The organism is Eisenbergiella massiliensis, from assembly GCF_003435485.1.
Map to the genome: position 1 here is coordinate 1 of NZ_QVLV01000038.1, position 45,844 is coordinate 45,844.

Annotated in this window: 68 protein-coding genes; 59 read left to right on the plus strand and 9 right to left on the minus strand. The window is 46.2% G+C overall.

All coding sequences use genetic code 11. The features are described from left to right. Positions 1-53: 53 nt before the first annotated feature. The 4 genes from DXC51_RS27790 to DXC51_RS27805 form a co-directional block, all read right to left on the minus strand. Entirely contained in the window at positions 54-1,244 is a 1,191-nt protein-coding gene (locus tag DXC51_RS27790) for a tyrosine-type recombinase/integrase (protein ID WP_117545884.1), read from the minus strand. A gap of 167 nt (positions 1,245-1,411) precedes the next feature. Further along, the gene (locus tag DXC51_RS27795; protein WP_117531656.1) at positions 1,412-2,392 is read right to left on the minus strand and encodes a DUF4236 domain-containing protein; all 981 of its coding nucleotides are present in this window, start codon (positions 2,390-2,392) and stop codon (positions 1,412-1,414) included. Between the two features lie 33 nt (positions 2,393-2,425). Next, on the minus strand, positions 2,426-2,887 hold the full coding sequence (locus DXC51_RS27800; RefSeq protein WP_117545885.1) for a hypothetical protein: 462 nt from the start codon (positions 2,885-2,887) through the stop codon (positions 2,426-2,428). Between the two features lie 38 nt (positions 2,888-2,925). Beyond that, positions 2,926-3,699 (minus strand): helix-turn-helix domain-containing protein, encoded by a 774-nt coding sequence (locus tag DXC51_RS27805; protein ID WP_117531659.1) that lies wholly within the window; start codon positions 3,697-3,699, stop codon positions 2,926-2,928. A 151-nt stretch (positions 3,700-3,850) separates the two neighbouring features. Here DXC51_RS27805 and DXC51_RS27810 point away from each other — a divergent pair, with 151 nt between their 5' ends. After that, positions 3,851-4,099 (plus strand): helix-turn-helix domain-containing protein, encoded by a 249-nt coding sequence (locus tag DXC51_RS27810; protein WP_117531661.1) that lies wholly within the window; start codon positions 3,851-3,853, stop codon positions 4,097-4,099. Continuing rightward, positions 4,096-4,740, plus strand: coding sequence for a BRO-N domain-containing protein (locus DXC51_RS27815; protein ID WP_117545886.1), 645 nt, complete (start codon positions 4,096-4,098; stop codon positions 4,738-4,740). The genes DXC51_RS27810 and DXC51_RS27815 overlap by 4 nt, the downstream gene beginning before the upstream one ends. 159 nt (positions 4,741-4,899) lie before the next feature. Here DXC51_RS27815 and DXC51_RS29370 read toward each other — a convergent pair whose 3' ends face one another. Continuing rightward, complete coding sequence (locus DXC51_RS29370; protein WP_147332418.1) at positions 4,900-5,091, minus strand: hypothetical protein; 192 nt, start codon at positions 5,089-5,091, stop codon at positions 4,900-4,902. A gap of 92 nt (positions 5,092-5,183) precedes the next feature. On the opposite strand from DXC51_RS29370, the gene DXC51_RS27820 reads away from it, so the two are divergent. From DXC51_RS27820 to DXC51_RS27895, 16 genes are all read left to right on the plus strand, one after another. Beyond that, entirely contained in the window at positions 5,184-5,693 is a 510-nt protein-coding gene (locus DXC51_RS27820) for a Rha family transcriptional regulator (RefSeq protein WP_117545887.1), read from the plus strand. Between the two features lie 55 nt (positions 5,694-5,748). Beyond that, on the plus strand, positions 5,749-6,006 hold the full coding sequence (locus DXC51_RS27825; protein ID WP_102287141.1) for a hypothetical protein: 258 nt from the start codon (positions 5,749-5,751) through the stop codon (positions 6,004-6,006). Positions 6,007-6,010: 4 nt separating this feature from the next. Beyond that, on the plus strand, positions 6,011-6,241 hold the full coding sequence (locus DXC51_RS27830) for a hypothetical protein (protein ID WP_117545888.1): 231 nt from the start codon (positions 6,011-6,013) through the stop codon (positions 6,239-6,241). Continuing rightward, a complete protein-coding gene (locus DXC51_RS27835) occupies positions 6,238-6,444 on the plus strand; it encodes a hypothetical protein (protein WP_117545889.1) in 207 nt (68 codons plus the stop codon). Before DXC51_RS27830 ends, DXC51_RS27835 begins: the two co-directional genes overlap by 4 nt. Before the next feature lie 21 nt (positions 6,445-6,465). Then, positions 6,466-6,723: a hypothetical protein gene (locus tag DXC51_RS27840; RefSeq protein ID WP_117545691.1), complete on the plus strand. Its 258-nt coding sequence runs from the start codon at positions 6,466-6,468 to the stop codon at positions 6,721-6,723. A gap of 20 nt (positions 6,724-6,743) precedes the next feature. Beyond that, complete coding sequence (locus tag DXC51_RS27845; RefSeq protein WP_117545890.1) at positions 6,744-7,364, plus strand: hypothetical protein; 621 nt, start codon at positions 6,744-6,746, stop codon at positions 7,362-7,364. A gap of 2 nt (positions 7,365-7,366) precedes the next feature. Continuing rightward, the gene (locus DXC51_RS27850; RefSeq protein ID WP_117545891.1) at positions 7,367-7,678 is read left to right on the plus strand and encodes a hypothetical protein; all 312 of its coding nucleotides are present in this window, start codon (positions 7,367-7,369) and stop codon (positions 7,676-7,678) included. Then, positions 7,659-8,933 (plus strand): AAA family ATPase, encoded by a 1,275-nt coding sequence (locus tag DXC51_RS27855; protein WP_117545892.1) that lies wholly within the window; start codon positions 7,659-7,661, stop codon positions 8,931-8,933. Before DXC51_RS27850 ends, DXC51_RS27855 begins: the two co-directional genes overlap by 20 nt. Further along, complete coding sequence (locus DXC51_RS27860; RefSeq protein ID WP_117545926.1) at positions 8,933-10,084, plus strand: ATP-binding protein; 1,152 nt, start codon at positions 8,933-8,935, stop codon at positions 10,082-10,084. The genes DXC51_RS27855 and DXC51_RS27860 overlap by 1 nt, the downstream gene beginning before the upstream one ends. Positions 10,085-10,100: 16 nt before the next feature. After that, a complete protein-coding gene (locus tag DXC51_RS27865) occupies positions 10,101-10,547 on the plus strand; it encodes a hypothetical protein (RefSeq protein ID WP_117545893.1) in 447 nt (148 codons plus the stop codon). A 2-nt stretch (positions 10,548-10,549) separates the two neighbouring features. Further along, the gene (locus DXC51_RS27870; RefSeq protein WP_117545894.1) at positions 10,550-12,136 is read left to right on the plus strand and encodes a DEAD/DEAH box helicase; all 1,587 of its coding nucleotides are present in this window, start codon (positions 10,550-10,552) and stop codon (positions 12,134-12,136) included. Positions 12,137-12,138: 2 nt separating this feature from the next. Then, positions 12,139-14,370 (plus strand): AAA family ATPase, encoded by a 2,232-nt coding sequence (locus DXC51_RS27875; RefSeq protein WP_117545895.1) that lies wholly within the window; start codon positions 12,139-12,141, stop codon positions 14,368-14,370. Between the two features lie 296 nt (positions 14,371-14,666). Further along, positions 14,667-14,885 (plus strand): YozE family protein, encoded by a 219-nt coding sequence (locus DXC51_RS27880; RefSeq protein WP_181970221.1) that lies wholly within the window; start codon positions 14,667-14,669, stop codon positions 14,883-14,885. Beyond that, positions 14,882-15,274, plus strand: a complete 393-nt coding sequence (locus DXC51_RS27885) for a RusA family crossover junction endodeoxyribonuclease (RefSeq protein ID WP_287560270.1) — start codon at positions 14,882-14,884, stop codon at positions 15,272-15,274. The genes DXC51_RS27880 and DXC51_RS27885 overlap by 4 nt, the downstream gene beginning before the upstream one ends. Beyond that, positions 15,271-15,480, plus strand: a complete 210-nt coding sequence (locus DXC51_RS27890; protein WP_117545897.1) for a hypothetical protein — start codon at positions 15,271-15,273, stop codon at positions 15,478-15,480. The genes DXC51_RS27885 and DXC51_RS27890 overlap by 4 nt, the downstream gene beginning before the upstream one ends. Before the next feature lie 203 nt (positions 15,481-15,683). Next, positions 15,684-15,941: a helix-turn-helix domain-containing protein gene (locus tag DXC51_RS27895; protein WP_117545898.1), complete on the plus strand. Its 258-nt coding sequence runs from the start codon at positions 15,684-15,686 to the stop codon at positions 15,939-15,941. Positions 15,942-16,063: 122 nt separating this feature from the next. Here the strand turns inward: DXC51_RS27895 and DXC51_RS27900 are convergent, their stop codons facing one another. Then, complete coding sequence (locus DXC51_RS27900; RefSeq protein ID WP_117545899.1) at positions 16,064-16,228, minus strand: YjzC family protein; 165 nt, start codon at positions 16,226-16,228, stop codon at positions 16,064-16,066. A gap of 297 nt (positions 16,229-16,525) precedes the next feature. Between DXC51_RS27900 and DXC51_RS27905 the strand changes: the two genes are divergently transcribed. The 35 genes from DXC51_RS27905 to DXC51_RS28065 all read left to right on the plus strand — a co-directional run bounded on the left by DXC51_RS27905 (position 16,526) and on the right by DXC51_RS28065 (position 40,631). Then, on the plus strand, positions 16,526-16,744 hold the full coding sequence (locus DXC51_RS27905; protein ID WP_025491449.1) for a hypothetical protein: 219 nt from the start codon (positions 16,526-16,528) through the stop codon (positions 16,742-16,744). A 30-nt stretch (positions 16,745-16,774) separates the two neighbouring features. Next, positions 16,775-17,029 (plus strand): hypothetical protein, encoded by a 255-nt coding sequence (locus tag DXC51_RS27910; protein WP_102287121.1) that lies wholly within the window; start codon positions 16,775-16,777, stop codon positions 17,027-17,029. After that, positions 17,022-17,633, plus strand: a complete 612-nt coding sequence (locus DXC51_RS27915; RefSeq protein ID WP_102287120.1) for a DUF551 domain-containing protein — start codon at positions 17,022-17,024, stop codon at positions 17,631-17,633. Before DXC51_RS27910 ends, DXC51_RS27915 begins: the two co-directional genes overlap by 8 nt. A gap of 305 nt (positions 17,634-17,938) precedes the next feature. Further along, positions 17,939-18,079: a hypothetical protein gene (locus DXC51_RS29755; protein ID WP_180998057.1), complete on the plus strand. Its 141-nt coding sequence runs from the start codon at positions 17,939-17,941 to the stop codon at positions 18,077-18,079. 338 nt (positions 18,080-18,417) lie between these two features. Continuing rightward, positions 18,418-19,440: a tyrosine-type recombinase/integrase gene (locus tag DXC51_RS27920; protein WP_102287119.1), complete on the plus strand. Its 1,023-nt coding sequence runs from the start codon at positions 18,418-18,420 to the stop codon at positions 19,438-19,440. 17 nt (positions 19,441-19,457) lie between these two features. Continuing rightward, positions 19,458-19,643: a hypothetical protein gene (locus DXC51_RS27925; protein ID WP_102287118.1), complete on the plus strand. Its 186-nt coding sequence runs from the start codon at positions 19,458-19,460 to the stop codon at positions 19,641-19,643. Further along, positions 19,643-20,065: an RNA polymerase subunit sigma-70 gene (locus DXC51_RS27930; protein ID WP_102287117.1), complete on the plus strand. Its 423-nt coding sequence runs from the start codon at positions 19,643-19,645 to the stop codon at positions 20,063-20,065. Before DXC51_RS27925 ends, DXC51_RS27930 begins: the two co-directional genes overlap by 1 nt. Positions 20,066-20,262: 197 nt before the next feature. Then, a complete protein-coding gene (terS, locus tag DXC51_RS27935; protein WP_102288510.1) occupies positions 20,263-20,994 on the plus strand; it encodes a phage terminase small subunit in 732 nt (243 codons plus the stop codon). Beyond that, positions 20,981-22,339, plus strand: coding sequence for a PBSX family phage terminase large subunit (locus DXC51_RS27940; RefSeq protein WP_117531690.1), 1,359 nt, complete (start codon positions 20,981-20,983; stop codon positions 22,337-22,339). Before terS ends, DXC51_RS27940 begins: the two co-directional genes overlap by 14 nt. Positions 22,340-22,353: 14 nt before the next feature. Next, the gene (locus DXC51_RS27945; RefSeq protein ID WP_117531692.1) at positions 22,354-23,775 is read left to right on the plus strand and encodes a phage portal protein; all 1,422 of its coding nucleotides are present in this window, start codon (positions 22,354-22,356) and stop codon (positions 23,773-23,775) included. Continuing rightward, positions 23,775-25,355, plus strand: a complete 1,581-nt coding sequence (locus DXC51_RS27950; protein WP_117531694.1) for a minor capsid protein — start codon at positions 23,775-23,777, stop codon at positions 25,353-25,355. The genes DXC51_RS27945 and DXC51_RS27950 overlap by 1 nt, the downstream gene beginning before the upstream one ends. Continuing rightward, complete coding sequence (locus DXC51_RS27955) at positions 25,352-25,552, plus strand: hypothetical protein (RefSeq protein WP_117545900.1); 201 nt, start codon at positions 25,352-25,354, stop codon at positions 25,550-25,552. Before DXC51_RS27950 ends, DXC51_RS27955 begins: the two co-directional genes overlap by 4 nt. Positions 25,553-25,563: 11 nt before the next feature. Next, positions 25,564-25,755: a hypothetical protein gene (locus DXC51_RS29375; protein ID WP_146045244.1), complete on the plus strand. Its 192-nt coding sequence runs from the start codon at positions 25,564-25,566 to the stop codon at positions 25,753-25,755. A 26-nt stretch (positions 25,756-25,781) separates the two neighbouring features. After that, positions 25,782-25,913, plus strand: a complete 132-nt coding sequence (locus DXC51_RS30345; RefSeq protein ID WP_278336998.1) for a hypothetical protein — start codon at positions 25,782-25,784, stop codon at positions 25,911-25,913. 168 nt (positions 25,914-26,081) lie between these two features. Next, entirely contained in the window at positions 26,082-26,573 is a 492-nt protein-coding gene (locus DXC51_RS27965; RefSeq protein WP_117545902.1) for a phage scaffolding protein, read from the plus strand. Between the two features lie 23 nt (positions 26,574-26,596). Beyond that, entirely contained in the window at positions 26,597-27,007 is a 411-nt protein-coding gene (locus DXC51_RS27970) for a hypothetical protein (RefSeq protein WP_117545903.1), read from the plus strand. A 4-nt stretch (positions 27,008-27,011) separates the two neighbouring features. Then, entirely contained in the window at positions 27,012-28,031 is a 1,020-nt protein-coding gene (locus DXC51_RS27975; RefSeq protein ID WP_117545904.1) for a major capsid protein, read from the plus strand. 13 nt (positions 28,032-28,044) lie between these two features. Continuing rightward, positions 28,045-28,395 carry a head-tail connector protein gene (locus DXC51_RS27980; RefSeq protein ID WP_117545905.1) on the plus strand — a complete coding sequence of 117 codons (351 nt, stop codon included), beginning with the start codon at positions 28,045-28,047 and terminating at the stop codon, positions 28,393-28,395. Beyond that, positions 28,388-28,723 carry a hypothetical protein gene (locus DXC51_RS27985; protein ID WP_117545906.1) on the plus strand — a complete coding sequence of 112 codons (336 nt, stop codon included), beginning with the start codon at positions 28,388-28,390 and terminating at the stop codon, positions 28,721-28,723. Before DXC51_RS27980 ends, DXC51_RS27985 begins: the two co-directional genes overlap by 8 nt. 29 nt (positions 28,724-28,752) lie before the next feature. Continuing rightward, a complete protein-coding gene (locus DXC51_RS27990; RefSeq protein ID WP_278336999.1) occupies positions 28,753-29,226 on the plus strand; it encodes an HK97 gp10 family phage protein in 474 nt (157 codons plus the stop codon). Continuing rightward, positions 29,216-29,629, plus strand: coding sequence for a phage tail terminator family protein (locus DXC51_RS27995; RefSeq protein WP_117545907.1), 414 nt, complete (start codon positions 29,216-29,218; stop codon positions 29,627-29,629). Before DXC51_RS27990 ends, DXC51_RS27995 begins: the two co-directional genes overlap by 11 nt. Position 29,630: 1 nt before the next feature. After that, entirely contained in the window at positions 29,631-30,674 is a 1,044-nt protein-coding gene (locus tag DXC51_RS28000) for a phage tail sheath subtilisin-like domain-containing protein (protein WP_117545908.1), read from the plus strand. A gap of 15 nt (positions 30,675-30,689) precedes the next feature. Beyond that, positions 30,690-31,160, plus strand: a complete 471-nt coding sequence (locus DXC51_RS28005; RefSeq protein WP_117545909.1) for a phage tail tube protein — start codon at positions 30,690-30,692, stop codon at positions 31,158-31,160. Positions 31,161-31,171: 11 nt separating this feature from the next. Next, positions 31,172-31,579, plus strand: coding sequence for a phage tail assembly chaperone (locus DXC51_RS28010; protein ID WP_117545910.1), 408 nt, complete (start codon positions 31,172-31,174; stop codon positions 31,577-31,579). 178 nt (positions 31,580-31,757) lie between these two features. Then, on the plus strand, positions 31,758-33,641 hold the full coding sequence (locus tag DXC51_RS28015; protein WP_117545911.1) for a tape measure protein: 1,884 nt from the start codon (positions 31,758-31,760) through the stop codon (positions 33,639-33,641). Next, positions 33,641-34,294, plus strand: coding sequence for a LysM peptidoglycan-binding domain-containing protein (locus DXC51_RS28020; protein ID WP_117545912.1), 654 nt, complete (start codon positions 33,641-33,643; stop codon positions 34,292-34,294). The genes DXC51_RS28015 and DXC51_RS28020 overlap by 1 nt, the downstream gene beginning before the upstream one ends. Positions 34,295-34,303: 9 nt before the next feature. Further along, positions 34,304-35,254 carry an XkdQ/YqbQ family protein gene (locus DXC51_RS28025; protein ID WP_117545913.1) on the plus strand — a complete coding sequence of 317 codons (951 nt, stop codon included), beginning with the start codon at positions 34,304-34,306 and terminating at the stop codon, positions 35,252-35,254. Continuing rightward, the gene (locus tag DXC51_RS28030) at positions 35,251-35,514 is read left to right on the plus strand and encodes a hypothetical protein (RefSeq protein ID WP_069153752.1); all 264 of its coding nucleotides are present in this window, start codon (positions 35,251-35,253) and stop codon (positions 35,512-35,514) included. The genes DXC51_RS28025 and DXC51_RS28030 overlap by 4 nt, the downstream gene beginning before the upstream one ends. Beyond that, the gene (locus DXC51_RS28035) at positions 35,511-35,903 is read left to right on the plus strand and encodes a DUF2634 domain-containing protein (RefSeq protein WP_117545914.1); all 393 of its coding nucleotides are present in this window, start codon (positions 35,511-35,513) and stop codon (positions 35,901-35,903) included. The genes DXC51_RS28030 and DXC51_RS28035 overlap by 4 nt, the downstream gene beginning before the upstream one ends. After that, a complete protein-coding gene (locus DXC51_RS28040; RefSeq protein ID WP_243003286.1) occupies positions 35,903-36,925 on the plus strand; it encodes a baseplate J/gp47 family protein in 1,023 nt (340 codons plus the stop codon). The genes DXC51_RS28035 and DXC51_RS28040 overlap by 1 nt, the downstream gene beginning before the upstream one ends. Continuing rightward, entirely contained in the window at positions 36,925-37,725 is an 801-nt protein-coding gene (locus tag DXC51_RS28045; RefSeq protein ID WP_117531712.1) for a hypothetical protein, read from the plus strand. Before DXC51_RS28040 ends, DXC51_RS28045 begins: the two co-directional genes overlap by 1 nt. A gap of 15 nt (positions 37,726-37,740) precedes the next feature. Continuing rightward, complete coding sequence (locus DXC51_RS28050) at positions 37,741-38,637, plus strand: hypothetical protein (RefSeq protein WP_117531714.1); 897 nt, start codon at positions 37,741-37,743, stop codon at positions 38,635-38,637. A gap of 11 nt (positions 38,638-38,648) precedes the next feature. Beyond that, the gene (locus DXC51_RS28055) at positions 38,649-39,125 is read left to right on the plus strand and encodes a hypothetical protein (protein ID WP_117531716.1); all 477 of its coding nucleotides are present in this window, start codon (positions 38,649-38,651) and stop codon (positions 39,123-39,125) included. Between the two features lie 4 nt (positions 39,126-39,129). Then, a complete protein-coding gene (locus DXC51_RS28060) occupies positions 39,130-39,855 on the plus strand; it encodes a YmfQ family protein (protein WP_117531718.1) in 726 nt (241 codons plus the stop codon). After that, positions 39,846-40,631 (plus strand): hypothetical protein, encoded by a 786-nt coding sequence (locus tag DXC51_RS28065; RefSeq protein ID WP_117545915.1) that lies wholly within the window; start codon positions 39,846-39,848, stop codon positions 40,629-40,631. The genes DXC51_RS28060 and DXC51_RS28065 overlap by 10 nt, the downstream gene beginning before the upstream one ends. Positions 40,632-40,639: 8 nt before the next feature. On the opposite strand, the gene DXC51_RS28070 is transcribed toward DXC51_RS28065, so the two are convergent. Beyond that, the gene (locus DXC51_RS28070) at positions 40,640-41,050 is read right to left on the minus strand and encodes a hypothetical protein (RefSeq protein WP_117545916.1); all 411 of its coding nucleotides are present in this window, start codon (positions 41,048-41,050) and stop codon (positions 40,640-40,642) included. A 41-nt stretch (positions 41,051-41,091) separates the two neighbouring features. Between DXC51_RS28070 and DXC51_RS28075 the strand changes: the two genes are divergently transcribed. From DXC51_RS28075 to DXC51_RS28100, 6 genes are all read left to right on the plus strand, one after another. Beyond that, the gene (locus DXC51_RS28075; RefSeq protein ID WP_102287093.1) at positions 41,092-41,556 is read left to right on the plus strand and encodes a Gp49 family protein; all 465 of its coding nucleotides are present in this window, start codon (positions 41,092-41,094) and stop codon (positions 41,554-41,556) included. A gap of 77 nt (positions 41,557-41,633) precedes the next feature. Further along, a complete protein-coding gene (locus DXC51_RS28080) occupies positions 41,634-42,362 on the plus strand; it encodes a DUF4376 domain-containing protein (RefSeq protein ID WP_181970223.1) in 729 nt (242 codons plus the stop codon). Next, positions 42,359-42,778, plus strand: coding sequence for a putative ABC transporter permease (locus DXC51_RS28085; RefSeq protein ID WP_117545918.1), 420 nt, complete (start codon positions 42,359-42,361; stop codon positions 42,776-42,778). Before DXC51_RS28080 ends, DXC51_RS28085 begins: the two co-directional genes overlap by 4 nt. Next, a complete protein-coding gene (locus DXC51_RS28090; protein ID WP_117545920.1) occupies positions 42,775-43,092 on the plus strand; it encodes a hypothetical protein in 318 nt (105 codons plus the stop codon). Before DXC51_RS28085 ends, DXC51_RS28090 begins: the two co-directional genes overlap by 4 nt. Before the next feature lie 17 nt (positions 43,093-43,109). Continuing rightward, positions 43,110-43,340: a holin gene (locus DXC51_RS28095; RefSeq protein WP_117545922.1), complete on the plus strand. Its 231-nt coding sequence runs from the start codon at positions 43,110-43,112 to the stop codon at positions 43,338-43,340. Positions 43,341-43,369: 29 nt separating this feature from the next. After that, a complete protein-coding gene (locus tag DXC51_RS28100; RefSeq protein WP_117545924.1) occupies positions 43,370-44,575 on the plus strand; it encodes a glucosaminidase domain-containing protein in 1,206 nt (401 codons plus the stop codon). Between the two features lie 59 nt (positions 44,576-44,634). Here the strand turns inward: DXC51_RS28100 and DXC51_RS28105 are convergent, their stop codons facing one another. After that, entirely contained in the window at positions 44,635-45,147 is a 513-nt protein-coding gene (locus DXC51_RS28105; protein WP_102287089.1) for a DUF2335 domain-containing protein, read from the minus strand. Next, a complete protein-coding gene (locus tag DXC51_RS29380; RefSeq protein WP_146045242.1) occupies positions 45,092-45,283 on the minus strand; it encodes a hypothetical protein in 192 nt (63 codons plus the stop codon). The genes DXC51_RS28105 and DXC51_RS29380 overlap by 56 nt, the downstream gene beginning before the upstream one ends. Positions 45,284-45,844: the final 561 nt, after the last annotated feature.

The window sequence follows — 45,844 nt, forward strand, 5'->3', positions numbered from 1 at the left end:
GGGTTCGAATCCCCCGTGCTTCAGTTCAAAAGCCTTGATTTTACAGGGCTTTTTTATTGCGTGTTGCATTTTGTGTTGCATATCTTAGAAATTGACTCCATAAAATCAGAATACTTCATCCTCAGTTCAGGGGAATCTTGCATCCCAATATTGCGCAGCCACGCCGTATATCCTTCTGGCAAGTCTGGTTCTGCCATTCCAATTTGTCCCTCAAAGTATTCGTCAATCATATTGTCCACCCGCTGCCGTTCCTGCCCGAAGGTATGGGTATATACCTTTTTCATTACGGTGTCAGTTTTCCATCCACCACGCTCCTGGGCATATTTGTCGGGAACCTGCAGGAGGGCCATGACGGAGGCGTTGACGTGCCTGAGGTCATGATAGGTCATCGGCTTTAAGCCGGCTTTTTCTATTAAGCGTGTGAAGCGGAAATATACCTGCGACCGTGTCATAGGTACTAGGCGGTCCTCTTGCGGATCTGTCTGTGATATCAACTCCTGGATGTAGGCCGGCATGCGGTGCATCCGGGTTCGGGTCTTTGTTTTTCCCTTCTGTTTGACCACGGGTTTGTTATCAACATCCACGATAACTTCCTCAACAACAAGATAGTTGCCACGAATAGATTTTGATTTTGTCAGCCCGCGAACTTCGGACATGGAAAAAGACAGCCACATGGCAAGCATAACAGCCAGCTCTACTTCTGAGCCTTTTACAGCGTTATATATTTCATCAGGTAAGGGTAAGTCCTTAATATGTGTTTCGGTCTGCGGTAGGCGTACTGTGCAGTCCAGAGAGGGGATATATTTATTGAGGACAGCAGTTATAAGGCCATACTCATTATGGACCGTTTTGGCGGAGATAGGGGCCTTGTCCTTGCGTTTAGCGTTAGGACGCTTTGCTTCCAGATTAACAGCGTCCTGAAGGCTCTGACGGGTCAGTTTCTTGAGCGGAAGCTCCATAATATCCGAAAATGCATTTTTCTGGATTTTACGGTATCCCTGGATGGTTGTGGGGGATAGAATCGCGTCAGATGTTTCGATATACGCATCGATTGCATTACGCAGGGAACTTGAGGACATGTGTCGGCGCTGTTCCTTCTCCATAGCGAATTGAGCCGCCATGAATTCAGCGTCTTTTTTTGAATCTGCTGTAAATGATTCATAGTGCCTTTTGCCGTTGTCATCTGTGTAATCATATACCTGGCAGCGCCAGGTGCCAGATGGTAATTTTTTTGCCTTTGCCATGATTTCTTCAGTACCTCCTTATTTTTGCGTAAAAAAATAACACCTGTACAGGTGCCGGAGGTTTGTGGTAAAATAATCTTGTTGAGGGATGCTTTACCGGCCTTCGGGCCTGTACAGTATTCAGTTAATTCCGCTCTGGCGTTCCCCAACGCTGGGGCGGTTTTTATTTATTGTAGATTGCTATATTTATTTAAATCAATTTCCCAAGGCTCAGAATATTTATTTATCCACTCCAATCCCTTTCCACCATACGCTTCATAACTAGTCAAGATAATCCATCGGTGTATATCTTCATGATGAAATATCTTAAAACTGTAGTAGTAAGAATATTCTTCATGACCACCGTTATGATATTCAATGCCTTGATCATTTAGCCTGAATGAGCAGATATTTATGTCTGTATTATTTAAAGAATATTTGTATGAACTATCTTTTTGATAATAAACAAAAAAATCTGTTGGAAGATATGAAACTATTATATCAATTGCTTGCGCAGCGTTCATTTGCGAATATAGTTCTGCTTCATAAATGTTTATGTGAAGCTCACCTATATATTTTTTTGACGTTGAATCTGCTAGCAAATACATTAAAACGTTATCGTCAGAAAAAGACTTTAACTTATTTTGATAATTTGAATATTCAGGTACAGTGAGTACTTTAACGTTATCAATTCCCATTTCTTTATAGAAATTCTTAGCCTTTTCAAAATCGCTGTAGATTATAGGGTGCTTAGTTAAATTTAACACTTCAGTACAACTAAGACTAACCGGTTGGTGAGTAGGCAGTTCAAGGGTATTTTCATCAAGGGCATTTTCATTTTGCTGTCGTCCCCAAGATGATATAAAACCAGCAAGAACAAGACAAACAAATATAAAAAAAATAAGAGAGCTTCTACTTTTTCTTTTTGGGGAAATTATGTTATTGTTTTTAAGGTTTGACTTAATATTTTCTTCTTTCTTTTTCTTCCTAATTGAATCTGTATAATACAGCCCTGTTCCGGGAATGCCTACAGATGATGTTTTTGTCCCCTTTGAATTGATAGTGTAATGTGCCCCTTTCCCCCCAAAAGTGACCCCAACACTTTTTTTATTAATATTTAGTTTTACACCAGGAAAAATATTAATGCTTTTCCTATATCTCCATCCCATAAAATCCCCCCTAATCAAAATGGATTTAATTGATTATGCTATTAAGTCGAATACCGCTAGAGCCGGCTCAAAATATATAACATAGTTATCCAAAATAGTATACTGCCCAAATTTTGAGTGGAAGTAATCCAGCGCATCCTGTAGGAAGTCTTCGGTTACATCTAAAGTGTCTGCCATTTCATAAAGATTTCGGCAGCCATTACAATAGGCCTTTATTATTCCTCTTAAGCCCACACGGTCATTATAGGCCCAAATCTTTCCGCGTTTTTCCTGCTTTGCATTATTTGGAAGATTTTGATTCAGAATATCGCCGGCTCCTGTGAAATGATGACCCAATTCCTCTGATGTTGCGCAGGATTTTCCTACGGTAAGCATGTCCCTACGAATGAAGATAGTATCATTCATTATTCTTCCGTTTCTTCCTTTGAAGTCCATCTCGATAACGGATATCCCCAATTGGTCAGCTCTATCTATTAATGTTTCATAGCAATCCATGTTCACACCTCCTCAGCAAGTATATTAAAAATAGTGTCCTATAAATCGGACTTTTCTTTATCTCTAAAATATTCCTGAATGAGGTTTTCATCGTAATCGAGGTCTTCTTGGGTTACAGGCTGGTCCGTTCTGGTCTGGGCAGCATTTACTTTCAGGTAATCAGGCTCCGGTTCCCGTACAGCAGTGGGGAATGGCTGGACATCCGCTGAAGTATACTTATTGTCCAGAGTAAGAAGCCGGACCTGTTCTGTGGCAGTTTCCTTGCCTAAATTATTCAATCGGTTGTAATAAGTCATGATATCGGGGGAGCCGAAAGCTTCTTTGGCAGAAATTCGAGGTTCGTCCGATTCAAACACTGGTATTTCTTGTTTAGCCAATGCCGAACGTAAGATACTCCCTTGCATTCCGATTACATCGGCAACCCTTGTTATCCAATCATAACCAATTTCATAATCTCCAAATTGTCCTGGCGTAAAAGTATCTAGGCTTTTAAGCCAGTGAAGAGGAACATTAGCCTTATCGGCTAACTGGGCCACACTCATTTCAATTTCAGTCAAACGTTTACTTACTATACTGCTTAAAGCTGTATCGTCTATCATGGGTACATCATATCCGGATAACCAGCTTGGATTAACCTTTAAAGATTCAGCTATGGCTTGAAGTACAGGAAGTTTAGGGTTTGAAATTAATCCATTTTCATAACGTTGTATTGTTGATTTGGCAACGCCTATATCCGATGCTATATCATCTAATGTATAATTACGGAGCGCCCTTGCCTGTTTTATTCTATCGCCTATAAGTTTTATATCCATTTGGGTATCTCCTCCTCTTGAACATTATTATACATCATTGTATTGCACTACGCAATATCAAAAACTAAAAAGATACGAAAAAGTTGCACAATGCTATTGACATGAAAGTTGCATAGTGCTACAATTGGCGTTGAAAGAGAGGTGAAGGAAAGTGATAAATACAAGAAAAATCAAAGCCCGAATGGTTGAATTGGGCATTACTCAAAAAGATGCGGCAAAATTTTTATGCATTGCACAACCTACTATAAATCAAAAAATTAACAATATTAGGCCAATGGATTTAGAAGAGGCCGAAAAGCTATCTAATTTGTTACAGCTAAACATAGAAGACTTCCAATCATATTTTTTTTGCACGCAAGTTGCACAGTGCAACACGGAGGTGGAAAAGGAGGAAACATGAAAACTGAATACTGGAATGGCTATCCGATCCGTTTCATAGAAAAGGATGGCGAATGGTGGGCAGTAGCTAAGGACATAACAGATGCTATGGGTTTTAGGGATGCCAATGTTGCTACAAGAAAGATGCCGCAAAAATATAAAGTTACGTACAAAGTACGTATCACATCAGAAAAGACGAAAGCGCCCGAAACTCAAAATATGATAGTCCTTAACGAAAAAGGTTTGTATCGCCTTATCATGAGAAGCAATAAACCCGAAGCCGAGGATTTTCAGGACTGGGTATATGAAATGCTTAAAATACTCCGCCAGTCATCCGGCCTTGAAGGCTTTCAGATATTCCGGATGCTGGACAAAGAGCATCAGAAGGAAATGATGGGAAAACTGAGCCATGCATTACAACATCCGGTCAGGGTTGACTTCATCAAGGCGAATACGATAGTAAACAAGGCCGTGTCTACAAAATACGGTTACCCGAAGATGGTCAAAAAAGCAGACATGTCCCCGGCTATGCTGGTGGACAGGCAGGGCCTTCTGGAAATCACGGTTGAGCTTATGGGCTTCAAGGAAAAATACCATCTGGATTTATCGGTCAGTAAGGAAGTGTACAAGATGGTCTCTGGAGCTTGTGAAAAGACAGGATGAAGAGTAGAACAAATCAATAGTAAATTATTGTAAAGAGAGGAAGGTGAGAAAGGATGAAGAAGATAACTGCTCTTGTTATCGAGGCTCATGTTGAGGACATAGATAGCACAAAAGAGCTTCTGAATGATCTAGAAACTCTTTTGGAGAAATATGATGTTACTATTGACCTGAAGATTTATCAAAGTCTTCAAGCGTCTTGTACACCGATTTGATGATGTTGTTGACTGATTCCAAGTTAATCATAGTTGTCTCTTTAATAATATTGTTCGGAGAAGCTACAATTTGTTTTTGATGAGCTCGGATATATTCAATAGCCACGTCAACAGCGAGCTCTTTATTGGTTTTACTCATAACAATTTATCCTTTCTTCTGTACTCAGCCGCTGCAACGGCCTGTACATCAATTATAGAAAGGATGGAAGAATTTTACAAGGAGGAAAGTTTATGGACGATTTAACAAGAACCACCATCACATCAATGGAAGCCGCCGAATGGTGCGGCAAGAAACACACAGATTTACTAAGGGATATCCGCCGATATACTGCGCAGTTAGCCGAAAGCAAAATTGCGTTGGGCGATTTTTTCCAGGAGAGTTCATATCAGGATGCCAATAACCAGACACGTCCCTGCTTCCTGGTCACAAAGAAAGGCTGTGAGTTCATAGCCCACAAGATGACGGGGCAAAAAGGAACGGAGTTCACGGCAAGGTATATCAACCGATTCCACGAAATGGAGAATAACACAATCAATTATCATATCGATGCTGCCACTCTCAAAGGTATTGCCAGCACGGGAAACCTGATCAGGAGTACTATGCGTGACCAGGGGGCTAAGCCTTACAAAGTTGCCGTTGTGCTGGATTCATTATTTAAACAGAGCGGCCTTTCTCTCCCTTCTGATTTTATCGTTATACCGGAGTATGAACAGGCTGAACTGTCAGACTTTTTGAAATAACGGTTATTCTACAGACTGTGGCCTATAAAAATCATAAAAGAAATGTGGTGATAACATGTCAAAAACAAAACCTTTGGGGGTATACGGAGAACGCAAAAACACTGTACGCTGCATTATCAACGCAGGGATAAAGAGAAGGGCACTCAAAAACGCAGACCTTAAAAGTGCTATCAACGAAAATACCCTGGGCAAAAGAAAAAGGTTGCCGGAAACATTCGTACTCGGTGAACTTTGGCGGATAGATGATATTTTGCATTTTACTGATGCGGAGATTTTACAGATGTTTGGAAGAGTTCCGAAGGAAGGAGGATAAGACAGTGAATAAAACAGAACGCCTTGAACTGGAAAATAAGATTCTCAGGGGCATGCTGTCAGACATCCGGAAATCCATTCAGAAACTGGATAAGGCTTCAACAACTAGCAGCGAGGAACGTATTCGAGAGACATACCGGATGATAGGATGCATCAGACATATTGCTGGTAGCTTCACCGACCGGATGTCCGCGGAGAAATACCGCCGGGGAAATACCGAGGGAGGGCAGACATGAGAGCACTTCAGACAATCGCCTTCCTGGCTCTTGTAGTATCAGCCGGCGGGATAGAAAACCAAAACGGAGAGCTGCAGCCGGCAGCCATAGGGATTATGATTGTGTCCCTGGTGGTGCTGCTGATTACAGCGAGACATGAAAACGCTCCGGCCTGCGGCAACAGGAGACGGAGCACAAAGGATAATCAATCAAGTGCATTATAGCACAGAAAAGGAGTTTTGAAAATGGAAATGTGTGAAGCAGCAAAAAGGATTTTAGATACCCCGGCCAAAGTGGTGTATTATCGGGCGCCTGGGGATACATCCGGAAAAATAGAATCGGATGCTGACCATGTATCTCTCTGCGTAGCAGCTGAGGATATCATGCTTGAAGCCTGCCTGCGCATGAGCCGTGGGGATATTGCTGTCGCAAATAAGGCCATGCGCCAAATGACCAAAAATGTGCGGAACAATATTCTGCAGCTGAACAACCTCAAAAATTGACCGGGGGGGGGTAAAAACTTATGTGTGAAAGAGTTAAGCTTACACCCCTCACCCTCGAAGAAAAAGCTTTCGCAGAAGAGCATCACAGCGTCCTGGTCTGGTATCTGAACACTCAGAAACTGGACAAGTCAGAGTATTATGATGTAGCTGCTATGGGATACCTGCAGGCGGTCAAACAATGGTTCGCCCGGCCTGAGCTGCATCAATGGTCCTTTTCAACAATCGCCAGGCAGTCAATGCGCAGCCGCGTACATAATGAGCGGCAGAAACAGAATAGGCTGCCGACTGTGAGTCTGGACGAAGTGGTTCCTGGAACTGACGGGCTGATCTATGGGGATACGATAACTTATAACAATTTAATTTATGGAGGATATGACGTGAATATTAGTTTTAACGTAAAAATACCGGAGCAGAAGAGGTTTGGTGTAAAAAGTGATGAGGTAAAAGCATTTGATTCCTTTATGGAAATGGAATCAAAAATGAAGAACATGTGTATTGAATACGATTCTAATGAGGAAGCGAAGAAAAAGGCGGCTGTCCTGCAGACATACCGGAGAAGTCTTCCGAACAAAGATGAGTTTGAAGTATTCAAGCAGGATAAAAGCATTTATGTTGTGAGAAAACAGACGGGGAGGAAATAGAAATGGTATGTGTAGAAGTTTTCCAGGATGGAATATTGAAAAGTCAGTTTAAAGGACAAGCAGCGTTTGTCATGATGGAAACAATGACTGAAAAAAGAGTTGACTGTAATACTGGTATCATAGGGGAAACCGATATCAACGTGTTTATACGTAGTATGGCTACCGCGGTAGCTGAATCAGTAATAAAATTAACGGATTCAGCTCTGGAAACTTATATATTGTCACATGTGTTTTTAGATGCTTTTGCTGATAAAATCACTGAAAGTTCCAGAGAAGAGAAGGAGGATATGGAAGATGGAAGCACTAAAAATTAATCAGCTGGAAGTTGAAAATGTAAAGCGTATTAAGGCGGTAAAGGTGGAGCCGACAGCCAACGGCCTGACCATCATCGGCGGCAATAATAATCAGGGGAAGACCTCCGTACTGGATTCCATTGCCTGGGCGCTGGGAGGGGACCGTTACCGGCCCTCTCAGGCCACAAGAGAAGGTTCCCTGATTCCTCCTATCTTGCATATTGTCATGAACAATGGGCTGGTAGTGGAACGCAAGGGCAAGAACAGTGACCTTAAGGTAACGGATCCTTCCGGGAGGAAAGGTGGGCAGCAGCTCCTGAATGAGTTCGTGAACCAGCTGGCTCTGGATCTGCCGAAGTTCATGGAAGCATCCGGGAAAGAGAAGGCGGATATCCTCCTGCAGATTATTGGTATCGGTGATCAGCTCCATGCACTGGAACAGCAGGAAACTGACCAGTATAACCGGCGCCGTGCAATCGGCCAGATTGCAGACCAGAAGGAAAAGTTTGCAAAGGAGCAGCCTTATTACCCGGATGCCCCGAAGGATATCGTCTCTGCAACAGAGCTGATTAAGCGTCAGCAGGATATCCTGGCAAAGAATGGGGAGAACCAGAGGAAGCGTGAACGCCTGCACCAGCTGGAGCAGGAGAGCCAGAAGATTAATGAGGAACTGGAAGCACTTCTGAAACGGCAGGAACAGGTTCAGGTAGACCTTGAAACGGCCCGGAAGTCAGCGGCTGACCTGCAGGACGAGTCCACAGCAGAACTGGAAGCCAGCATTACCAACATAGAGGAAATTAACCGTAAAGTCCGTGCCAACCTTGACAAGGACAAAGCGGAGGACGATGCCAGGGAATACCGCAGGCAGTATGACTGCCTTACGAAAGAACTTTATGACACCCGGCAGAAGAAAACAGACCTGCTCGAGAATGCTCCCCTTCCCTTCCCGGAGCTTTCCGTACAAGATGGGAACCTGGTGTATAAGGGGCAGCAGTGGGATAACATGTCCGGTTCCGATCGCCTTAAAGTGGCAACGGCTATTGTGCGGAAACTAAACCCGAAGTGCGGATTCGTACTCCTGGACAAACTGGAACAAATGGATCTGGGGACGTTACAGGAGTTCGGTGCCTGGTTGGAAGCAGAAGGTCTGCAGGCCATAGCAACGCGGGTAAGTACGGGTTCAGAATGTAGCATTGTGATAAGCGATGGATATGTAGTAGGGCAGGAACAGCCTGAGCAGCCGGAGAAAAAGACATGGAAGGCAGGTGCGTTTTAATGGAAATAATCAGAGGAAAAATACCGTGTGCAAAAAAAGTTGTAATCTATGGCCCAGAAGGAATTGGAAAAAGTACTTTTGCATCCAAGTTCCCCGTTCCGCTTTTTATTGACACCGAAGGGAGCACAAAGGATATGGATGTGGCGAGGACTCCTACTCCGTCATCCTGGGCCATGCTCAAAGAACAGATTGACTATGTGGTATCTCATCCGGATATCTGCCGTACTCTGGTAATTGATACGGCGGACTGGGCAGAACAGATGTGCGTAGAGGATATCTGTTCGCGCCACCAGAAGCATGGAATTGAAGATTTCGGGTACGGAAACGGCTATGTCTATGTCAAAGAAGAGTTTGGCCGCTTCCTGAACCGTCTGGAAGATGTAATTTCAAAAGGGATTAACGTTGTGCTTACCGCTCACGCACAGCTGCGCAAATTTGAGCAGCCGGACGAACTGGGAGCCTATGATCGGTATGAAATGAAACTGGGCAAAAAGACGGCCTCCCAGACGACTCCCCTGGTGAAGGAATGGGCGGATATGGTGCTGTTTGCCAATTACAAGACCTATTCCATAGCTACGGATAAAGACGGAAAGAAACATAAGGCTCAGGGAGGCAGACGGGTAATGTATACCCAACATCACCCCTGCTGGGATGCCAAGAACCGGTATGGCCTGCCGGAGGAAGTGGATTTTGATTACGCTGTGATTGCTCCTATCATTGAGCAGTCTGGTGTTGCACCGGTGCAACCCACAACACCGGCGCAAGAAAAGAAAACAGAGATTCCCGTTACTGCGGAAGCCGTTCAGATGTCCATTCCGGGAACGGAGATTTCAAAGGCGAATATTCCGCCTGCAGAGCCGGAGCCTGTCAAATCGGAGACCCCGCCGCCGATGAACCCGCCTACAGAGACGGGGCCTGCTGAGAAACTGGATGAACGTATCCCGAAAGCCCTGCGTGACCTAATGGAGGAAAACGGCGTAGGTGAATGGGATTTACAGGAAGTGGTTGCAGCCCGTGGATATTATCCCTCGGATACCCTTATCTGGAATTACGATCCGGATTTTATTGATGGTGTGCTGGTTGCGGCATGGAATCAGGTGTATGGGATGATTAAAGAAATGCGGGAAAAAGCAGAAATACCATTTAATTAAGGAGGATATTCGAAGTATGTATGAAGAAAGAGAACTGCAGTGGGATGATGTCATCGAAAAAGAGGGCGGTGAGTTTGCAACCCTTCCGGAAGGTGATTATACATTCATGGTGGAAAGTTTTGAACGTGGAAGGTTCACACCAAAAGAAGGCAACAAGCTACCGGCCTGTAACATGGCAACCCTGAAACTGAGAATTGATACACCAGAAGGAGCCGCTTATATTAACCATCAACTGTATTTACATACAAAGATGGAAAGCCGCTTATCAGAGTTTTTTGCATCAATTGGACAGAAAAAGAAAGGTGAAGCATTAAAAATGAATTGGAATGCAGTGTCTGGCTCAACTGGTAGAGCGCATATAACTCTGGATCCGGATAAAACGGATCCGAACAAAAAATTCAATCATATTAAAAACTTTTATCCGAAGGAGGATAAACCCAAATTTAAGGCAGGTGCATTTTAATTATGGAACTTAGGCCGTATCAAATAGAAGCAAAAAACAGCATATTTGAGGAATGGGACAAGGGCGTCAACAAGACGCTCCTGGTCCTTCCTACCGGCTGCGGAAAAACTATTGTTTTTGCCAAGGTAACAGAGGACTGTGTACGGCGAGGGGATAGAGTCTTAATACTGGCTCACCGCGGGGAATTACTGGACCAGGCTGCCGATAAGATAAAGACTGCGACAGGCCTGGGATGCGCTACGGAAAAGGCAGAAGAAACTTGCCTGGGAAGCTGGTACAGAATAACAGTAGGATCCGTACAAACCTTGATGCGTGAAAAGAGGCTGGGGCAGTTCCCATCTGATTATTTTAAAACCATCATAATTGATGAAGCCCATCACTGCATATCTGACAGCTATCAGCGTGTATTGCAGCATTTTCCGGACGCGAAGGTGCTGGGTGTAACTGCTACTCCTGACCGTGGTGACATGCGGAATCTGGGAGAATATTTTGACAGCCTGGCTTACGAATATACACTTCCAAAAGCGATTAAATCTGGTTACCTGTCTCCAATCAAAGCGCTGACCCTGCCTCTTAAGATTGACATGAGTGGTGTGGGGATACAGGCTGGAGATTTCAAGGCCGGTGATATTGGTACAGCGTTGGATCCTTATCTGCACAGCATTGCCGATGAAATGGCAAAGTACTGCAAAAATAGGAAAACAGTAGTATTCCTGCCGCTGGTAAAGACCAGCCAGAAGTTCCGGGATATCTTATGCAGCAAGGGATTCCAGGCGGCCGAAGTGAACGGAGAGAGTCAGGATAGGGCGGAAATACTGGCAGATTTTGACACCGGGAAGTATAACGTCCTCTGCAATTCTATGCTGCTTACGGAGGGCTGGGACTGCCCATCGGTAGACTGCATTGTGGTTTTGCGGCCGACGAAGGTGCGTAGCCTGTACAGTCAGATGGTGGGCCGCGGTACAAGATTATGTCCGGGAAAGGATCACCTTTTATTACTGGACTTTTTGTGGATGACAGAACGGCATGAATTGTGTCACCCTGCGGACTTAATCTGTACGGATGCGGAAGTATCGAAACAAATGACCTCAAATCTGGAAGAAGCGGGATGTCCTATGGATCTGGAAGAAGCGGAGAAAACCGCAGCTGAGGATGTGGTAGCCCAGCGAGAGGAAGCCCTGGCGAAACAGCTGGCAGAAATGAAGCGGAGGAAGAAAAAACTGGTAGACCCGGTGCAGTTTGAAATGTCCATCCAGGCCGAAGACTTATCTGGGTATGTGCCGGCGTTTGGATGGGAGATGGCACCGCCGTCTGACAAGCAGAAGGCCACTCTGGAGAAACTGGGAATTATGCCGGATGAAATAGATAACGCCGGCAAGGCCACAAAGCTGCTGGATAGACTGAATAAGCGCCAACAGGAAGGGTTGACTACACCGAAGCAGATTCGGTTTCTGGAGGGGCGTGGATTTCAGCATGTTGGGACGTGGAGCTTTAACGCGGCCAAAAGCATGATTGACAGGATAGCAGCCAGCGGATGGCATACACCGAGGGGCGTGAATCCTCAGGAATATGTACCCGGTAAGGAGTAATTATGACAGATGGATTTGACATCATAGAAATATTAGAACATATAGACCCTTCCCGCCTAAATTATCAGGAATGGGTGAATGTCGGCATGGCCTTGAAAGAGGAAGGTCATACTGCAGCGGACTGGGATGTCTGGAGTCGGCGTGATGCCGGCCGGTACCATCCCGGGGAATGTTTTCGGAAATGGGATTCTTTCCGGGGGACTCTGCAGCCTGTAACAGGCGGTACTATTGTGCAGATGGCAAAAGACCAGGGATGGCAGCCTGAAACGGGGCATGAACTGGACTGGGACGATACCATATCTGATGAAAGAGTGGTGGTCGATAAAAACTGGATAGAAGGACAGGAAGTGGAAGAGCCGGAAACGTGGGACCCAACCGCGCAGTTGATAAAATATCTGGAAACTCTGTTTGAAGCTGGCGAAAATGTCGGATATGTTACGGCCAGCTGGGAGAAGGATGGAAGGTATCTGCCGACACAGGGAAACTGGGATCGTACTGCAGGGCAGCTTATAGAACAGCTGTCAAAATGCGGCGGCGATATAGGCAGCGTTCTGGGTGATTACAAGCCAGAGGCCGGCGCCTGGATCCGTTTCAACCCGCTGGACGGGGACGGCTGCAAAGACAGTAACATCACGGATTACAGGTATGCCCTGGTGGAATCCGATTCGGTCGAACTGGAAAAGCAGAACGCGATCCTGCGAGAGCTGGAGCTCCCCATCGCATGCCTGGTGTTCTCCGGGAAAAAGAGCCTGCATGCCATCGTGCGGGTGGACGCCGGGAGCATGGAAGAATATAAGAAGCGCGTGAACTACCTGTATGAGATCTGCAAAAAGAACGGGCTGGAGATTGACCAGCAGAACCGGAACCCGTCCCGGCTGTCCCGGATGCCGGGCGTGATGCGGAATGGCCATAAGCAGTTTCTGATGGATACCAACATCGGAAAAGCTTCCTGGGAGGAATGGCAGGAATGGATCGAGAGCGTAAACGACGACCTGCCGGACCCGGAGAACCTGGAAAGCGTATGGGACCACATGCCGGAGCTGTCACCCTGCCTGATCGACGGGGTGCTGAGACAGGGACACAAGATGCTGATTGCCGGCCCTTCCAAGGCAGGAAAATCCTTCCTGCAGACCGAACTGTGCATCGCCATCGCGGAAGGCCGTTCCTGGCTGGGCTGGGGATGCGCAAAAGGCCGTGTGATGTACGTGAACCTGGAGCTGGACGCGGCGAGCTGCCTGCACCGTTTCCGGGACGTATACGGTGCCCTGGGGTGGGAGCCGCGGAACCTGAAAAACATTGATATCTGGAACCTGCGCGGCAAATCGGTACCCATGGACAGGCTGGCGCCGAAGCTCATCCGGAGGGCCGCAAAGAAGGATTACATAGCCATTATCATTGACCCTATCTATAAAGTCATTACTGGCGATGAAAACAGCGCCGACCAGATGGCAGCCTTCTGTAACCAGTTCGACAAGATATGCACGGAGCTGGGAACGGCGGTGATATATTGCCACCACCACAGCAAGGGCGCCCAGGGCGGCAAGAGGTCCATGGACAGGGCTTCCGGCTCAGGAGTGTTTGCCCGTGACCCCGATGCGCTTCTTGACCTGATTGAGCTGGATGTGACGCCGGAACTGATGACGCAGCAGGAAAGTGCCATGGTATGCGATACCTGCATTAGATACCTGAATAACCTGTTTGAGGACTGGGAGGATGACGTTTCTCAGGACGATATGCTCAGTTATGTACAGATGCTTGCCTATTGTAAGAAAAAGCTCTCAGCGGGGCAATACAGCACGCTGAACGCGCTTATAGATGCGGCGGTTAAGAAGGTTAAGGCGTTGACCGCCTGGCGGATAGAAGGCACTCTCCGTGAGTTCCCGAAGTTTGCGCCGGTGAACCTGTGGTTTGATTATCCGGTACACCAGCCAGACAAGAGTGGTGTGCTGAAGGATATACAGCCAGACGCTGAAAAGGCACCATGGCAACGGGGGACTGATAAGATTAAGAAAAACGCACAAGAGCGTAAAACAGAACGAAAAAAAGCAATTGAAGAAGCGATTGAAGGATGCAATTTCGGAGAAGTACCAACTGTAAAAGATGTTGCTGAGTATCTGGGAATCTCAGAAAGAACAGCCCGCGACCACATAAAAGAGCATGGCGGGTACACTTATGAAGATGGAAAAGTGAGGAAAAAAGCAACGGAAGCAGAAGCGGGGAAAACTGATGAATAAGGTTTCCCCGCCAGAAAGCAGGAACACGGGGAAACCTAAAAAAAAAGATTCCCCCGTACAAATTAAAATGACGGGGAAACCATAGTTTTAAGATTCCCCCGTTAGTAGGTAAAACGGCGGGGAAACCTTAAATTTCAGATTCCCCCGTGCGGCGGGGAAACCTATACCCTAAAGGGTAAATATTTTCCCCCGCCATGCGTGGTCACGGGGGTAGGAAAGGACGGGCTAAAGCTCAGCCCGCCCGTTCCCTTCCCCCTCCCCGTGACAAGGCGAATTTCAGAAGGAGGTGTAAAGACATGAGCTTTTATTTTTGGCTGAGAAGCAGGTACAAAAATGAAAGTAATCTTTTTGGAAAACTGGCAGCATTAATGGATGGTGATGAAAATGCACCTGTGACATCAAGAAATAAAAAAATTATTCGTAGTTATTTAATAAGCAAGAAAATTTCTTTAAAAATGATGAGGGCATTTAATTGTTCATTTAGAGCATACAAAAAGGAGTTGAAGAATAGGTGATTGAATTTTTTATGTCGATGTCTCCCCCCACGGTAACGCATCAGGAAAAGCAGGTGCATGTGGTAAACGGCAAGCCAGTGTTTTTTGAGCCACAAGAGTTAAAAGCGGCCAGAGCGAAACTGAAATCCCATCTTGTGCAACATCGTCCCGCACAGAAATATACAAGGCCTGTCGAACTGGTGACAAAGTGGTGCTTCCCGCGGGGCCAGCACCAGGATGGGGAGTACAGGGCTACAAAACCGGATACCGACAACCTGCAGAAGCTCCTGAAAGATTGTATGACGGATGCGCAGTTCTGGACGGATGATGCGCTGGTCTGCCGGGAGATTACGGAAAAGTTCTGGGCGGAAGTGCCTGGGATTTATATCAGGATTGAGGAGCTGCCATGAAGATAATATGGGAATTGTTTACCGATGTGTGGCACCTGGCCCGGAAGTATGAGTTCCGGAAGCTCACGGATGCTGAATGGGAACAGTTCAAGGCCCGCGGGGAAGAGTTGCTGGTAAAGTACCGAAAGCACGGGTCAGACGTTGAAATGCTGTACCGGGATATCTTCCGGGCAGTGCAAGCGTACTACGATAGGAGTGTTGAATAACTCTTCAGGAGGTGTGGTGTATATGCAGTGCAAAAATTATGTCGGTGTGGCGTGCGTAAATGGCAGTTGTCCAATTGCCCTTGCAGAAGAATATGAGGAGTGCTGTATGCCGATTATCAAGGATTGCGAGAATTGCGCTCTAAGTGGAACAGAATATTGTGTTAAATAACCCTTTAACGCGGGAATAGAGAGGAGGAGACGTATTGAAGGTATGTACCTATGAAGATATTATCAACAACATAAAATGCATCCTTGCAGCCAAAGGAATGAAACAGGTAGTGGTTGCAGAACGAGCTGGTTTTTCCCCACAGGAATTTTCCAACATGCTCAATGGACGCAGAAAACTTTTACGTGTGGAGTATATGCCGGCCATTGCGGAAGCATTGGATGTGGATATACACGAACTGTATCAGAGAGAGGAGGTGTCAAAAGAGAATGCATCATTATATCACGAAATATGAAGAAGAAGGCAGACGGTATGCAGAAGCATGGTTTCAAATTACAGTCTTTGGGTTTAGTTTTTGCTTCTGGAAGCGGAGAATTGCAATATAAAAGCCGCTGCGGTTACAGCGGCTTCCATACATCATTTAGACCAACCACGTCCGGGCTTTTGGGTAGGGGGTAAACGATCACCCCGATCAATGTGGACGGTACGTCTATCGGGAATTTGTCCCCCTCTTGGGCCTACCTCATGATAGGTGACAGCAGGTTTGTTGTCAGTTCCAGGTTTGATAGGTTGCTTTGACATAATAGTCCTCCTCTTTTTGCCAGATGCGTTTTTACAATAAAGTAACGTTTTGTATCTTTTATTATATACAAAAGTATTAGAAAGTCAATACATATATACAATATATATGCAATGTAAAATATATAACACAATATATTGTGTTCTGATGTCTGCAACTAAATAATTTAAATGAGGATTTCAGAAGGGAGAACACATGAAGAAATTATCAGATTTGAAAGATGATGTTTTGCTGTGCGTTACGCCAAAAGGATATGACGGAGCAGTGATGGATAAATGAGGATTTAAAGGAGGTATAAAGTGAAAGTATTAGATGCCATGAGACAGATTGAACATATTGATAATGAAGTGAAGAATTTACAGAAATTCTGCCTACTTTCCCCAGAAGCCAGAGAACGAATAGCTGACGAAGTTGGCCTGAACAGTAATTTAGAAACGCTGGTTAATGTTAGTGTAAATGCTATGCTTTCGTGGAAGACAACACTTAAAGAAAAAATTCATAATGCTGAGTTAAACTGAAATTTAACATTTTCAGAAAGAGGTATATGGATGATAAAACATCTGAGAGTATGGGAGACAGAATACAAAACCCATCCTACACATAATGGGGTTGTTACACAAGGTTTTTTTGATTATCCAACTGATATTTATAACAAATTGAAGAAGGATACAGAGCAGTTCAAGTATGGCACGACTTTTCGTATAGAGCAGGAATATCCAAAAGGGAAATGGGTGTTTTTATGTCTTATGGACGTTAAGGTTCCTTTGCAAAATGAAAATTTGACGGAGGATTGCTATGAATAATCAAAATGCAATTGAAATACTTGGAGGTTTTAACAATGCTAGAAAAAGATATGCATCGGGTAAACAAATCGACAGAGATAGATTTGATACTTTTTCAAAGGCCATCGAGATGGCAATTGAATCACTTGAAATAACGAATCGATATAGATGGATTCCGGTGGAGGAGAGACTTCCAGAGGCCAACATGATTCAGCGTGAAGATGGAAAAATATTGGTTTTAACGTCGGTAGGTACAAGGAATATTTCGTATTATATTAATACCAAGGCGGGCGGAAACATATTTTTTGACGGAAAAAATTCATTTGAACCGATTGCCTGGATGCCGTTGCCGAAGCCGTACATGCCGCAAAACGACCAGTCAGTGGACAAATGGAATTTAATTGATGAAGATTATAAGGAAAAATTACCAAAGGAAGATTGTGATATTTGGATAACAAGGGTTATGTATACAGGAGAAAGACGGGTGCAAAAAGTGTCTTACTGTTCTACTGCGCAAGACATTGAATGGGACGGAACCATAGCGTGGATGGTTGCACAGAAAGATGACACAGAGCCAAAACCTTGCAGTAAATTACGAACCAGGGTTATACAAATGTTTCGTTAAAGGAAAGAAGGTTGCCTATGAAATACGCAGAAGGCGAACAATGCCCTTCCTGCGGCAGTACCGACAGCAGCGTAATTAACATCCGGTACCGGCCGAGCCTTAAGAGGGTAGTCCGGCGCCGGCGGTGTAAGGCCTGCGTGGAATACAGCCGAAGTAAGAATAAAGGAGCGTAAGGATGATTATTAAAACGATAGTAGTTATAGACTGTTGCATTATCGCAGCGGGATACATACTGGCCTTGGATGCCTGCCTCAGGATGCGGTACGAGGATCAGTTACTTGATCAATAGGGGGAGGGTAATATCAATGAATGAAATTGATAAGGCGATAGAAGAATTACAAGATATGGCTTTCCGGCCGTCACTGGAAAAATGGTTATCTGCAGAAACAATCGCAATAGCCATCGAAGCATTAGAAGAGATGAGGGATGCCGAATGCGGTACATAATAATTATTCTGCTGGCGGCTGTACTCTTTACCGGGTGCAGCCAGCCTCCAGAGCCCGATGCATTTACCAACAGTATTTATTGGATTAAAAGATAAAAAAGAGTCCTGCCACAGGGTTGCCTCCCTTGATGTGACAGAACTCATGTTCGATACAATTTCATTTTAAACCTTTATGCGCATAATGTCAAGATAATTTTCCAGTAAATGGAAATTAAAATGGAAATTAAATTGAACAGAAAATGACGGCAGCCCCACCCGCCAAGATGAATGTTGCCGTCCTACGCCTAAAAGGATTATAGCATTATTGCGTCCTTTAGGCAAGCGCAAAGGAGGCAAACTATGAAAGAACAGCTTATCAATGATGTGTTGCTGAGAATGCAAGAGGTTATAAATCGGGAACAGTTCCGCGTGCTGGAACAGGTACTGCTGGCCGTGATGTACAGCGTTGATGTGGTACGGATGGAGACTGCGTTGAGTACGGATCTGGATGACAATCAGTATATGCTGGATACGATCCGCCTGAATATGCAGAAGCGTGACCTCAGCAGTAAGACCATAGAGCAGTACATGAGAGCTGCCCGGATGTTTCTGGACGTAGTGCATAAAAATCTACGAAATGTGGTGCCCACGGATATTGAGTATTATCTCAATGAGTTTTCCAGAGGTAAGTTAAAGAGTAACAGCCCGCAGAGTGTCAACAATGAGCGGCAGTTTCTTTCTTCCGTATTCACCTGGTTAAGACGCTGCAATTTTATCAGCCAGAATCCCGTGGAGAATGTCGCCAAAAAGAAGGTGCCGCGCAAGCCCATTGACTTTTTGCAGGGCATTGAGGTTGAGGAATTGCGGACGGCCTGCGACCAGGATACGGTAAAAGGCAAGCGTGAGAGGGCAGTGCTGGAATTTTTACTCTCTACCGGTGCCCGTGTGGGCGAGGTGCCAGACGTCAAGATAACTGATATAGATTTTGTTTCCGGTTCCCTGATATTATACGGCCACAAGGACCGGGAGTACCGGGAGGTATACCTTAATGATGCTGCCCGGGTGCATATAAAGCGATACCTGGACAGCCGGCAGGATGATAGCCCGTATCTATTTGTGACGCTCCGCAAGCCAGCAGCGCCCATACATGAGAGCGCATACCGGGACCTGCTGCAGGATATCAGGGCCAGGGCAGAGCTACGCCGCAGGGTATACCCGCATCTTATGCGCAAGACAATGGCTTCCAGCCTGCGTCAACATGGGGCAAGCCTTGATGATATCGCGGATATCCTGGGCCACGCCAATATCAAAGTAACACGGGACTATTACGCAGCCCAGGCACCGGGACAGCTGCGGCACGTCCATAAATCATGTATAGCTTAATTGAGAGGAGGAAAAAAGTGTATAGAAATAGTGAAGGTTATACCGATTTGACGGCGGGTGAGGCCATAGAGAGGGCGGACAGGCCGCCACATGCGGTAAAACAGGTAATCTATATCCTGCGGCTTATTGCCAGTCTTGCGGGCATGGAGATTGTGGGGCGGATTACGCTTAAGGATAAAGAGACAGGGAGGGTGTGGGAGTAATGGACAAGCATATTCTGAGCCAATATATAGATGCCTGTGAAGTTATCAAAGACACAGAAAAAGAAATCAGCAATCTGAAAAAGAAGCGGAAAACGATAATTCAGACGAACGTAAAAGGGAGCAATCCTAATTTCCCTTATCAGGAGCAGCATTTCAAAATACAGGGAACTGCCTTTACTTATGGGGAGGATAGTTACTTACGTTTTGAAGAAAATCTTTTGAAACAGCAGCAGGAAAACGCCGAAAAACTAAAATTGAATGTTGAACAGTGGATGGTGACTATACCAATGCGGATGCAGAGAATTGTTCGGTATAAGTTTTTTGATAAAAATTCCTGGGGGGAAGTAGCGGCTCGAATTGGCGGAAAGGCAACTGCGGATAGCGTGCGTATGGAATTCAATAATTTTATGGGAGAAAAGTAATTTCGATTATTTCACATTTTTCGTTTTTGAAATGTTATAGTGTAATCTGGAAGGAGTGAATAAAACTTCTCCCCCTCCCATAAATTAATTCCCTTGCCAAAAGACACCTGACTGCAAACTGCGGCCGGGTGTCTTTTCGTGATGGCCGAACAAAGCATTTTCCCAAAACAAAACGAAACGAATGAGAGGTGGTGATGGTGCCGCGAAAACCTGACAGCAGAATAGAACAGGCGAAGGTGATGTTCCTGGACGGGATGAAGCTGGTTGAGATTGCAAGTCAACTAGAACTGCCTGAAGGGACGGTCCGGCGCTGGAAGAGTACCCATAACTGGGATAACGAACGTTCGGAAAAGAAAAGCGAACGTTCGGAAAAGCGAAAAGGCGGACAGCCCGGCAACCGTAACGCGGAAGGGCACGGCGGAACAGGGCCGCCGAGAAATCATAATGCAGAAAAGCACGGCCTTTTCCGGAAGTGGCTTCCGGAAGAGACTTTTTCAATTATTGAGCAGATGCCGAAGGATCCGCTTGATGTTCTCTGGGACCAGATACAGATTGCTTATGCGGCAATCATCCGGGCGCAACATATTATGTATGTCCGTGACCGGGAGGACAGTACGACTACGAAGATAGGCCAAAAGGACGGGGACACAGTAACAGAAGAACGCTGGCAGGTACAGCAGGCCTGGGATAAGCAAGGGAACTTCCTTAAGTCCCAGGCGCGGGCGCAAGGGGAACTCAGGAGCCTTATTAAGCAGTATGACGAGATGCTTCACCGGAACTGGGAGCTGGCAACGGAGGAACAGAAAGCCCGTATTGCTGTAATGAAAGCGAAATCCCAGATGGGTGATGAAGAGGAAACGGCGGATGATGGATTCCTGGATGCCCTGAACGGAATAGCCGCGGAGGATTGGACGGATGAAGAAGGTTAACCAGATATTTCATTTCAAGCCGTTTTCGCAGAAGCAGCGGAAAGTCCTGAACTGGTGGTGCGATTCTTCGCCGGTTAAGGACTATGACGGCATTATAGCTGACGGAGCTATCCGTTCAGGCAAGACAATAAGCATGTCGCTGTCATTCGTGATGTGGGCCATGACACGGTTCAACGGCCAGAACTTCGGTATGTGCGGCAAGACTATCGGTTCTTTCCGCAGGAACGTGTTGTTCTGGCTTAAACTCATGCTGCGGAGCCGTGGCTATAAGGTGGCAGACCACAGGGCTGATAACCTGGTAGTCGTCACGCGAAAAGGCGTGGAGAATTACTTCTACATATTCGGCGGCAAGGACGAACGTTCGCAGGACCTCATCCAGGGAATCACCTTGGCAGGGGTCTTTTTTGACGAAGTCGCGCTGATGCCGGAATCCTTCGTGAACCAAGCAACAGGCCGCTGCTCCGTGGATGGAAGTAAGTACTGGTTTAACTGTAACCCAGATGGGCCGTATCATTGGTTTAAGGTTGGCTGGATTGACAAGGCCATAGGGTATATCGGCAAGGAAAAAGTCAGGAAGCTTCAGGAGGAAGCTGCGAGGGCGGGGAAAGAAGCGGGCCTGAAGAAACTGCTGTATGTCCATTTCACGATGGACGATAACCTGAGCCTGTCTGAAGAGATTAAGGCCAGATACCGGAGCAATTACAGCGGCGTGTTCTTCAAACGTTATATACTCGGCCTGTGGGCTATGGCCGAGGGTATTATCTACGACATGTTTGACCCGGATAAGCATGTTGTGGATGTGCAGGAGCTTGTGAAGTCAGAAAAGATTGTGTGGACTGGTGACTATTATGTCAGCTCTGACTACGGTATCCAAAATCCGACAGCATTCCAGCTGTGGCGAAAAGCGCAAAACAGTAAATGGTATTGCATCCGCGAGTATTATTATTCTGGGCGTGATGCCGGAATACAAAAGACGGATTCTGAATATGCTACCGATTTAAAGGACTGGCTGGATGGCATAAAACCGAGGTTTGTTGTGCTTGACCCTTCGGCGGCAAGCTTCCGGGCGCAGCTCAAGAAAGATGGATATAAGGTTAAGAGCGCAAAAAATGATGTGCTAGACGGCATCAGATTTGTAGCATCGCTGCTGAATCAGACGGCTATCTTTTTTGATGTCTCTTGCACTAATACGATAAAAGAGTTCGGCTCCTATATCTGGGATGCCAAAGCGGCAGATAAGGGAGAGGACAAGCCTGTGAAGGAACATGATCACGAAATGGACAGCTGCCGGTACATGTGTTACACAATAATCCGCAGGCCTTCTGGAATGCAGGTATTAAAGTGAGGTGATGATAACCGATGAATGAAGAGAAGCCTAATATTGAGGTTGTGAAAAATCTGATAAAACAGAAGGCAGTCCAGCACCGGCAGCATATCAAGCGATGCCAGGAGGCGGAGCGGTATTACCGGAATGAAAATGATATCCTCCGCACTGGTGTGCGCGGCAGAGATAACGAACCTTTGAGGAATGCGGATAACCGGATACCCCGGAATTTCCACGGCCTGCTTGTCAACCAGAAAGCATCCTATGCATTTACGGCGCCGCCTCTTTTCGATACAAAAAACGAAGGATTGAATAAGAAGATTGCGGATATATTAGGGGACCAATACCCCAAAGTCTGCAAGGACCTGTGTATTAATGCGTCGAACGGTGAAGTGGCGTGGCTTCATTATTGGAAGGACGCAGACGGCCATTTTAAGTATGGAATCGTTCCGCCTGAACAAATCATCCCTATTGAGTCCGCAGACCTTGAAAGGAGCCTTATAGCGGTTCTCAGGACATACAAGGATATCGATTTCCAGACAGGGAAAGAAATAACTGTCTGGGAATATTGGGATGCAGAACGCTGTTATTCCTATTACAGGATGAGCAGCACTGTGTCAATTGCCGGCCTTGCCCCTTACAATACATTTCAGCTGCCGGATGAAAACGGGCAGGGGAATGTATTTATGCATGAGTGGGGGCGGGTGCCATTCATTCCATTCCAGAATAATAATATTGGGACAAACGATCTTAAAAATATTAAGCCCCTTATTGACGCCTACGACAAAGTATTCAGCGGTTATCTGAATGACCTTGAGGACGTGCAGGAAATCATCATGATACTTACCAATTATGGCGGGGCGGACTTGGAAGAATTCCTCCATGACTTGAAAAAGTACAAGGCAATTAAAGTGGATGATGATGGCGACGAAGGAAAGGGTGGCGTAGAGACACTGACTATCAATATCCCGGTGGAGGCCAGGGAGAAGTTTCTGGAAATGACGCGGAAAGCCATTTTTGAGCAAGGGCAGGGAGTGGATCCGGATCCGCAGAAATTTGGTAATACATCCGGAGAGGCGCTTAAGTACCTGTACTCTCTTCTGGAGCTGAAAGCTGGGCTGATGGAAACCGAGTTCAAATTGGGATTTGGTGAACTAATCAGAGTAATATGCGAATATCTGCACGCAGAGTGCGGGCAGATTGTCCAGACATGGACCCGGTCAGCTATCAGGAGCGACGCAGAACTGGCGGATATTGCGGCAAAGAGTGCAGGGATTGTTTCCAACAAAACGATTCTCAAAAATCATCCTTTTGTGGAAAACGCAGAAGAAGAAGAGAAGCAGCTCAGGAAAGAAAAGGAGCGGGAAAGGGAAGAAATGGGAGTTTTACCGGACATGTTCCCGCAGAAAAAGAAACCCGAAAAAGAGCCGGGCAAAGAAAGTCAGGGTGATGAGTAATGGGCTATTGGGAAGACCGGCAGGAACAGGCCTATCTGGCAGCCGAGCAAAAGGCTGATGCATACTTTAAGGAGTTAAAAGCATCCTTCCGGCAGGCAAAGCGGGAAATTGAGTATGCCATCAACGATTTTTATACCCGGTATGCCGATGTCAATGGCGTATCCTATCAGCAGGCGCAGATTCTTTTATCAAAGGCCGAAATAGGTGACCTGAATGACTATATCAAGAAGGTGTATGCCCATATAGGGGAATTCGACCTTGAGGTGGAGAATATGTCCATCAAGGCCAGAATCACCCGGTATCAAGCTCTTGAGACGCAGGTGAACGCCATTTTGAATAAGCTGTATGCCGTAGACTACGAACAGCTGAGTGGCCAGACGTTAAAAGAAATTTATGAAGAAGGGTATTTCAGAGAATGGTTCAATATTGACCAATACAAAGGCTTTCATAGTAATTTTGCTGGTATTTCTCCGGAGTTGGTGGATTCCTACGTTTCGTACCCTTTCAACGGTGCGAATTTTTCCACGCGCTTGTGGAAACAGAAGGATTACCTGCAGGCACAGCTGATGGAAGCTATGACAACTATGATGGTGACTGGTGCTCATCCGAGTTCTCTTGCAAAAGATTTTGCAAAAAAGTTTAACGCACGAGAGTTCGACGCCTACCGGCTCCTGCATACAGAGGCCAGTTTTATGGCAAACAGGGCAGCCCATGATATGTATAAACAGGATGACGTGGAAAAATATCAGATAATAGCTACGCTGGACAGCAAGACCTGCGGGATTTGCGGTGAGCTGGATAATAAGGTGTTTGACGTGGATAAAGCGGTTGCCGGCGTCAATATGGCGCCCTTCCATTGTTTCTGCCGGTGTACGGATGTCCCTTTTTATGACGACGAGGATTTATCCGGCCAGACAAGAGTGGCGAGGAACGTTGACGGGAATTCGATTGAGGTTCCTGCGGATATGAGCTATGAAGAATGGAAGGCTCAATTTCTTGATTCAGGAAATGATGGCAGCCAAAAAAGACGAAGGCGTACAAAACAGGAACTGCAGGTGGATAGCGAAAAATATCGGGAAACTATTAAAAAGTACTCAACCCGTGAAAGTAAATGGAGCGGTAATATAGTAGTTGACGATGATAAGTGTAGAGCAGAAAAAATTGCTGGGAGAAAACAGTGGAATTGTGATATACTGCTAAAAAGTACAGCAAGTGACAAAGTTATAATACATGAGCATTTACACGCCTGCTCAGGAAGCTATTTAACGCCGCTTACTATCATACCATATTCCAGTATGGAAGAAGGTTCCGTAGAGCTGCTTGCACGTGAAATTTGCAGGGCAGAGGGAATCCCTTTTATGGATACGTTTAATGTACGTGTTGAAGCATTAAGAGAAATAAACAGCATAGTTCAAATTCGGGAGAATGATTTGGAGTTTGCAGTTTCACTGTTTGGAAAGGATATTCGAAGGAGATATCGTTGGTTAAAAGAGCGGGTAGACAAGCATATCTCTTCGAATCCGGACGATAAGGAACTGTTGGAAGAATTGTTGATGGAAGTAAGAGGAGTAAAACAGTGAAAAAACTATCACCGAAAGAAATTATCCGCCGTGTGGGCGAATTCGCAGAATGGGAAGAAGAAAAGGCATTTATGGCGTTTCGAAAAGATATTTTTGCGGCCTATGATGCCTTGACGGAGGAAGAACAGGAAGAAGTGGACGAATCAATGGTGATGGAGCACATTTCAATGGTGTATTCCTGTTATAAAGAAGCATAAGTGGCCATAGGATGAAGACAGAGAAAATGAATCTAAGGTTACCAATATGTGATCGCTGTAAACATTATCTCGATGAGAAAGAGATAATCATGTGTTGTGAAGCTTTTCCTGATGGCATTCCCGTCGAAAAAATGCGGATGGAAGATGATGGGATTGAATGTTATAATGGAATTTACTTTGAAAATGTAAATCCTGTGGAGTAACCGATATTTTTGGGAGGTTTTAGTATATGGGAAAGGAGAATTTGCCTTGTAGAGTTAATATTGAGGATATCCCAGCCGATAAGATGGTCGAAGATTATCCGGAAGATACTGTTTTTGTATGGAAAAACAATGAGCCTACATATAATGACTCTGACTGAGATGAGTAAGAAACTGAATATATTGAAGCATAAAACACGCAGGTTTATTCTGGGTGTTATTTTTTCGCCTTTTTCTGCAGGCGTTAAAGAACAGTACTACCCTGCCGGGGGTATAGCCGGACGAACCCAAAACCCGGAGAGCGGGAATAAAAATCTATGGAGGCAATTATGGACTGGTTAAAAGAACTTTTAGAAAAAGCAACAATTACAGACGGTAAACTGGATGTAGTAGCATTGATGGAACTGGTAAAGGTGGAATTCCCGAAACATGCCGTCCCCAAGAAGGATTACAACGATAAGGTTACGGAACTGAAAACGGCGGCTGAAAACATAAAAAAGGAATATGCCTTGAAGGAAAAACTCACTGCAGCCGGCGTATTGGATGCCGATTATATCATCTATAAACGGGGTGGTCTGGATAAATTTACATTTGACAAGGACGGCGCCCCTGTAGGTGTAGACGATGTGATTAAGCCACTGAAGGAATCTTCCCCTCATCTGTTTAAGGCCGCAGAGCAGCCTCCGGCAGGCGGGAAGAAAAGCGGATACACACCGAAGGCCGGGCAGACAGATGAGGGAAGCCTTGCAAAATCGGTTGCAGAATCCTTAAACAAGGCCGGAGCGGCCACAGACAACCCTTACGCAAAAGCGTGGGGATGATAAAAGAAAGAGAGGAATAGAACATGTTTTATACGAAGAAGACCTATGACAATGCGCCTGAATTCCTGAAAAGTGAACGTTATCAGAATATCAGCTGCACAGTGTCTGACACGGGAGTAACAGCCGATGAATATGGAAAGAAGTTTGTCCTCGCAGGCACACTTCTGGATGCCGCAGGCAAAGCTGTAAAAATCACAAGAAGCGGCTCAGTGGATGCCTATACTTATGCACTGTCTGCTGATCCGGCGGGAATCCTGTTTGATACCGTAGAGGTGACACATGGACCGCAGCCGGGTGCCTTGATGATTGACGGCTCTGTCAACACAGAACGCCTTCAGGGGAATTACGTTGTGGAGTCCGTGCAGCAGCTCGTTGTCAAAATGCCGTTTATCAAATTTTTTGTAGACGGCCAGTTACAGATTAAGGAGGGCTAAGATAATGCCGAGAGTAGAAGAATTACTGACACCGAGGGAACTTATTGATTACACAAAAGAGCGCACGCAGGAGGCGTACATGGGGGAAGTCCTCTTCCCCGAAAGAAAGACAGAGGCGCTGGAGATTGACATCATCAAGGGGGCCAGCAACCTGCCGGTATCCGCAAAGGTGCATGCCTTTGATACTGAGGCGGAAATTGGTTCCAGAGAAGGCGTAGAAAGCTTTACGCAGGATATGGCACTGATTAAGAGAAAGATTAAAATTCCGGAAAGAACCATAATCGCGCTGGAAAGTCCCAGAAATGATAATGAAGAAGCAGACATGATCAGGCGTATCTTCAACGATGTTGACAACCTTGTGGCATCTGTGCGTACCAGGGTAGAGGCAATGAGAATGGAAGCGCTCTCCACTGGAAAAATCCAGATAAATGAGAACGGGGTAAAAGCATCCATCGATTACGGCATGCCGTCCGCGCATAAGGCGGCCAAGACATGGACAAGCGGTACACCTACAATCCTTGAGGACATGGATTACATGGTAGATAAGATTGTAGGCGATACAGGTTTTACCCCCACCAGAGCGCTGACTTCTAAAAAGGTTCTCAATGCCATTTTGAGGGACGAGAGGATCCGCGCAGCAATCTATGGCGTGAACAGCGCAAAGATGCTGACGGTAACCGAGCTGAATGCGTTTCTTGCACAGCAGAAACTTCCTCAGATTGCCATCTACGATAAGAAATACAGGGTACAGGACGCAAAAGGCGGCTATGCTGCGAAACGTTTCCTGCCGGAAGATGCTTTTGTCATGATGCCGGATGGAAAGATGGGAGATACCTTCTACGGTGTGACTGCGGAAGAACTGGAGCTGCGTAGGAATCCCAGTGTGGATGTGACCGCAGTAGGAAATATTATCGTGTGCCAGTATAATACCGAGGACCCTGTAGCAAAGTGGATCAAGGCCGTGGCTACATCGCTTCCTTCTTTCCCTTATGCAGATCAGGTATTCGTGGCGACCGTTGCTTAAGGAGGTGCGGAGGATGACGAAGGAAGAAATGCTCCTGAAAGTGAAAAGCAACTTAAAGCTTAATGATGATACGCAGGATTTAGCAATATCTGATGTCATTCAGGACACCTGCACCTATTGCAACCTGCAGAACCGCCTTCCGGAGGAAATGGAACCCATAATCCGTCGGAAGGTAAAGGCCATCATGGATTATGAGGCGGCCAATGGGGCCGGATATGCCAAGGAGATCCAGAGTATTAAAGAGGGCGACGGCACCATTACTTATGCCCAGACAGACGGAAATACCCGTGCTACCATCTATGGTTTAGGCAGGGAAGACAAGGCTCAGCTGAGGCGGTTCAGGAGGTTAAAAGGCTATGGTTAACCCGTATGCAGTGATGTATGATGCCAGGATGACAGTCAGACGGTGGCAGGATGCGGAAAAGGATGGCTTTACCACGCATGAGGCCATAGAGGTATGCTCTGACCGTCCTTGCAGGTACAGTTCCTCCGGCCAGGCTGTTGTGGGCGCCCCGAATCCGTCCATCCAGAACCGGCATACCCTCTTTTGTGGTATTGAAGAGGATGTTAAAGAAGGGGACGAAGTAGTGGCCACGCTACGGGCGGGGAAGCAAGTTACGCTGAAGCTGGGAGAGTGCCATCCTTATACCTATCAGTGGCAATGTGAAGTGGAAAGAGATGATAATGCGTGAGTAGCAGTAATTACAGGCGAAACAAAGCCATGTGCGATCAGTTCCGCCGGGAACTGGCTGCGATGATAGATGACATCAGAGACATTGACAAAAAAGTTCTCAATAAATCTGTAAACCAGGGCGTGGCCTTTGCAAAAAGGAATACTCCTGTAGGAGTGCATCCAAACCCCGTATCCTTTACTGTGAAGCATGGCAAATATGCGGGAAAAGAGGTTAGTTTTAAAGTAAGCAATCCTGGCGTTGGTGGAAAATTAAAGGAAAGCTGGCGTAAGTTACCAACAAAGAAATCGGTAGGAGGAGTTGAAACGGAGGTATTAAATTCTCAATTTTACGCCTCTTACTGGAACGATGGACATAGAATAGTAACCAAAAAAGGCGGGCCGATAAAAGGCTTTGTAAAAGGTACTCATGTCCTGGAAAAAATGAAATCCCACGTAGCACGCCAGATGGTAAAGAACTTCGAAGCCGAAGTAAAGGCGGTGCAGAAAAAGCATGATAACTGAATTATATAAAGAAATGGCGGCCGCATTGAAGGCTGTGAAGGATTGTCCCGTATACAAGGAGGACATCCCACAGAACTTCAGGCAGCCGTCTTTTTTGGTTGAAATTTATGACCAGAACCCTTCCCGGGGAATCAATGGCCGGATGAAAAATACCGTCAGCTTTGACATTCTGTATTTCCCGGAATCCCGGAAGGATGAGGAAACGGAGTGCTGGGAATGCTGGGAAGTAGGAGAGGCGCTGAATCGGGGATTTCAGCCGGAGCATTTCAAAATAAAAAATCGAAACATGAAAATAACGGACAAGGTGTTGCATTTCCAGTTTGATGTGGATTACCGGGAAGTAAAGTCGGAACCCATGCCATTGATGCAGGAGCTGGTCCAGAACACGAGAATGGAGGAATGACATGTCGGGAACATGGGAAAGCCAGAATAAAGTATTGCCTGGCGTATATCTGAACATAAAGACAAATGAGCCTCTGTCTATTACTCCCGGGGACCGGGGGACTGTGCTTCTCCTGCAGGAAATGGACGCAGGGACAGACGGTGAAATCTATGAGGCATCCGCACTGGAGGCAAACTGGCCGGAAGGAACTGCGGAGGCTGATAAGCTGCTGACAAAAGAAGCGCTGAAGCTGGCGAAAACAGTACTGATTTATAAGCTGCCTGACAGTCACACAGAAGCACATGTGACGGCGGCCCTGGAGACGGCAAAGACCGTCTTTTTTAATGTGCTCTGTTATCCTTACGATGGAGACGGAAAAGCCGCAAATAAGGCTGCTATCGTGTCCTGGATTAAGGCGATGAGAGAAGATGAAGGAAGAGGCTGCCAGGCCGTTCTTGCAAATCAGGAAGCTGATTATGAGGGCGTTATCAATGTGACACAAGGAATTAAAATGTCCGGCGGAACCGAATTGACAGCAGCACAGGTAACGGCTTGGGTGGCCGGAGCCACAGCAGGAGCAAGTATAACAACATCAAACACAGGAACAAAATACGTGGACGCTGTTGATGTGATACCGCGCATGAGCAAAAGCCAAATGGAAACAGCGGTAAAGGCGGGGCAGTTCATTTTTAAGGTTGATACCTCCCAGAATGTAACTGCTGTATATGATATTAATTCCCTTGTTTCCACCACAGTGGAGAAAGGAAAGCTGTTTACCAAAAATCGGATTGTCCGGACGCTGGACAATATCCGCAACGACATCACCACGATATATGAATCTTCCTATATCGGAAAAATCAACAACGACGCAAACGGGCGGAACCTGCTGAAAGCTTCCTTATCGGAATACTTTACAGAGCTGCAGAACATGGGCGCAATACAGAATTTTGACCCCGCAGATATCACTGTTGAGGCCGGCGTGGATTTCGATGCAGTGGTGGTTACCATAGCTATACAGCCGGTTGACAGTGTGGAGAAGATTTACATCACTGTGAATTTGTCATAAGGAGGTGGACGGAAAATGGCATATACAAGAATTACAGACCTGGTAACCAGTACGGAAGGAAGCGCTTTTATCACCGTGAACGGTAAAAACCGGTACTTTTTTGAGCTGTCGAAAATAGATGCCAGCATTGAGTTTAAGGTGGTAGCAAAGCGGCTCCTGGGGCACCGGATGACCCAGCATAAAGTGGTGGGCGCCGAAGGGAAAGGCAGCCTGACGATCTACAATGTGAGCGGCGATACACTGCAGATTTTTATGGAGTACAAAAAGAGCGGCATCTACCTGCCGATTACCATCCAGACAACTAATGAGGATCCCCAGTCAACGATAGGCCGCCAGACGGTGGTTATGCGAAACTGCGTTCTGGCAAAGATTCCAGTTGCTTCCCTGGATGATTCCAGCGAGGATTTGAGCACGGTTGATACTGATTTTACATTTGACGATGTGGATAATCTGGAGCAGTTCCAGATCCCCGAGAATTTCAGATAAGGAGATAAAATATGGCATCATTAAAAGCATTTTTAAATCCCATAACGCCAGAGGAAAAAGAAGTAATTGTATCGGAACGTTTCCAGGAGGACGGAAAGCCAGTACCTTTCAGAATACGTGCCCTGACCCAGAAAGAGAATGAACAGCTGGTTAAGAAACATACCAGGGTGGATAAAAAAACAGGGAACGAAATTTTCAACCGTATAAATTATAATCATGACATGGTTGCGTCGGCGGTTGTTTTCCCTGATTTAACGGATGCTCAATTGCAGAAAGCGTACAATGTGGCTGGCGAAATAGAACTGTTGAAAAACATGCTGCTGATTGGGGAATTCGTCACTCTGGCCGCAGAAGTGCAGGAACTGAGCGGGCTGGATAAAGATATCAACGATGATATCGAAGACGTAAAAAACGGATAAAGCAGGGCGAATCCGATTTTGTGTTAGCGCATTTTGCCCTGCAGAAGCTACATATTTTACCATCCGTACTTGAAGAATTGCCAGAAAGGGAACGTGCTTTTATATATGGGAGTATCATGCAGCGTGTGGAGGACGAGAAAAGAGAGGCGGATAAGCTGAAGAGATAGGAGGTATCTGCATGCCAACATTAAGTGCTATGTTTAAAATACTGGACGGTGGATACAGTTCCGCTCTGAACAAAATCAATTCAGGCATGGAGAAAGCTATCCAGAGTACGCTGGGAGCATCCCGCGGAGTTGATAAAGTCAACACTGGCCTGGAAAAGACAGGGCGTGCCGCCAATACGGGGGCGGCAGGGCTTGTTAAAGTTGAAAATATGATGGAGTCAACTCAAAAAAGGGCTTCCTCCATGAATTCCACACTTAAAGGTTTAGTCGGGACTCTGTTAAGCCTGGGAGCGGCAAAAAAAGTTATGGACATGACTGATGTCTACACCAATACAAACGCCAGGCTGAATATGGTAAATGACGGTTCACAATCGCAGGAAGAACTTCAGCAGAAAATATTCGCCGCCGCAGACCGGTCACGCGGTAAATATGCGGATATGGCAAGTGCGGTTGCAAAGATGAACCTGCTGGCAGGTGATAATTTTGCTGGCAATGATGAGGCTATCCAGTTTACCGAGCTTCTCCAAAAGTCATTGAAGGTGTCAGGAGCAGATACATCTGAACAGCAATCAGCATTCCTGCAGTTATCGCAGTCTATGGCTGCGGGTAAGCTGCAGGGGGATGAATTCCGTTCCGTAATGGAGAATGCTCCGATGGTGGCGGATGCCATTGCCAAATACATGGGAAAGTCAAAAGGCGAATTGAAAGAACTTTCTTCAAAAGGTGAGATAACGGCAGACATCATTAAAAATGCTTTGTTTTCGGCCGCCGATGACATTAACGGAAAATTTGAAAGCATGCCGATGACCTTTGCAGACATTTGGACGCAGATGGGAAACCACGCAATGGAATCGTTTGGCGGAGTATTCATGCAGCTGAATGAATTGTTAAACTCATCCGGGGCGCAGGAATTACTGGCAGCATTCGGCGCAGGGATTGATGCAGTAGCAGATGGCGCCAGCTGGCTGATTAGCACAATTACTTCGGGTGATCCAATTGTAAAGACTTTCTTTGCTGCTGCTATTATTATGGCGGGATTATGGGCAGCGAAAATGTTAGTTGCGGCAGTTGCTTCTATGGCTGCGGTCTGGCCGTTAATGTTAATTATAGGGGTAATTGCACTTGTTATATTGGGATTGACTTCAATGGGGGTGACATACAGCCAGATATTCGGAACGATCGGACAAGGATTGGGGATGATATATGCAGTTGGCTATAATATCGTAGGAAATCTATGGAATATATTTGTTTCATTCGCTGAATTTTTAGCAAATATTTTTACAAACCCGTTGGCGGCTATTGTGAATTTATTCGTAAATATGGCAACCAGTGTGTTAGGCGTCATCGAGAGTATCGCTAAAGCAATTGATACTGTATTTGGCTCAAACCTTGCTGGGGCGGTGAATGGTTTTTCCAGTAAACTGCAGGCGTGGGGAGATTCCTTTAAGGATTCAAATTATATATCTTTGGATGATATGCGCATGGACACGAAGAACATTATGGAAACGGGTTCGGATTGGGGGGCAAAGGGATCTGACATGGGAGCCTTCATTGATGATTGGGATTTCCAAGGAAAGGCGGCTGATACCTCCGTTGCATCAGGTGCAGGCATAAAGGCCGTACCTTACGGCTCTTTGAGTAACCCGGCTACAGTGAAGGGAAAGGGAAAAGGCGGGGCCATAGACGTAGATATGTCGGATGAGGACATTCAGTACCTGCGGGATATCGCCCAGAGGGATTATGTGGCAAAGATATCTACCAATACCCTGGCGCCCAATGTGAAAATTGAGTTTACAGGCCCTATTACCAAAGAGGCTGATGTGGATGCGGTGGCTGCAAGAATGAGCGAAAAAATGAGAGAAGAAATAGCAAACAGCGCGGAGGGCAAATATTGATGGGATACGCAGTATATTTTGAATCGTCCACCGGTACCTTCCGCGTGCCGGTGAACCCGGAAGAAATCAGCCAGAGCAGGAAACAAAATAATGAAAAGTATAATATCCTGAAAGGCGGGCAGGTAGTGGTCCCCACCTATGTAGAATTGGAAGAATATTCTTTCGAAACAGAGTTCCCTCACCAACATACGCACTATTCGGAATCTGATTTTACAGCGGCAACCTCTCTATTGTTTATGATTAAGACCTGGCAGGAAAGTAAACTGCCGGTCCGTTTTATCGCGGTGGGTGAGGACAGTGATATCAATAAGCAGGTGCTTATAGAAGATGTGCGGGCTACTGAAAAAGCCGGTGAAGAAGGGGACCAGTACGTGTCCCTGAAGCTGTTGGAATATATTCCGCCGGCAAAAAGATTCATCGCGGTTCCGCAGCCGGCAGGATTGGTAAAGCAGGAGGACGCCGGCTCACTGCAGAACCCTGAAACGATAGACGGAAAAGAATATACCATCCAGAAGGGCAATACTCTCTGGGGACTTGCAAAGAAGTATTACGGAGACGGCGGCCAGTACACAAAAATCTATGAAGCAAATAAGGATAAGATTAAGAATCCAAACCTTATATATCCTGATCAGGTTATCACAATACCGGAATAGGAGGGCAGGATGGAATTACTGGTGGAATCGAATGGTGTTATATATGATATGACCAGCTGCTGCACAAAACTGTCTCTGTCGGAATCGCTGAATGACGGTGCCGGCAGTCTGGATTTTACATATCTGTATGACGGCACTGAAATTATTCAGAATGGCTCTTATGTCCGGTTGTGTAATACCAGCGAAACAGACGGCGTATTTTTCGGACGGGTGTTTAAAACCGGCATGGGGCAGGATAAAGAGGTTAAAGTAAAGGCCTATGACCAGATTCGCTACTGCAAAGCAAAAGATACCATAACTATCGAGAATGAGACACTGACGGACCTTGTGACCCGGATGTGTAATTTTTTTCAGCTGCAGACTGGCAGCCTCATGCCAACAGGATATGTCCTGCAGGCAAAGCCGCAGTGTGACAAAACCTGGCTGGATATTATTTACGGAGCTGTAGGAGATACCCTCATCGGTACTGAGCATATGTATTGTCTCCGGGATGAATATGGCTCAGTCTGTCTGCGGGATATTGCAGACCTGCAGCTGCCGCTTATCATTGGCGATAACAGTCTGTGCTATGAATACGACTGGGAGAAATCCATAGACGATGAATTTTACAACCAGGTGAAACTAGTATCCGGAAATAAGAAAACAGGCCATGCTGACGTATATATTACGAAAGATACCGGATCCATTGAAAAATACGGCATGCTTCAGTATTACGAAAAACTGGAGAATGATTCTGACCCGGCGAAGGCAAAAGCTAAGGCCAACGCCCTCCTGAAACTTTATAACCATGAAAAAGAAACGCTTACCTTTAAATGTATGGGGGACCTGTCTGTAAGGGCAGGAAACAGCATTTACGGAAGCATTGAGGATATACGGCTGAACCGGCGGCTTATTGTGCAGAAAGTGACTCATGATTTTCTTCCGGTGCACACCATGACACTGGAGGTGATGACCGGATGATACGTGAGATTAAGCAGATCGTAGAAAATTATATCAACAACCGGAATATGGCCTCTCTGGTTATTGGGACCTATGACGGAAAGTATATTGTAACGGATAAACAGAAAATGAAGATTCCCATGTCCTGTGTGGCGGGGAATCTTTTATCTTCCCTGAAAATAGGTGACCGGGTTTATCTTTTCCAGAATGATGGTGGGGCTGACTTTTATCTTTTGGAAATTATCGGGCTACCGGCAGTATTGGAGGAAAGAAAACCATGAGAAGTTATCTGTTGACTACAGAAACCGTGCTGCAGGAGCCGGAATACACCACCCTCACCCACAAAATGACAGAAGAGCGGGTAACAGGGAAGGTTGATGGTATCAAAGCCCTGGAGCAGGCCATCTATAAAATCCTTAATACAGAAAGATATGAGTATCCGATCTATACTTTTTCTTATGGTGTTGAGCTGAAAAAATTGATTGGCAAGGAACAGCCTTATGTCCGGTCAGAATTAAAGCGGATTGTCCGGGAAGCGCTCCTGCAGGATGACCGGATCCTCCAAGTGGATGGATTTCAATTTGTATTTGAAGGGGACGCCTGCCATTGCTCTTTTAATGTGTCAAGCATCTATGGCCCTCTGAAAATAAAGGTGGAGGTGGGAATTTAGTGTATGAAAATAAAACTTATGAAAATCTGCTGAATGGAATGCTTGAGCGTGTGCCGGATGACATAGACAAGCGCGAAGGCAGTATTGTTTACGATGCTTTGGGGCCGACGGCGTATATCCAGGCCGAGCAGTATTTTCTAATGAATAACTACCTTGACCTGGTACTGCCGGATAAATCTGTCGGTGAGTTTCAGGATAGGTTCCTGGTTGCTTTTAACCTCTTCCGCAAACCTGCAGTAAAGGCTATTCGGAAAGTGGAAACCACAGGGCCGGTAGAACTTGACTCTCGTTGGGAATTGGAGGACACCACATACATAATTACAGAACGGGTATCTGAAACTGAATACAGGGCAGAGTGCGAACAGGTGGGAACTATCGGAAATATGTATTTCGGGAAGATGGTTCCTATTTCTTATGTTGTCGGCGTTGAGGTGATACTCTCAGATGTGTTGCTGGAAGGAACAAATGAGGAATCAGATGACGCTCTGCGGGAACGTTTCCTTATCAAGGTAAGAAAGCCTTCCACCAGTGGTAACATCTATGATTACTATAACTGGGCAATGGCCTGTAAGGGAGTGGGAGCCGCTAAAGTATTCCCGCTGGCCTATGGTCCCGGTACCGTTAAGGTGGTAATAGCCGATGAAGATAAGACGGCAGCTACTCCTGCCCTCCTGAAAACTGTCAAGGAATACATAGAGGAAATGCGCCCTATCGGGGCCACAGTGACCATTGCATCAGCGGAGGAACTGCCAGTCAATATCATGGGCAGAGTTAAGCTTAAAAACGGGCTGAATCTTGGGAAGGTGCAGGCGGCTTTCCGGACGGCGTTCAATGCTTTTCTAAAGGATAATGCATTTGATATTAGTTATGTCGGGTATGCCCGCGTAGGTAATATCCTTCTGGAGACTGCCGGGTTAGAGGATTATGCTGACCTTACCATTAATGGTTTTTCACACAATATCGAGCTGACAGATGAGCAGATAGCCGTCATCGGGACCGTGACGCTGGAGGTGATGGGATAATGATGGAGCTTTCCATATTTCACGAAAAACTCAATAAGGTAGATGGTAACGCCTATGTCATTGAGGAAGAAATCCATATGCCCGCCAGCGGTATCTATGACGAGGAGCTGCAGCACGATAATATCGTGGACAGCACCTTATCAGTGTATACCGGTCCAACCTTGACCGGAGAGCAGATACAGACCTTTGCCCTGTCTACTCCCAGCACGATGCCGTGGAAGCGGATAATCAGAATCCAGTCGGATGCTTCAGTGGTCTACGTTACTTATGAGACGGTGGGGGATACCGTGGAGGCCGATGATATCAACCGTGTGCAGGAAGCCGTTGTGAAAACGCAGGGTGGAGTCAATGCGGAGGAGGCCAGGGCAACTTCGGCGGAAGCAGAGTTGACGCGGAACCTGCAGACGGAGGCTGACCGTGCTGCGGCAGAGGAGTTGCGATTGGATGGCCGGATTGATGCTGAGATGGCGCGGGCGCAAGAGGCCGAAGAGGTGTTGTCTCTACGGCTGGATGCAGAAGTAACCAGGGCGGAAACTGCTGAGCAGGAAAACGCGGATGCCATAGCGGTAGAAGCTTCCCGGGCGTCTGCCGCTGAAAAAGTGCTTACCGATAACCTGGCGGCGGAGTTGTCAAGGGCCACGGGAGCAGAGCAGCAAGTTGCGGATGACCTGCAGGCCTTTGCCGAGGACGTGATAACCAAAGAGGAGATTGACGCCCTGGACGGTATCGAACCTGAGCCACCAGAAAACCAATATAGGCCGATGACCGTTGAAGAGATAGACAATATCATAAACCAATAAGGAGGTAATTATAGTATGGCATTTTTAGATGCTGGAGGCGTCGAACACCTGTGGACGAAAGTTAAGGAGTTACTGAATGGGAAGGTATCAACAGGACGAAAAATCAATGGCAAGGCCTTGACGGCTGACATTACATTATCTGCAGCTGATGTATCTGCGATTCCCGCGGCACAGAAAGGGGCTGCGGGTGGCGTAGCAGAGCTTGACAGCGGCGGAAAGGTACCGGCCGCCCAGCTGCCGTCTTACGTGGACGATGTGGTCGAAGGGTATTTAAGCAGCGGTAAATTCTATAAGGAATCTGCCCACACAACAGAGATTGCAGGAGAGTCTGGAAAAATTTATATAGATATTACATCTGGTAAAACTTACAGGTGGTCAGGGACCGCCTATGTTGTGGTATCGGAGACTCTTGCACTTGGAGAAACCGCCAGCACTGCATATAGGGGGGACCGCGGGAAAACCGCCTATGACCACAGCCTGGCCGCCCATGCGCCCGCAAATGCAGAACAGAATGTGCAGAGTGACTGGGCGGCAACAGATACTGGTTCTGATTCCTACATCAAAAACAAGCCGACATCGATGCCGGCAAATGGCGGTAACGCTGCAACAGTTGGAGGCCATACCGTTGCGGTTGATGTGCCGGCCGGCGCCAAGTTTACGGATACGACCTACAGTACATTTAAGGGAGCAACAGCATCAGCAGCTGGTGGGGCCGGTCTTGTACCGGCACCTGCAGCCGGTGCGCAGTCAAAATACCTGCGTGCAGATGGTTCCTGGGCATCACCTGCAAATACTACTTATGGCACCGCTACACAGAGCGCGAACGGATTAATGAGCGCCGCCGATAAGAAAAAACTGGATGGCCTCGTTCCTATGACAAACGCTGAGATTGACGCTATTCTAAACTCCTGAGGAGGTGGATTATGTCATATTTGGATCCAAATGGGCTGAGCCGTTTATATGGAAAAATAATGGCCCACCTCAACGCTAAAGTGGACAAGGTGACCGGCAAGGGGCTGTCCACAAATGATTTTACGGCTGCCTTGCTAAAAAAACTGAACGGCATTGCTGAGGGCGCCAATAAATATGTACATCCGACAGATTCAGGGAATAAACATATTCCTGCCGGCGGGGCCAGCGGACAGATATTAAAGTGGAAAGCTGATGGCGATGCGGCATGGGGCGTTCCTGAATCTGGGTACACCCATCCAAACAGCGGTGTATCGACCGGTACATATAAATCCGTGACTGTAAATGCGCAGGGCCATGTTACTGGCGGCAGCAATCCGAATACTCTTGCTGGTTATGGTATTACAGATGCGGCTGCCAAAAATCATAATCATGATACTGTGTATATAAAAAAGGGCGCTGTTACCTGGAACGACCTGAAAGGGAGCTGATCGAATGTACGGAAAAAATCAATATGGCCTGATACAGTATGCCAGGGACTCCACTCCCGACAGCGGACAGACGGATTATTATATTGACCTTAAGCAGTATGTTCCTCCCTTCGTCTATGAAAAAAAGGAAATGGACGCTCTTTATACCGCGCAGGGATATGAAGCGGGGCTGGCCCGGCATAACCTGGAGGATTTGGTGGAACAGTGTTTTGTATCTACGGCAACATGGGGGCTGATACGGTGGGAGGAGGTTTTCGGAATTGCCACAAACATGTCCTTATCTTATGAGCAGCGCCGGGAAATCATAATGGCGAAGATAAGGGGCCAAGGAACTACCACGGCGGAGATGATTAAGGACGTTGCAGAAGCCTTTTCTGGCGGCGAAGTGGAGGTTATCGAGGATAATTCCAACTATCATTTTATCGTCCGCTTTATTGGCATTTATGGCATCCCACGCAATATGCAGGCGTTTATCACGATGCTGGAAGAAATAAAACCCGCGCATCTGTGGTATACATTTGACTACAAGTACATTAAGTGGAATGACTTGAAACCGAGAACCTGGAATGACCTGCGGCCGTATACGTGGAATGGGCTGCGTGTCAATGAAATAACTCCGTTTGTATCCTGGAACGGGCTGCAGGAAGAAGAATATACCTGGAACCGCCTGGCAGCCTACGGATGGGAAAAAGTAAAAGAAATAGAGGAGGCAAAGAGAATATGCAATTAACACCTAATTTCCGGCTGATGAAGCCGGATGGAACCGATCCTGTAAACGTACAGGACCTTAACGACAACATGGATGTTCTGGACGCGGAAGTCGTAAAAAAACTTGATAAAACTGGGGATGCCAGCAATGTGGTAAATAAGTTTACCCAGGCTGGAAGCCGGACAAATTTACTTTCTGGGGAAAAACTGTCAGTATCATTTGGGAAAATCATGAAATGGTTTGTAGATCTTAAAGATGTTGCGTTTTCTGGGAGGTACTCAGATTTGACGGATAGGCCAACAATACCCGCTGGCGGGATTGCCGATAAGTCTAAGATTATTGATAATCTGGACGATATTGCGGCAAATACGCAGACAGGGTATATGGCGGGGGCACTGGCGGTAAAGGAGTTAAATCAGAATTTAGCGCAGGGTCAGATCGAATTTGATGTTGACGCCACCGGAAAGGGCTTTTACCGCAAACGAGGTGCTGATACATGGCTCCCTTTTAGTAATGCATTGGTATTAATGGATGGCACAGGATCCTATGCCTTCGGTGGTATCAATAACGGATATTATTCCAATTTTCAATTAGATAATTTTGACTATTCAGCCTATTCTAAGATTAGAATTACAAATTTAGGAACATATCCTTTTGAAGTAGTATGTGGTACTACTTCTTATACCTCCCCCGGAACATTTGATATCAGTGCGCTTAAACAAACCACCCTACGCATTTTTTATCGCGGTGCAGCTGTAAACCCTCCAATCCTGTTAAAGGTGGAATTGATTCCGTAATGCCCACTTTAAGAGAATTTTATATTTTGTACAATACCTGAGCCAAGCATTTCCACACGAAAATATTTATATGAAGAAACATCATACTCTTTTGTTTCATTGGCGGAAGAAGTACAGAATCCTAACGAAGTACCTGTATTTATCACATAAGTTGATTCATTGCTTCCCATAAACCAGATAGCAGATCCACTTGTCTTACAGGTGAATAATATCTTGTTACAATCGGATACATCAAATTCAGCCGCAACTCTTCGGTATGTAGGTTCTGCCTGAATATATGATGTGTTGCCCAAGTTACCCAATTTTTTTGTCACTGTATCGGCACCAGTGGAATATGTAATGTATACTCCGTCCTCCCTGGCGTCCATGCCCTTAATTGCGCCACTGTCATTCAGGGCACCTAAATTCTGATTTAACAACTTAAGCTGCCGGCTGCTGAGTGCCGGGGAAAGAGAGATTTATGAAAAAATATATAGGAACAAAATTAATAGAAGCAGAACCTATGACAAGAGGAGAGTATAACACATATAGGGGATGGCAGATTCCTGCGGATGAGAAGCCAGAGGATGGTGGATACCTGCTTAAATATCCTGATGGGTATGTAAGCTGGAGTCCGAAGGAGATATTCGAAAGGGCTTATCTTCAAGTTGATGATAATGAAAATCTGCCTTCAGGAGTATCTATTGGACAGAAAATGGTGGAAGAGTTTGTTGCATATACAGAAACAATGACACTGGGAGACAGAACAACGGTTGTTAGGTGTGTGCTGCGAAATGGGTTTGAAATTGTAGAATCATCTGCCTGCGTTGATCCTAAAAATTATTCGGAAGAATTGGGTGCAGAAATCTGTATGGGAAAAATAAAAGATAAGATTTGGGAACTTCTGGGATTCCTGTTACAGACTGCTTGGCATGGAATTAGATAGATCCATTTCTGATTTAACGGCAGTAAAGAAATAAAACTATAAACAAAATATCGTAAACAGAAAGGAGGTATGCATCTATGGCGTACCTTAATTTTTTGCAGTCCAAAGATTTTATAAAATGTTCTGTGGTTCCGGCCGGGAATATAGTAACCATTAAATTCCCGGAAGGTACAGAGCCGGTAATAAGTACAAAGGGCTTCCGGCTGTATCTGGACGCGGCGGGCGTTCTGGATATCGGCGGGGATGATTACCTGGGATACACAACCATATACCGTAACGACGAGGTGACGGCGGCATACAACGGTTATCAATTATCTTGTGACGGCAGCATATGGACTCCCCCGGAACCTGCCCCTGAACCCGAACCGGCGCCGGAGCCAACGCTTGAAGAATTGCGGGAGTCGAAGGTACAGGAAATGAATGCGCTGCAGCAGGCCGCAATCCAGAGCGGCGTTAATGTCACGCTGACAGATGGGACAGTGGAGCATTTCACATTGACGGAACATGACCAGACAAGCCTTGTAGGCCTGCAGAGCCAGGTGGCGGCCGGAGAGGATAACATTCCCTGGCACACCAGCGACGAGGGCGAACACTGTAAGTTTTATAGCAATGCAGATATGGGGCTGATTATTACGCAGGCTATGGCATGGGTGACATGGCACGTTACATATTTCCGGGACCTGCGCATATACATCCGCAGTTTGTCCACAAAAGAGGAAGTATCCGCCGTGACCTATGGCGTGGAGTTGCCGGAGGCATACCAGAGTGAGCCGTTGAAAGTGATGATTGCGGCTCAGGCAGTATGAGGGGGGTAAGGCCGCTGGTGCTGTGGTGCATCGGCGGCCTATTGTATGTGCTCTGCGAACTTGTGTTTCGCGGGCGGAGCCATTGGACTATGTTTATTGTGGGCGGCCTCTGCTTTTGGTTTATTGGGCTTATCAACGAGGTTATCCCCTGGGATATGCCGGTATGGCAGCAATGTATCATCGGGGCAGTTATTATAACTACGGTGGAGTTTATAGCCGGATGCATTATTAATATTTGGCTTGGCTGGCAGGTCTGGGATTACTCAGGGCTGCCTTTTAACGTTCTGGGGCAGATATGCTTGCCATTTACTGTGCTTTGGGGTTTTCTGGCGGCGGCCGGAATCATACTGGACGATTACCTGCGGTACTGGCTCTTTGGCGAGGATAAGCCGCATTACTCATGGAGGTGCACATGACGGACGAAGAGATTGCTGTAAAGCTTACAGTCCTGGAACAGGAGGCAAAATCCGCTAAACATCGTCTGGATGACTTGGAGGTGCAAAACCAAGCCATCCAGAACCTGGCCCTATCCGTCAAGGAACTCACCATCAATATGACACGGATGATGGAGGAGCAAGAGAAACAGGGTCAGGATATTGATGCATTGAAAGCGGAGCCTGCTAAGAGATGGAAGGATTCCACGAAAGCCCTGTTTACTGCAGCGTTGGGGGCTATTGGGGCGGCTATGGCGGGCGGAGTTATTTATTTAATAGCACAATTTATGAAATAGGAAAGGATGGATTGATTATGAAAAAGAGAAATTGGAAAGAGTGGGCCAAGCGTGCAGGAGTGAGGGCGATTAAAACCACGGCGCAGACTTTTGTGGCTACCATTGGTTCGGCTGCTGTATTAGGAGCGGTGAACTGGCCGATTGTGTTCAGCGCATCGGCGTTGGCCGGTATCTTGTCTCTGGCTACATCGGTGGCAGGCCTTCCGGAGTTGCCGGAACCTAAGACGCAGGAGACGGAGGGGGAGTAATCCCCTTCCTTTCTTTTTGGAGGAAAACTATGAGAATAAACATACACGCCGGGCATAATCCGGACGGAATGGCCGCCTGCGGTGCTGTGGGGCTTATCCGAGAGTCCACGGAAGCCCGGGCGGTGAAAGATAGGGTAATGGCACAATTGACCGCTATGGGCCATACAGTGCATGATTGCACCTGCAACAACGGCACGGGCAAGGAGGATGTACTCAAGCGTATTGTGGCAGCCTGTAATAGTCATGAGGTGGATATAGATGTGTCCATCCATTTCAACGCCGCAGCGAATCCGAAGCCGGACGGGAGGACAACGGGAACGGAAGTCCTGGTGTATGGCAAGGCTTCCCCCGCCGTCCCCTGGGCACAGCAGATAGCCGATAGCATAGCGGCGCTGGGATACCGTAACCGTGGCGTTAAGGAGCGCCCGGGGCTGTATGTCCTCAAGCATACCAAGGCACCGGCTCTGCTGGTTGAGTGCTGTTTTGTGGATGATCCGGACGATGTGGCGATATACAACGCTGACCGTATGGCTGCGGCTATTGTAGCCGGCATAACTGGACAGGCTGCAGAGACCACGGCAGATGCGGCAAGGTTGGCGGCAATGAGCCGGGAAGAATTTGTGGAGTACATTGGCCGGATGGCTGCGGCCGACATGCAGACATCCGGCATCCTGGCAAGCGTGACGGCGGCGCAAAGCATTCTGGAGTCGGGCTATGGTAAGTCAGAGCTGGCGCTGCAGGCGCTTAATCTGGGCGGGATGAAAGCGGAGCTGTCCGGCAATACATGGGCGTCAGCCTGGGACGGCCGTGTCTATATCAAGGATACAGCGGAGCAGCGAGAGGACGGCAGCTATTACACAATAACGGCGGCTTTTCGGTCTTATCCATCGGTGGCGGCATACTTAGCTGACCATTCCGCTTATCTGGCCGGGGCAAGGGCGGGAAGTGACCTGCGGTATGCTGGTGTAGTTGGTTGCAGAGATTACCGACAAGCATTCCAGATTCTGAAAGATGGCGGATATGCTACCTCCTTAGAATATGTAGGCAAGCTCTGTGCAGTGGTCGAGCGCTGGAACCTTACCCGGTTCGATGGTGTATCTCAGGAGCCGGATGGCAGCCTGTGGGCCAATATCGCTGGACTGTCATATACCTGGGCGGAGGCATCCAATTTTGGGCAGATGCTGGCTCAGAGCGGGATACGGACGGAGCTCCGGCGAGTAAACATATTGGAATGACGTGCGATGCTACACAATTAAAATAAAAGAGGGGATGTTTCCCCTCTTTTTTATGTAGATTAATCATCCTTTTCAGAAATTGATTTAGATGTTTTGGTATGTGCACTACGTGTACCTTTAATAAAAGTAGCAATAACCGAACTTATTCCAGCCATTCCAAGTATTGAACCAGATATTGCACCACTATTTTCAGGGACAAGAATAACAATAATTATAGCCGCAATTATACAACTTGCACCTAGAAAAAAAGCGAATAAAATGCCTAATAGACTATCTCTTGATTCTATATCTATTATTTTCTTTTCCATACTCTGACGATGTTTTGCCTGATTTTCAGCCATTGATAATATTCTGTCTGCTGAACCAGGAACAATATCCTCATATCCCTTCATGATACTGGGAGGAGGCAGCGGGCCACTAAATTCACTCATTACACTGGTTACAACTTGGCGAACCTGCTCTCTTTGTTCCTCCTCCATTTCAGCATCTACTTGAAGGCTGGCTTCCGGTTTAGTATCAGCTGCGGGCTTGCTTAAAACTTCCTGTGCCTTTTCGGATTGCGTTTCCGACATTTTCCCAATCACTCCTTAGTGCATCATAGTCTTTTTGCTTATTACCAGAAAGATCCGGCCATGTTTTTCCAACACCACCTAAATCTAGAACTTTGACATACCCATCAAGGAAATTTTTGCTTATTTTGATTTTCATATAATCACTCCTTTACAAGCATCGTTTCCATAAATAATACACATGTTACTAAAATGCATATTATTTTGTATTCTTATTATAACCTATCATATGTAAAAATCAATGAATAGTGTATTAATTTTTTTTCTATTTATTAAAATTTTTAACAATTTATATGTTTTTGTCTGCATATGGCGATATATGCTGATTTTTGCAAAAAAGTAGTTTGGTGTTGTATAAGTAACCAGACAGGGCGTAGCCGCTCTGGGGGTCCCCCAATACCTGGGGCGGTTGTTTATTTAAAAGCTTTTCTTTATGTGTTTGGCCTGCGGGAGGGATACCTGTAGAGCAATTAAAAAAGAACAAAAATAATAATCAATAATACGAAATAAATAAGTTTAAAAACTGAATAACTCGTGTTGCATTTCGTGTTGCATAGTATGGTATTATAATATAATTAAGCCGATTAAAATGCGAAAAACTGTATTATAATACAATGCATAATCCCGCATTTACGCCATTCCCCGTAAATACGGGATGTGTTTCTACCTATTATAATGGGTTCGAATCCCCCGTGCTTCA

Excerpts from the sequence above, each read along its gene's own strand:
- DXC51_RS27790 (WP_117545884.1), bottom strand. The coding sequence starts at position 1,244 with ATGGCAAAGGCAAAAAAATTACCATCTGGCACCTGGCGCTGCCAGGTA.
- DXC51_RS27795 (WP_117531656.1), bottom strand. The coding sequence starts at position 2,392 with ATGGGATGGAGATATAGGAAAAGCATTAATATTTTTCCTGGTGTAAAA.
- DXC51_RS27800 (WP_117545885.1), bottom strand. The coding sequence starts at position 2,887 with ATGGATTGCTATGAAACATTAATAGATAGAGCTGACCAATTGGGGATA.
- DXC51_RS27805 (WP_117531659.1), bottom strand. The coding sequence starts at position 3,699 with ATGGATATAAAACTTATAGGCGATAGAATAAAACAGGCAAGGGCGCTC.
- DXC51_RS27815 (WP_117545886.1), top strand. The coding sequence starts at position 4,096 with ATGAAAACTGAATACTGGAATGGCTATCCGATCCGTTTCATAGAAAAG.
- DXC51_RS29370 (WP_147332418.1), bottom strand. The coding sequence starts at position 5,091 with ATGAGTAAAACCAATAAAGAGCTCGCTGTTGACGTGGCTATTGAATAT.
- DXC51_RS27820 (WP_117545887.1), top strand. The coding sequence starts at position 5,184 with ATGGACGATTTAACAAGAACCACCATCACATCAATGGAAGCCGCCGAA.
- DXC51_RS27825 (WP_102287141.1), top strand. The coding sequence starts at position 5,749 with ATGTCAAAAACAAAACCTTTGGGGGTATACGGAGAACGCAAAAACACT.
- DXC51_RS27835 (WP_117545889.1), top strand. The coding sequence starts at position 6,238 with ATGAGAGCACTTCAGACAATCGCCTTCCTGGCTCTTGTAGTATCAGCC.
- DXC51_RS27840 (WP_117545691.1), top strand. The coding sequence starts at position 6,466 with ATGGAAATGTGTGAAGCAGCAAAAAGGATTTTAGATACCCCGGCCAAA.
- DXC51_RS27845 (WP_117545890.1), top strand. The coding sequence starts at position 6,744 with ATGTGTGAAAGAGTTAAGCTTACACCCCTCACCCTCGAAGAAAAAGCT.
- DXC51_RS27850 (WP_117545891.1), top strand. The coding sequence starts at position 7,367 with ATGGTATGTGTAGAAGTTTTCCAGGATGGAATATTGAAAAGTCAGTTT.
- DXC51_RS27855 (WP_117545892.1), top strand. The coding sequence starts at position 7,659 with ATGGAAGCACTAAAAATTAATCAGCTGGAAGTTGAAAATGTAAAGCGT.
- DXC51_RS27860 (WP_117545926.1), top strand. The coding sequence starts at position 8,933 with ATGGAAATAATCAGAGGAAAAATACCGTGTGCAAAAAAAGTTGTAATC.
- DXC51_RS27865 (WP_117545893.1), top strand. The coding sequence starts at position 10,101 with ATGTATGAAGAAAGAGAACTGCAGTGGGATGATGTCATCGAAAAAGAG.
- DXC51_RS27870 (WP_117545894.1), top strand. The coding sequence starts at position 10,550 with ATGGAACTTAGGCCGTATCAAATAGAAGCAAAAAACAGCATATTTGAG.
- DXC51_RS27875 (WP_117545895.1), top strand. The coding sequence starts at position 12,139 with ATGACAGATGGATTTGACATCATAGAAATATTAGAACATATAGACCCT.
- DXC51_RS27880 (WP_181970221.1), top strand. The coding sequence starts at position 14,667 with ATGAGCTTTTATTTTTGGCTGAGAAGCAGGTACAAAAATGAAAGTAAT.
- DXC51_RS27890 (WP_117545897.1), top strand. The coding sequence starts at position 15,271 with ATGAAGATAATATGGGAATTGTTTACCGATGTGTGGCACCTGGCCCGG.
- DXC51_RS27900 (WP_117545899.1), bottom strand. The coding sequence starts at position 16,228 with ATGTCAAAGCAACCTATCAAACCTGGAACTGACAACAAACCTGCTGTC.
- DXC51_RS27910 (WP_102287121.1), top strand. The coding sequence starts at position 16,775 with ATGATAAAACATCTGAGAGTATGGGAGACAGAATACAAAACCCATCCT.
- DXC51_RS27915 (WP_102287120.1), top strand. The coding sequence starts at position 17,022 with ATGAATAATCAAAATGCAATTGAAATACTTGGAGGTTTTAACAATGCT.
- DXC51_RS29755 (WP_180998057.1), top strand. The coding sequence starts at position 17,939 with ATGAATGAAATTGATAAGGCGATAGAAGAATTACAAGATATGGCTTTC.
- DXC51_RS27920 (WP_102287119.1), top strand. The coding sequence starts at position 18,418 with ATGAAAGAACAGCTTATCAATGATGTGTTGCTGAGAATGCAAGAGGTT.
- DXC51_RS27930 (WP_102287117.1), top strand. The coding sequence starts at position 19,643 with ATGGACAAGCATATTCTGAGCCAATATATAGATGCCTGTGAAGTTATC.
- DXC51_RS27940 (WP_117531690.1), top strand. The coding sequence starts at position 20,981 with ATGAAGAAGGTTAACCAGATATTTCATTTCAAGCCGTTTTCGCAGAAG.
- DXC51_RS27945 (WP_117531692.1), top strand. The coding sequence starts at position 22,354 with ATGAATGAAGAGAAGCCTAATATTGAGGTTGTGAAAAATCTGATAAAA.
- DXC51_RS27950 (WP_117531694.1), top strand. The coding sequence starts at position 23,775 with ATGGGCTATTGGGAAGACCGGCAGGAACAGGCCTATCTGGCAGCCGAG.
- DXC51_RS29375 (WP_146045244.1), top strand. The coding sequence starts at position 25,564 with ATGAAGACAGAGAAAATGAATCTAAGGTTACCAATATGTGATCGCTGT.
- DXC51_RS30345 (WP_278336998.1), top strand. The coding sequence starts at position 25,782 with ATGGGAAAGGAGAATTTGCCTTGTAGAGTTAATATTGAGGATATCCCA.
- DXC51_RS27965 (WP_117545902.1), top strand. The coding sequence starts at position 26,082 with ATGGACTGGTTAAAAGAACTTTTAGAAAAAGCAACAATTACAGACGGT.
- DXC51_RS27970 (WP_117545903.1), top strand. The coding sequence starts at position 26,597 with ATGTTTTATACGAAGAAGACCTATGACAATGCGCCTGAATTCCTGAAA.
- DXC51_RS27975 (WP_117545904.1), top strand. The coding sequence starts at position 27,012 with ATGCCGAGAGTAGAAGAATTACTGACACCGAGGGAACTTATTGATTAC.
- DXC51_RS27980 (WP_117545905.1), top strand. The coding sequence starts at position 28,045 with ATGACGAAGGAAGAAATGCTCCTGAAAGTGAAAAGCAACTTAAAGCTT.
- DXC51_RS27985 (WP_117545906.1), top strand. The coding sequence starts at position 28,388 with ATGGTTAACCCGTATGCAGTGATGTATGATGCCAGGATGACAGTCAGA.
- DXC51_RS27990 (WP_278336999.1), top strand. The coding sequence starts at position 28,753 with ATGTGCGATCAGTTCCGCCGGGAACTGGCTGCGATGATAGATGACATC.
- DXC51_RS27995 (WP_117545907.1), top strand. The coding sequence starts at position 29,216 with ATGATAACTGAATTATATAAAGAAATGGCGGCCGCATTGAAGGCTGTG.
- DXC51_RS28000 (WP_117545908.1), top strand. The coding sequence starts at position 29,631 with ATGTCGGGAACATGGGAAAGCCAGAATAAAGTATTGCCTGGCGTATAT.
- DXC51_RS28005 (WP_117545909.1), top strand. The coding sequence starts at position 30,690 with ATGGCATATACAAGAATTACAGACCTGGTAACCAGTACGGAAGGAAGC.
- DXC51_RS28010 (WP_117545910.1), top strand. The coding sequence starts at position 31,172 with ATGGCATCATTAAAAGCATTTTTAAATCCCATAACGCCAGAGGAAAAA.
- DXC51_RS28015 (WP_117545911.1), top strand. The coding sequence starts at position 31,758 with ATGCCAACATTAAGTGCTATGTTTAAAATACTGGACGGTGGATACAGT.
- DXC51_RS28020 (WP_117545912.1), top strand. The coding sequence starts at position 33,641 with ATGGGATACGCAGTATATTTTGAATCGTCCACCGGTACCTTCCGCGTG.
- DXC51_RS28025 (WP_117545913.1), top strand. The coding sequence starts at position 34,304 with ATGGAATTACTGGTGGAATCGAATGGTGTTATATATGATATGACCAGC.
- DXC51_RS28030 (WP_069153752.1), top strand. The coding sequence starts at position 35,251 with ATGATACGTGAGATTAAGCAGATCGTAGAAAATTATATCAACAACCGG.
- DXC51_RS28035 (WP_117545914.1), top strand. The coding sequence starts at position 35,511 with ATGAGAAGTTATCTGTTGACTACAGAAACCGTGCTGCAGGAGCCGGAA.
- DXC51_RS28045 (WP_117531712.1), top strand. The coding sequence starts at position 36,925 with ATGATGGAGCTTTCCATATTTCACGAAAAACTCAATAAGGTAGATGGT.
- DXC51_RS28050 (WP_117531714.1), top strand. The coding sequence starts at position 37,741 with ATGGCATTTTTAGATGCTGGAGGCGTCGAACACCTGTGGACGAAAGTT.
- DXC51_RS28055 (WP_117531716.1), top strand. The coding sequence starts at position 38,649 with ATGTCATATTTGGATCCAAATGGGCTGAGCCGTTTATATGGAAAAATA.
- DXC51_RS28060 (WP_117531718.1), top strand. The coding sequence starts at position 39,130 with ATGTACGGAAAAAATCAATATGGCCTGATACAGTATGCCAGGGACTCC.
- DXC51_RS28065 (WP_117545915.1), top strand. The coding sequence starts at position 39,846 with ATGCAATTAACACCTAATTTCCGGCTGATGAAGCCGGATGGAACCGAT.
- DXC51_RS28075 (WP_102287093.1), top strand. The coding sequence starts at position 41,092 with ATGAAAAAATATATAGGAACAAAATTAATAGAAGCAGAACCTATGACA.
- DXC51_RS28080 (WP_181970223.1), top strand. The coding sequence starts at position 41,634 with ATGGCGTACCTTAATTTTTTGCAGTCCAAAGATTTTATAAAATGTTCT.
- DXC51_RS28085 (WP_117545918.1), top strand. The coding sequence starts at position 42,359 with ATGAGGGGGGTAAGGCCGCTGGTGCTGTGGTGCATCGGCGGCCTATTG.
- DXC51_RS28090 (WP_117545920.1), top strand. The coding sequence starts at position 42,775 with ATGACGGACGAAGAGATTGCTGTAAAGCTTACAGTCCTGGAACAGGAG.
- DXC51_RS28095 (WP_117545922.1), top strand. The coding sequence starts at position 43,110 with ATGAAAAAGAGAAATTGGAAAGAGTGGGCCAAGCGTGCAGGAGTGAGG.
- DXC51_RS28100 (WP_117545924.1), top strand. The coding sequence starts at position 43,370 with ATGAGAATAAACATACACGCCGGGCATAATCCGGACGGAATGGCCGCC.
- DXC51_RS28105 (WP_102287089.1), bottom strand. The coding sequence starts at position 45,147 with ATGTCGGAAACGCAATCCGAAAAGGCACAGGAAGTTTTAAGCAAGCCC.
- DXC51_RS29380 (WP_146045242.1), bottom strand. The coding sequence starts at position 45,283 with ATGAAAATCAAAATAAGCAAAAATTTCCTTGATGGGTATGTCAAAGTT.